This window comes from Desulfovibrio sp. X2, assembly GCF_000422205.1.
GTDB lineage: Bacteria > Desulfobacterota > Desulfovibrionia > Desulfovibrionales > Desulfovibrionaceae > Alkalidesulfovibrio.
This window is the reverse complement of sequence record NZ_ATHV01000029.1, coordinates 1-57,671: the sequence shown is the minus strand read 5'-3', so window position 1 is coordinate 57,671 and position 57,671 is coordinate 1. Positions and strand designations below refer to the sequence as shown.

The 57,671-nt window shown below is 69.3% G+C and carries 44 protein-coding genes, 1 tRNA gene and 1 rRNA gene (1 of these 46 running past the window's edge); 33 read left to right on the top strand and 13 right to left on the bottom strand.

Annotated features, from left to right (window positions below; translation table 11 throughout):
- Nucleotides 1-468 carry the 5' portion of a B12-binding domain-containing radical SAM protein gene (locus tag DSX2_RS10830; protein ID WP_020881075.1) on the bottom strand. Its footprint begins 1,788 nt before the window's first position, so only the first 468 of its 2,256 coding nucleotides appear in the window; the start codon lies at nt 466-468; the stop codon falls past the left edge of the window.
- A 357-nt stretch (nt 469-825) separates the two neighbouring features.
- Here DSX2_RS10830 and DSX2_RS10825 point away from each other — a divergent pair, with 357 nt between their 5' ends.
- From DSX2_RS10825 to fliD, 6 genes are read left to right on the top strand one after another with little or no spacing between them, the layout of a single operon-like run.
- Nucleotides 826-1,101: an anti-sigma factor gene (locus tag DSX2_RS10825; protein ID WP_020881074.1), complete on the top strand. Its 276-nt coding sequence runs from the start codon at nt 826-828 to the stop codon at nt 1,099-1,101.
- 23 nt (nt 1,102-1,124) lie between these two features.
- Entirely contained in the window at nt 1,125-1,886 is a 762-nt protein-coding gene (locus DSX2_RS10820) for a flagellar hook assembly protein FlgD (protein WP_020881073.1), read from the top strand.
- 38 nt (nt 1,887-1,924) lie between these two features.
- Nucleotides 1,925-3,514: a flagellar hook protein FlgE gene (locus tag DSX2_RS10815; RefSeq protein ID WP_020881072.1), complete on the top strand. Its 1,590-nt coding sequence runs from the start codon at nt 1,925-1,927 to the stop codon at nt 3,512-3,514.
- Between the two features lie 45 nt (nt 3,515-3,559).
- Entirely contained in the window at nt 3,560-5,638 is a 2,079-nt protein-coding gene (gene flgK, locus DSX2_RS10810; protein WP_020881071.1) for a flagellar hook-associated protein FlgK, read from the top strand.
- A 10-nt stretch (nt 5,639-5,648) separates the two neighbouring features.
- Nucleotides 5,649-7,139, top strand: coding sequence for a flagellin (locus tag DSX2_RS10805; RefSeq protein WP_020881070.1), 1,491 nt, complete (start codon nt 5,649-5,651; stop codon nt 7,137-7,139).
- A gap of 51 nt (nt 7,140-7,190) precedes the next feature.
- A complete protein-coding gene (gene fliD, locus DSX2_RS10800; protein ID WP_020881069.1) occupies nt 7,191-8,975 on the top strand; it encodes a flagellar filament capping protein FliD in 1,785 nt (594 codons plus the stop codon).
- Between the two features lie 205 nt (nt 8,976-9,180).
- On the opposite strand, the gene DSX2_RS10795 is transcribed toward fliD, so the two are convergent.
- Nucleotides 9,181-9,633, bottom strand: a complete 453-nt coding sequence (locus DSX2_RS10795; protein WP_236615108.1) for an RNA polymerase sigma factor — start codon at nt 9,631-9,633, stop codon at nt 9,181-9,183.
- A 389-nt stretch (nt 9,634-10,022) separates the two neighbouring features.
- On the opposite strand from DSX2_RS10795, the gene DSX2_RS10790 reads away from it, so the two are divergent.
- Both DSX2_RS10790 and DSX2_RS17610 read left to right on the top strand, forming a co-directional pair.
- On the top strand, nt 10,023-10,709 hold the full coding sequence (locus tag DSX2_RS10790) for a response regulator transcription factor (RefSeq protein ID WP_020881067.1): 687 nt from the start codon (nt 10,023-10,025) through the stop codon (nt 10,707-10,709).
- Between the two features lie 7 nt (nt 10,710-10,716).
- Nucleotides 10,717-12,654, top strand: a complete 1,938-nt coding sequence (locus DSX2_RS17610; RefSeq protein ID WP_020881066.1) for a sensor histidine kinase — start codon at nt 10,717-10,719, stop codon at nt 12,652-12,654.
- Here the strand turns inward: DSX2_RS17610 and DSX2_RS10780 are convergent.
- Nucleotides 12,651-13,370: a cysteine hydrolase gene (locus tag DSX2_RS10780; RefSeq protein ID WP_020881065.1), complete on the bottom strand. Its 720-nt coding sequence runs from the start codon at nt 13,368-13,370 to the stop codon at nt 12,651-12,653. The two genes, DSX2_RS17610 and DSX2_RS10780, sit on opposite strands and share 4 nt — an antisense overlap.
- Before the next feature lie 194 nt (nt 13,371-13,564).
- Between DSX2_RS10780 and DSX2_RS10775 the strand changes: the two genes are divergently transcribed.
- From DSX2_RS10775 to DSX2_RS10740, 8 genes are all read left to right on the top strand, one after another.
- Nucleotides 13,565-13,640 (top strand) — tRNA-Glu (locus tag DSX2_RS10775).
- A 299-nt stretch (nt 13,641-13,939) separates the two neighbouring features.
- Nucleotides 13,940-14,566, top strand: a complete 627-nt coding sequence (locus DSX2_RS10770; RefSeq protein ID WP_020881064.1) for a (2Fe-2S)-binding protein — start codon at nt 13,940-13,942, stop codon at nt 14,564-14,566.
- Between the two features lies 1 nt (nt 14,567).
- Entirely contained in the window at nt 14,568-17,060 is a 2,493-nt protein-coding gene (locus DSX2_RS10765) for a xanthine dehydrogenase family protein molybdopterin-binding subunit (protein ID WP_020881063.1), read from the top strand.
- 11 nt (nt 17,061-17,071) lie between these two features.
- Nucleotides 17,072-18,106, top strand: a complete 1,035-nt coding sequence (locus tag DSX2_RS10760; protein WP_020881062.1) for a xanthine dehydrogenase family protein subunit M — start codon at nt 17,072-17,074, stop codon at nt 18,104-18,106.
- Nucleotides 18,103-18,939 (top strand): cytochrome b/b6 domain-containing protein, encoded by an 837-nt coding sequence (locus tag DSX2_RS10755; RefSeq protein WP_020881061.1) that lies wholly within the window; start codon nt 18,103-18,105, stop codon nt 18,937-18,939. Before DSX2_RS10760 ends, DSX2_RS10755 begins: the two co-directional genes overlap by 4 nt.
- Complete coding sequence (locus tag DSX2_RS10750) at nt 18,936-19,454, top strand: hypothetical protein (protein ID WP_020881060.1); 519 nt, start codon at nt 18,936-18,938, stop codon at nt 19,452-19,454. The genes DSX2_RS10755 and DSX2_RS10750 overlap by 4 nt, the downstream gene beginning before the upstream one ends.
- Before the next feature lie 221 nt (nt 19,455-19,675).
- Complete coding sequence (locus DSX2_RS17605) at nt 19,676-22,243, top strand: response regulator (protein ID WP_020881059.1); 2,568 nt, start codon at nt 19,676-19,678, stop codon at nt 22,241-22,243.
- Nucleotides 22,244-22,422: 179 nt separating this feature from the next.
- Entirely contained in the window at nt 22,423-23,019 is a 597-nt protein-coding gene (locus DSX2_RS10740; RefSeq protein WP_020881058.1) for a hypothetical protein, read from the top strand.
- 52 nt (nt 23,020-23,071) lie between these two features.
- Here the strand turns inward: DSX2_RS10740 and DSX2_RS17600 are convergent, their stop codons facing one another.
- The 4 genes from DSX2_RS17600 to DSX2_RS10720 all read right to left on the bottom strand — a co-directional run bounded on the left by DSX2_RS17600 (nt 23,072) and on the right by DSX2_RS10720 (nt 28,598).
- The gene (locus tag DSX2_RS17600; RefSeq protein WP_020881057.1) at nt 23,072-25,306 is read right to left on the bottom strand and encodes an ATP-binding protein; all 2,235 of its coding nucleotides are present in this window, start codon (nt 25,304-25,306) and stop codon (nt 23,072-23,074) included.
- A gap of 13 nt (nt 25,307-25,319) precedes the next feature.
- On the bottom strand, nt 25,320-26,093 hold the full coding sequence (locus DSX2_RS10730) for an ABC transporter substrate-binding protein (protein WP_020881056.1): 774 nt from the start codon (nt 26,091-26,093) through the stop codon (nt 25,320-25,322).
- A gap of 241 nt (nt 26,094-26,334) precedes the next feature.
- Entirely contained in the window at nt 26,335-27,180 is an 846-nt protein-coding gene (eutC, locus tag DSX2_RS10725) for an ethanolamine ammonia-lyase subunit EutC (RefSeq protein WP_020881055.1), read from the bottom strand.
- A 44-nt stretch (nt 27,181-27,224) separates the two neighbouring features.
- Nucleotides 27,225-28,598 (bottom strand): ethanolamine ammonia-lyase subunit EutB, encoded by a 1,374-nt coding sequence (locus DSX2_RS10720; RefSeq protein WP_020881054.1) that lies wholly within the window; start codon nt 28,596-28,598, stop codon nt 27,225-27,227.
- 292 nt (nt 28,599-28,890) lie between these two features.
- Between DSX2_RS10720 and DSX2_RS10715 the strand changes: the two genes are divergently transcribed.
- The 3 genes from DSX2_RS10715 to DSX2_RS10705 all read left to right on the top strand — a co-directional run bounded on the left by DSX2_RS10715 (nt 28,891) and on the right by DSX2_RS10705 (nt 32,814).
- Entirely contained in the window at nt 28,891-29,640 is a 750-nt protein-coding gene (locus DSX2_RS10715; RefSeq protein WP_020881053.1) for a lipopolysaccharide assembly protein LapB, read from the top strand.
- 179 nt (nt 29,641-29,819) lie between these two features.
- Nucleotides 29,820-30,914 (top strand): nitronate monooxygenase family protein, encoded by a 1,095-nt coding sequence (locus tag DSX2_RS10710; RefSeq protein ID WP_020881052.1) that lies wholly within the window; start codon nt 29,820-29,822, stop codon nt 30,912-30,914.
- 505 nt (nt 30,915-31,419) lie between these two features.
- Nucleotides 31,420-32,814: a DEAD/DEAH box helicase gene (locus DSX2_RS10705; RefSeq protein ID WP_020881051.1), complete on the top strand. Its 1,395-nt coding sequence runs from the start codon at nt 31,420-31,422 to the stop codon at nt 32,812-32,814.
- Nucleotides 32,815-32,913: 99 nt separating this feature from the next.
- On the opposite strand, the gene DSX2_RS18595 is transcribed toward DSX2_RS10705, so the two are convergent.
- Both DSX2_RS18595 and DSX2_RS10700 read right to left on the bottom strand, forming a co-directional pair.
- Nucleotides 32,914-33,090: a hypothetical protein gene (locus DSX2_RS18595; RefSeq protein ID WP_020881050.1), complete on the bottom strand. Its 177-nt coding sequence runs from the start codon at nt 33,088-33,090 to the stop codon at nt 32,914-32,916.
- 123 nt (nt 33,091-33,213) lie between these two features.
- Nucleotides 33,214-34,605 carry a glycerate kinase gene (locus DSX2_RS10700; RefSeq protein WP_236615107.1) on the bottom strand — a complete coding sequence of 464 codons (1,392 nt, stop codon included), beginning with the start codon at nt 34,603-34,605 and terminating at the stop codon, nt 33,214-33,216.
- Between the two features lie 231 nt (nt 34,606-34,836).
- Here DSX2_RS10700 and DSX2_RS10695 point away from each other — a divergent pair, with 231 nt between their 5' ends.
- Nucleotides 34,837-36,663 (top strand): methyl-accepting chemotaxis protein, encoded by a 1,827-nt coding sequence (locus DSX2_RS10695; RefSeq protein WP_020881048.1) that lies wholly within the window; start codon nt 34,837-34,839, stop codon nt 36,661-36,663.
- A 137-nt stretch (nt 36,664-36,800) separates the two neighbouring features.
- On the opposite strand, the gene DSX2_RS10690 is transcribed toward DSX2_RS10695, so the two are convergent.
- The gene (locus DSX2_RS10690; protein WP_020881047.1) at nt 36,801-39,572 is read right to left on the bottom strand and encodes a sigma 54-interacting transcriptional regulator; all 2,772 of its coding nucleotides are present in this window, start codon (nt 39,570-39,572) and stop codon (nt 36,801-36,803) included.
- A 1,030-nt stretch (nt 39,573-40,602) separates the two neighbouring features.
- On the opposite strand from DSX2_RS10690, the gene DSX2_RS10685 reads away from it, so the two are divergent.
- The 12 genes from DSX2_RS10685 to DSX2_RS10630 all read left to right on the top strand — a co-directional run bounded on the left by DSX2_RS10685 (nt 40,603) and on the right by DSX2_RS10630 (nt 50,823).
- Nucleotides 40,603-40,818, top strand: a complete 216-nt coding sequence (locus DSX2_RS10685) for a hypothetical protein (protein ID WP_152512920.1) — start codon at nt 40,603-40,605, stop codon at nt 40,816-40,818.
- Nucleotides 40,819-40,840: 22 nt separating this feature from the next.
- On the top strand, nt 40,841-41,137 hold the full coding sequence (locus DSX2_RS10680) for a DVU0150 family protein (protein ID WP_020881044.1): 297 nt from the start codon (nt 40,841-40,843) through the stop codon (nt 41,135-41,137).
- 25 nt (nt 41,138-41,162) lie between these two features.
- On the top strand, nt 41,163-42,197 hold the full coding sequence (locus tag DSX2_RS10675) for a sulfite exporter TauE/SafE family protein (RefSeq protein ID WP_020881043.1): 1,035 nt from the start codon (nt 41,163-41,165) through the stop codon (nt 42,195-42,197).
- 23 nt (nt 42,198-42,220) lie between these two features.
- Nucleotides 42,221-42,559 (top strand): hypothetical protein, encoded by a 339-nt coding sequence (locus tag DSX2_RS10670; RefSeq protein ID WP_020881042.1) that lies wholly within the window; start codon nt 42,221-42,223, stop codon nt 42,557-42,559.
- A 106-nt stretch (nt 42,560-42,665) separates the two neighbouring features.
- Nucleotides 42,666-42,923, top strand: a complete 258-nt coding sequence (locus DSX2_RS10665; protein WP_020881041.1) for a hypothetical protein — start codon at nt 42,666-42,668, stop codon at nt 42,921-42,923.
- Between the two features lie 19 nt (nt 42,924-42,942).
- Nucleotides 42,943-43,797, top strand: a complete 855-nt coding sequence (locus DSX2_RS10660; RefSeq protein ID WP_020881040.1) for a hypothetical protein — start codon at nt 42,943-42,945, stop codon at nt 43,795-43,797.
- Between the two features lie 131 nt (nt 43,798-43,928).
- On the top strand, nt 43,929-44,309 hold the full coding sequence (locus tag DSX2_RS10655; RefSeq protein WP_020881039.1) for a response regulator: 381 nt from the start codon (nt 43,929-43,931) through the stop codon (nt 44,307-44,309).
- Nucleotides 44,310-44,365: 56 nt separating this feature from the next.
- Nucleotides 44,366-47,182 carry a PEP/pyruvate-binding domain-containing protein gene (locus DSX2_RS10650; RefSeq protein ID WP_020881038.1) on the top strand — a complete coding sequence of 939 codons (2,817 nt, stop codon included), beginning with the start codon at nt 44,366-44,368 and terminating at the stop codon, nt 47,180-47,182.
- Nucleotides 47,183-47,188: 6 nt separating this feature from the next.
- On the top strand, nt 47,189-48,829 hold the full coding sequence (locus tag DSX2_RS10645) for an ATP-binding protein (RefSeq protein ID WP_020881037.1): 1,641 nt from the start codon (nt 47,189-47,191) through the stop codon (nt 48,827-48,829).
- 48 nt (nt 48,830-48,877) lie between these two features.
- Nucleotides 48,878-49,297 carry a sigma-54 dependent transcriptional regulator gene (locus DSX2_RS10640; RefSeq protein ID WP_052014749.1) on the top strand — a complete coding sequence of 140 codons (420 nt, stop codon included), beginning with the start codon at nt 48,878-48,880 and terminating at the stop codon, nt 49,295-49,297.
- Nucleotides 49,281-50,417, top strand: a complete 1,137-nt coding sequence (locus DSX2_RS10635; protein ID WP_020881035.1) for a sensor histidine kinase — start codon at nt 49,281-49,283, stop codon at nt 50,415-50,417. Before DSX2_RS10640 ends, DSX2_RS10635 begins: the two co-directional genes overlap by 17 nt.
- A 13-nt stretch (nt 50,418-50,430) precedes the next feature.
- Nucleotides 50,431-50,823: a response regulator gene (locus DSX2_RS10630; protein ID WP_020881034.1), complete on the top strand. Its 393-nt coding sequence runs from the start codon at nt 50,431-50,433 to the stop codon at nt 50,821-50,823.
- Nucleotides 50,824-50,831: 8 nt separating this feature from the next.
- Here DSX2_RS10630 and DSX2_RS10625 read toward each other — a convergent pair whose 3' ends face one another.
- From DSX2_RS10625 to DSX2_RS10615, 3 genes are all read right to left on the bottom strand, one after another.
- The gene (locus DSX2_RS10625; protein ID WP_020881033.1) at nt 50,832-53,591 is read right to left on the bottom strand and encodes a PEP/pyruvate-binding domain-containing protein; all 2,760 of its coding nucleotides are present in this window, start codon (nt 53,589-53,591) and stop codon (nt 50,832-50,834) included.
- 137 nt (nt 53,592-53,728) lie between these two features.
- Nucleotides 53,729-54,382 (bottom strand): HAD family hydrolase, encoded by a 654-nt coding sequence (locus DSX2_RS10620; protein WP_020881032.1) that lies wholly within the window; start codon nt 54,380-54,382, stop codon nt 53,729-53,731.
- Between the two features lie 185 nt (nt 54,383-54,567).
- Entirely contained in the window at nt 54,568-56,985 is a 2,418-nt protein-coding gene (locus tag DSX2_RS10615; protein WP_020881031.1) for a Cache 3/Cache 2 fusion domain-containing protein, read from the bottom strand.
- A 540-nt stretch (nt 56,986-57,525) separates the two neighbouring features.
- On the opposite strand from DSX2_RS10615, the gene DSX2_RS10610 reads away from it, so the two are divergent.
- Nucleotides 57,526-57,671 (top strand): 16S ribosomal RNA (locus DSX2_RS10610); the annotation flags it as partial.

Here is a 57,671-nt window from a genome sequence, read left to right as displayed (position 1 = left end):
GCCCGTCAGGGCCTCGGGCCATTCCCTCGATCCCCTCGCCCCGGCCAGGGCGTCGGCCAGCCCGCAGACCGTCTCCTCGCCCTCGCCGCGCGCCACGATGTCGATCTCGGGCACGGCCGCAAGCGTCTCCCGGTCCACGAAGGTGGCGTTGTGGCCGCCCACGATCACGGGCAGGGACGGCCGCAGGCGCTTGAGCTCCCGGGCGATGCGCACGAGGGCCGGATAGGTGGCGCACTGCGCGGAGAAGGCCGCGGCGTCCGGCTCGGTGTCGAGGATGGAGCGGGCGCAGTCGCGGTACATGTCCGGCCCGGGCGCGAGCCTGCCCCGGCGGATGTCCAGGACGAAGTCGAGCACCGCGGCCTCGTGCCCCCGGCCGCGCAGCACGGTGGCCAGGTTGATGATGCCGAGCGGCGGCAGATTGTAGAGCGAGCCCAGATGAAAGGGCGGAAAGGCCAGGGTCATGCGCATGGCTTTGGGTATCCGCTGTATCTCTGATTCTGTCCGGCACCGGGATGGAGGGGGGAGTCGGCCCTCCCGGGGGGCTCTCGGGGCGGATGGTCGGCCGGAGGGATTTGGCGGAATCATAGCAGAGTCGCCCGGCAGCGCAACACGAATGGGTGAAAAAGCCCAGTCCGCAAGCATGGATGCCTTGCCCTGCGGGGCTTTCGGGCGACGATTTTCCGGTTTTCGACAGGCAGTGAAGGAAAAGCCGACGGAGGTTTCCGCCGGCTTTTTTCGTCTCCGCATGGATGAAGCGGGTCTCCCGGTCCGTACTGAGGGCAAATGGCCGTCGGAAGGTTCCGGCGGACGACGAGGAGGATGCCGATGCGCCTGTTGCGGAAAAGAGCGGAACCCAAAGGCTGCCTGAACCTGGATGAGATGTCCGCCTACCTGGACGGGCTGCTCCCCAGGAAGCTCAGGAACGAGCTCGAGGACCACCTGGCCTTCTGCTCGGCCTGCCGCAGGACGGTCATCGACCTGCGCGCCATCCTGACCTCGCCGGACAACGAGCCCGTCCCGGAATGCGCCGAGGGCCTCGGCGACGCCTGCGCCGCCCGGCTGCGCCTGCACAGCCTCGCCGACCTCGCGACCAGCGCCTGAGCCTTCACAGAAGGAGATCAGCCATGATCGATACCACGAGCTACATCAACTCCTTAGCGAAGACGGCGTCCACGTCCGCGACGGACACGACGAGCACGGACTCCTCCTCGGACCTGGGCAAGGACGACTTCCTGACCCTCTTCGTCGCCCAGCTCGAGAACCAGGATCCCCTGAACCCGGCCGACAACCAGGACATGGTGGCGCAGCTGGCCCAGTTCTCGAGTCTCGAGCAGCTGACCAACATCTCCTCGACCCTGGACAGCATGTCCAGCTCCCTGACCGAGTCGCAGCAGATCAACGCGACCTCCTACATCGGCAAGGACGTGCTGGCCTCGGGCAACTGCGTCGCCCTGGCGAGCGGATCGGCCAGCAACGTGACCTACACGGTGCCGGAGGACGCCAGCAACGTCGTGGCCAACATCTACGATTCGAGCGGCAACATCGTGGACTCCGTGAGCCTCGGCGACGTGAATCAGGGCGAATACGACTTCGCCTGGGACGGCAAGGACTACGACGGCAACGTCTGCGACGACGGCGTCTACTACGTCTCCTTCACCGGAGAGGACGAGAACGGCGACTCGCTCTCCATCTCGAGCATGGTCGAGGGCGAGGTCACGGGCGTGTCCATGTCCAGCGGCTCGGTGGTCTTAAGCCTCTCGGACGGACGCCAGGTCTCCCTGTCCAACGTCTACGAAGTCAACAACGTCACGAGCGACACGAGCGCCTCGGACGACGATTCCTCGTCCTCATCAGACGACTCCTCGTCCGACGACTCGGGTTCTTGAACAACCATCCCGGCTGAAGAGCAGAGAAGGAGAACGCCATGAGCCTGACCGGTTCCCTGTACGCGGGCATATCGGGCCTGCAGGCCCACAGCCAGAAGATGTCCGTGATCGGCAACAACCTGGCCAACACGAGCACCATCGGCTTCAAATCGTCGACCATGCAGTTCGAGGACATCTTCTACCAGTCCGTGAACACGGGCGCGGGCATCGGCCAGGTCGGCGTGGGCGCGGGAGTGGCCGCCATCTACTCCAACTTCGCCCAGGGCTCCTACGAGAGCACCTCCGAGGCCACGGACGTGGCCATCGGCGGCACGGGCTTCTTCATGGTCAACAATCCGAACACCGACGAGATGTACTACACCCGCGCCGGCGAGTTCCGCTTCGACAACAGCGGCTACCTCGTGGACACCAACGGCTACCGGGTGCAGGGCTGGCAGGTGAAGGACGGCTCCTCCTCCGGCACGGTGCAGACCACCGGCGTTTCCGGCGACATCCAGCTGAAGAACTTCCAGTCGCCCCCCGAGGCCACAAGCACGGTGAGCATGCTCCTGAACCTCGACTCATCGAGCGACGACGACTCCGCCAACGCCGCCAACCCCTTCTTCTCCCTGTTCGGCAACTGGGACGGCACGGACTCCGACACGCCCATCGCGGATTCCCGCTACGCCTACCAGAACACCATCACGGTCTACGACGAGAACGGCTCCGCGCAGACGCTCACGGTCTACTGCGACCCGGTCAAGGACGCGAGCGTGGTCTCCAACTCCGGCGGCAATCTGCAGTGGGAGTTCATCGTCGCCTGCGACCCGAGCGAGGACGGCCGGACCATCGGCGGGCAGAAGGTGGGCTCCACCTCGGCCGCGGGCCTGCTCATGACCGGCACCCTGACCTTCAACGCCGCGGGCCAGCTCACGGGCATGTCCGCCTACACCCTGGCCTCCGGCGCCTCGGGCGACCTGAAGGACCTCTCCAACTGGACAACGGCGGACCTGAACGACGACGGCCTGCCGACCTTCACGGCGAACTTCACGGGCGAGGCCGACGCGAGCGCGACGGGCGAGGCCAACGCCAGCGCCATCGCCATCGACTTCGGCATCCACGACAGCGGCTCGCCCACCTCGTGGAGCGGCAGCGCGTCCAACGCCTCCATGGTGGGCAACAATCCGTCCATGCTGGACAACTTCACGAGCCCGAAGATCAGCGCCCTGACCACCACCAGCTACGACTCGAGCTCCACGACCATCAGCCAGTCGCAGGACGGCTACGGCCCGGGCTTCCTGACGGACATCTCCGTCAACCGCGACGGCGTGATCACCGGCACCTACTCCAACGGCCAGGTGCTGGACCTCTACGTGCTGACGCTGGCGAGCTTCACCAACCCGTACGGGCTGAGCCGCGAGGGCGACAACCTCTTCTCGGCCACGCGCGAGTCAGGCGCCGCGGTCACGGGCACGGCCAACACCGGCCAGCTCGGCTCCATCTCCTCGAACACGCTCGAGCAGTCCAACGTGGACACGGCCACGGAGATGGTCGACCTGATCACCACGCAGCGCGGCTTCGAGGCCAACTCCAAGGTCATCACCACGGCCGACTCCATGCTCAGCGAGCTGATCCAGCTCAAGCGCTAGGCGTGAGGACGGACGGAAAGGGACGCATCCGCGAGGGGTAGGACCATGGACAACCTGCTGAGCATAGCCCGCAACGCTCTGATGAACAGCCAGTACGCCATCACGGTGCACGGCAACAACATCTCCAACGAGAGCGTCGACGGCTACCGGGTCCGCACGGTCAACTACTCCGAGCTGCCCTCCGTCTCCACGAGCAAGGGGCAGGTCGGGACCGGGGCCACGATCGGCAGCGTGACCCGGCACCTGAACCAGTACCTGGAGGCGCAGTACCTGAAGGAGAACAGCCAGGCCAGCGGGTGGCAGACGCGCTACGACGCCCTGTCCCAGGTGGAGTCCCGCTTCGTGGAGGACGACACCTACGGCACCTCGGCCCTGCTGGACGACTTCTGGAACTCCTGGGCCGACCTCTCGGACGACCCGACGCTCACGGCCAACCGCACCGCGCTCCTGACCACCTCCGAGACCCTGACCACGCGGCTGAACGACCTTTCGGCCGACCTGGCCACGCAGCAGCAGGAGCTGGACCAGCAGATCGCCCAGGAGGTCGGCGAGACCAACGACATCATCGACCAGCTCGCGACCGTCAACAAGCAGATCGCCGCCTCGCCGGACAGCGACGACCTCCTGGACTCGCGCGACAGCCTTCTGCGCCAGCTCTCCGAGAAGGTGGACGTGCAGGTCATGTACCGCTCGGACGGCGAGGTCTACGTGACCACGGGCGCGGGGCAGTCCCTGGTGGACGGGGCCACGGCCTACAGGTTCGAGATCCAGGCGCCGCACGCCGCCGAGGCCCTGACACAGGACTCGGACTTCGCGGGCCAGATCAACTTCGAGGGCTCATCGCCCTACGAGTACACCGTGGAGGTCGTGGACGGCGGCACGGCGTCCGGCGGCAGCGGCGCGGCCGCCTTCCGCGTCTCCGTCGACGGCGGCTCCACCTGGCTGACCAACGACGACGGCACCGAGAAGCTCTTCACCGCCGGGGCCGAGGACGACTCCGTGGACATCGGCGGCGTCACGGTCTGGTTCAGCCAGTCCGGCGATCCGGATTCCGCCGAGACCTCGTCCCTGTCCGCGGGCGACCGGTTCACCATTCTGCCCAAGAACACCCTGGCCTGGGAGACCACGGCAGGCGGCCTCGTCAACGTCACGCCCCTGGACGACGAGGGCTCGGGCAACCGCATCAGCGGAGGCACCCTGGCCGGACTCTTCAGGGCGCGCGACCAGGTCGGGGAGTATTCCGAGGACCTCGACTCCTTCGCGAAGACGCTCATCTGGGAGGTCAACCGGCAGAACTCGCAAGGCGCGGGGCTCGACCCCCAGACCAGCGCCACGGGCATCTACCAGGCGGCGCACACGGACGTGCCCCTCTCGCAGAGCGGCCTGGCCTTCGCCGACCGGGTCACCTCGGGCGCCTTCTCCCTGGCGCTCTACGACTCGACCACGGGCGAGCCGCTCGGCACGACCACGGTGGACTTCTCGTCCATCAACCCTCCGGGGATCTCGACCTTCGACCCCGCGCAGCACTCCCTGGACGACGTGGCCGCGGCCATCAACGACTCCTTCGGCGGCCAGCTCACGGCCGACGTGACCAACGGCAAGCTGTCCATCGAGGCCGCGGACGGGGTCTCCTTCAACTTCGCGGACGACTCGTCCGGACTTTTCGCCGCGGCCGGGCTCAACTGCTACTTCTCGGGCACCGATGCCGGCGACATCGCCGTGAACCAGAACCTGCAGGACCACCCGGAGCTGATCGCCGCCGGGCACGTCAACGGCGAGGGCGAGGCCAACCAGGGCGACAACACCACGGCCCAGGCGATCGTCAATCTGGCCGACAAGGACGTCACCTTCTACACGGCCAGGGGCTCCACCACCTCCACGCTCGGCGAGAATCTCGCGGGCGTGGTCTCCCAGGTGGGCTCGGACGTCTCCCAGGCCGAGACCCAGTACAGCTATGCCAGCACCCTGGCAGACAGCCTCGACACGCAGCAGGAGTCCGCCTCGGGCGTGAACAGCGACGAGGAGATGACCGAGATGCTGCGTCTGCAGCAGGACTACCAGGCGGCCAGCCGCATGATTCAGGTCTCCCTGGACATGATGGACACCATCCTCGGCCTGAAGTGAGGAAGCGACCATGCGCGTCAGCAGAAACATGATCTACGACCTGGCCCTCAGCCAGATGAATTCGTCCCTGTCGGAGCTCACCCGGCAGAACATGATGAACGCCTCGCAGAAGAAGCTGAACAAGCCCTCGGACGATCCCGCGGGCCAGGCCGAGGTGCTCGTCCTGCGCTCCACCGTCGCCTCCATCGGCCGCTACGACGACAACATCTCCGTGGCCAAGGGCTGGCTCGGCCTGCAGGACAGCCAGCTGAGCCAGGCCTCGACCACGCTCTCCACCATCCTGGAGAAGGCGGAGCAGGGCGCCACCGGCACCCTCACCGCGGAGGAGCGCCAGGACATCGCGGACGAGGTGCGGCAGTACTTCGGGAACCTGGTGGGCATATCCAACAGCGAGTATACGGGGCAGAGCGTCTTCGCGGGCCACAAGACCGACTCCGACGCCTACGAGGAGTGCCTGTGGGCCGACTCCCTGGATGCCGACGTCCCGGATTCCTCCGTGCTCGCGGTCACCGGCTCGAGCGACGACTGCATCCTCGTGGAGTTCACGGACGACGGAACCGTGGGCAGCGGCGGCGCGCTGACCTACCGCTACAGCACGAACGGCGGGGACTCCTGGACCGACGCCAGCCTGGCCTCGGGCGCGACCACGCTCTCCCTGGGCGGCGTGCAGCTGACCCTGGCCGCGGGCACCGCCGTGACCGGCCCCAACGTGGACGAGGACGGCACCCGCTTCGTGGTCCGGCCCTCGGCCCGCTACCTGGGCGACGACGACAACCGCGTCGAGGTCATCAACTACGGGGCCACGGGCATAGACACCGTGGCCGAGGGTGCCTTCCCGGGCAACGTCCAGGTGCGCATAGACGGCGACTCGGACCTGGCCGGGCCCATCTCCTATTCCTACTCCACGGACGGCGGCACCACCTGGACCGCGGGCAACACGGCCTCCAACGGCGTGTTCGAGCTGCCCGGCGGCACCCTGAAGCTGACCTCCAACGGCTCGAACCTGCTCGACGCGGGCGACTCCTTCACGGTCAAGCCCGCCATGGCCGACATCGACGTGACCATCGGCAAGGGCCAGGACGTGACCATCAACAGCGTGGGCAGCACCATCTTCGGGGGCCTCGTGCGCGACCCGATCACGGGCGAGGACTCGCTCGCCGACGTCACCGGCAACCTCTTCGACTCCGTGGGCAAGCTCATCGGCGCCCTGGAGATCGGGGACGAGGACGCCGTGGGCGACTGCATAGACGACCTCAAGGCCGCGCAGAAGGTCCTGCTCTCCGGGGCGGCGCAGGTGGGCGCGCGCGAGGACCGCGTGACGTACCAGAGCGCCTCGCTCTCGGCCATCAAGGCCAGCGTGGAGACGCACATCTCGAACGTGGAGGACGCAGACGCCTCGACGCTCTCCGTGGACCTGGCCAAGGCGCAGTACATCTACCAGTCCGTGCTCTCGAGCCAGGCCAAGGTGATGCAGCTCTCGCTGCTCAACTATCTTTCTTAAAGGCCTTCTGCCGGACGGCCGATATCCGGTTCCAAGACAGAGAGGACGACCATGAGCGACAGCACCAGCTCCACCTCCAGCTCCAGCGGCATCAGCAGCCAGTACTGGTCCGGGCAGATCTCCTTCTCGGGCCTGGGCAGCAGCGGCACGGACTTCTCCTCGGTCATCGAGCAGCTGATGGCCGTGGAGAGCTACCGCAAGGACGAGATGGAGTCCTGGGAGAGCACCTGGCAGGACAAGGTCGACGCCCTGGACGCCCTGAACGAGTCCATGGTCAACCTCAAGACCTGGCTCACGGACTACGACTCCCCGGACAAGTTCCTGACCAAGACGGCCGCGAGCACGGATTCCGACGCCCTTTCCGCCACGGCGGACGCCGAGGCCGAGGAAGGCACGCACACCATCATCGTCAACCAGCTCGCCCAGAACGACATCCTGGTCGCCTCGGGCGCGCCCATCAGCGACACCTCCGCGGCCATCACCAGCTCGGACGCGACCATGACCATCTCCTACGCGGGCACGGAATACACCATCGACGTGCCAGCCGGGACCACGGCCGACGGCCTGGTCAGCCTCATCTCCAACAACCCGGACCTGAGCGGCAACGTGCGCGCCAAGCTCCTGTACGACGGCTCGAACTACTACCTGCAGCTGCGCGGCATGGACCTCGGCGCGGACAACGTGGTGGAGGTCACGTCCAGTACCGTGCCGGGCTTCGCCCCGGACGCCTTCGAGCGGACGCAGAACGCGCAGAACTCCCAGGTCAAGGTCGACGGCTTCCCGTCGGCGGCCGACAAGTGGATCGAGTCCGACAGCAACACCCTGGACGGCGTCGTCGACGGCCTGACGCTCTCGCTCAAGGACGTCACGGACACGAACGGCATCAAGATCACCGTGGCCACGGACACGGATGCCGTGAAGCAGAACATCCAGGACTTCGTGGACCAGGTGAACGCCATCAGGACCAGCATCCTGAACCTGTCCAAGGTCGACACCACCGGCGACGTTGGCAGCGCCACGGGTTCCACGAGCAGCGACGACACGAGCAACACCGTGACCGGCTCCCTGCTCACGGGCAACTACGGTCTGCAGATGGTGGCCCAGCAGTTCAAGGACCTGACAGGAAGCTCGGCCATCGGCTTCTCCTACTACGACGGCGACACGGGCCTGGGCGACTTGTACACGAGCCTCTCCCAGCTCGGCATCCTGACCGAGGCCGACGAGGATTCCGAGAATGCCGGCCTCCTGACCATCGACGACGACGCGCTGGACGAGGCCCTGTCCACCGACCCCACGGCCGTGGCCAACCTCTTCTCCGCCGACGGCATCGGCGAGTCGGTCTCCCCCGAGGTCAGCTACGTTTCGCACATCGACGGCACGACCAAGCCCGGCAACTACCTGATCAGTTACACGGTCTCCAACGGCGCGCTCAGCGGCGCCACCATCAACGGCCATCCGGCCAAGATCTCGGGCAACTGGGAGATCACCGGCATGCAGGGCGAGGACGAAGGCGGCCTCGCCATCCGCATCAACGACAAGTCCGAAGGCAGCCACACGGGCGAGGTCAACATCAAGCAGGGCAAGATCCCGGAGATGATCAACCTCCTGGATCAGATGACCGACTCGACCAACGGCACGCTGAACATCATCAAGAACAACTACGAGGACATCATCGACAACATCGAGACCCAGCTCTCCAACGAGGAGCGGCGTCTCGAGCTCAAGCAGTCGACCCTGAAGACCCAGTTCGCGAACCTGGACACGACCCTGTCCAACTATTCGAGCATCCAGAGCTCGCTCTCCAGCTACATCGACCAGCTTTCGAGCAGCAGCTAGACGCTTCCCGGACGGGGAGGACGGCAAGAATTTCCCCCGCGTCCCTGTCGGAAGGCTGGGGCGGGGGGGAAAAAATTTCCGGGCGGCGCGTTCTCGCGCCGCCCGGATTCGCTTTCTCGAGGGGAAGGGACGGTCGTCCGGGGGGGTGGGGGAGGACGGCCGCCCCGTCCCCGGGAGACAGGGACGGGACTTTTCCGGCAGCAGGCTAGGCGGGCTGGGCGACCATGCCGCGCAGCCGGGTCAGGGCCTGGTGCTTCAGGCTGCGCACGGTCTGCTCGCCCACGGCGAGAAGCCCGGCCACTTCGCGGACATCCATGTCGCGGTCGAAGATCATGCCCATGACCTGATTTTGCCGGGTGCTGAGAGCCGGGTGGGGGAAGAGGGGGGTGCGTCCCGGCTCGTTCTCCCGCGCCACGGGCGCGGGGGTCAGCTCGAAGAAGGTCTCGTCCACGGACACCTCGCGCGAGGGACGGCGGCGCAGGGCGTCCAGGGTCACGGAGCGCGCCACCACGGCCAGCCAGGTGCGCAGCGATCCGCGGGAGGGGTCGAAGCTGCGCAGCAGGTGCCCGCCGCGGGCCACCAGCCGGAGCATGACGTCCTGGAAGATGTCGGACGTGTCGGCGGCGTCGTTCGCCCGGCCGTACTTGTCGGCTGTCATGCGGATTGTCTTGCTGATGATTGACGAATAGTTCTTCATGAAATATGCCCATGAAGTATTGTCTCCATCTGCAAGAAGAGACGTGATTTCTTTTTCGTCGACCATGTACAGCATAACAGCATCCTCCGAATGGGGCGTGGTATGGCAGCAGGTAGACTCATCATCATTCTTTTGGCGGGAGAAAATGCTGCCAACACTGCTGCATCATGCAGCCAGTGTCGCTGTTACGGTCAGTTTTTCGTCTTGTATTGTTTGAAACTGTCCCGAGACGTGGACGAAAGTCGACCCTGCTTGACATTTCCTGACCTGCGGGCAGGGTGGAATGGCGTTGAATTTGCTGTGCGTGAGTGGTGAACTCCAGGAGGGCGCAGACCGCCCGAGGAAAGGCCATGATCCCCGTATTGATGATCGACGACGACGAAGAGCTTTGCGGACTGGTGGGACAGAGCCTGTCCGGCGAGGCCATGCACCTCGATGCCGCCTACGACGGCAAGGCGGGGTTGGACATGGCGCTCGGCGGCGAGCACGACATCGTGCTCTTGGACGTGAACCTGCCCGGGCTGACCGGCTTCGAGGTCCTGCGGAGGATACGCGGGGAGGGGGGGCCGCCCGTGCTCATGCTCACGGGCCGGGACGGCGAGCTCGACCGCGTCCTGGGCCTGGAGATGGGGGCGGACGACTATCTCGCCAAGCCCTTCAGCACGCGCGAGCTGGCCGCCCGCATCCGGGCCATCCTGCGTCGCGCGGCCGCACCGGCCGCGCCCGCGAACAAACCCCTGGAGATGTGCGGCGTGCGCCTGGATCCCGGCACCATGCGGCTGTGGCGGGGAGAGGAGGAGATAACGGCCACCTCGGCCGAGTTCGCCCTGCTCGAACTGCTCATGCGGCGCGCGGGCGAGGCCGTGGGGCGCGAGGAGATCGCGCAGCAGGTGCTGGGCCGTCCCCACATCCCCTACGACCGCAACGTGGACATGCACGTCTGCAACCTGCGCCGCAAGCTCGGCAAGGGACCGGACGGCGGCGAGTACATCCGGACCGTGCGCGGCTCGGGCTATCTTTTCTGCCGCGGGCACTGAGAACGCCATGCCCGAGGCCGCCCGCGCCGTCCGGCGCACCAGCCGGATGCCCACGGCCGCGGCGCTGGCCTGCCTCGCGCTGGCAGTGGTCCTGTGCTGGCTGCCGTGGGCCGGGGCGCCGGACCTCGGCGGACCGCCAGAGCCGTCCCTGTCCGCGCCCATATGGGTGGACGTGGCCTGGATGCCGGACTTCGGCGCCGGGCTCACCCCGGCCGAGGTCCTTTCCCGCCTGGACCGCTTCAGCCCCTTCGGCCCCCAGGCCTTCGAGGCCATCAACGAGAGCCCGGCCGCCTGGTTCCTGCTGCGCATGGTCACGGCCCCGCCGCCGGGCGGCGTGGTCCTCGAGATGGCCAACCCCGTGGCCATGCGCTTCTCCCTGGTTCTGCCCGGAGCGGGCGGCGCCTCCCCGCGCGTGCAGACGGCGCAGGGCCGCTTCGTGGAGTTCTATCTGCCCGACGACGCGCCGCGAAGCATCCTCGTGCGCTGCGCGGGCCAGGACATGCCCAAGCACCCGCCGCGTTTCGTGGCCGAGCGGCTGCACGCCCGCGAGGTCGGGCACAAGGGGCTGGCGCTCGGCATGTTCTACGGCGGGCTCCTGCTCATCGCCGCGGTCAACATCCTCTTCGGCCTGCTCCTGGGCGAGCCGGGCCACGCCTGGTACGCGGCCTCGCTGGCCTTTCTGGGGGCCATCTTCTTCCTGGCCTTCGACGACGTGACCGGCGCGACCTTCCTGGGCGAGCTGAACGTGGGCGTGCCGGGCCGCGTGCTGGCGCTCGGCTGGCTCTTCTGCTGGTGCGGCCTCGTCCGCTCCTTCATCCACACGGCGCGGCGCACGCCCCGCGTGGACCTGGTGCTGCGCCTGCTCATGGCCGCCTTCGTGCTCCTCCTGCCCATGGCGGTCTGGAGCAGGCAGGGCGCCATGCGCCACATCTTCTTCTCCATGGCGCTGCTCATCCCGCTGCTCGCGCTCTTCGCGGGCCGGCAGGCCATGCGCCGCGGCTTCGCCCCGGCCCGCCTCTTCCTGGTGGCCTGGGGGCTGGCGCTCCTTCTGCCGCTGCTGCCGGTGCTGCATCGCGCCCTGCACCTGGGGCCGCGCATCAGCCCGGGGCACGCCGTGTCCCTGGTCCTGCTGCTGCAGGCCGCGGTCTTCACTACCTCGCTGCTGGACAAGGTGCGGGCCATGCAGGCCGAGAACATCCGTCTGCTCGAGCGCAGGCGGGCGGACGCGCGCGTGGTGGACACGCAGCGCAGGCTCTTTCGCGAGGTCTCGCACGAGCTCGCCGGGCCGCTCTCGCGCCTGGGGCTGGCCATAGAGCTCTGCGGCAGGGGCGGCGACGTGCCCGGCCTCGTGCCGCGCATGTCGCGCGAGCACAGGGCGTTGACCACCCTGCGCGGCCAGATGCTCGACCTGGCCCGCCTCGACGACGCGACGGCGCCCGGGCCCGCGCGGCCGGGCGGGCTGGTGGACCTGACGTTGCTCGCGGCGCACGCCGCCAGGGACGCGGGCGAGGAGGCCGGACCCGGCGCGGTGCGCGTGCAGGCCCCGGGAGAGCTGCCCGTGCACGGCGACGCCGTGCTGCTCAGGCGCGCCCTGGACAACCTGGTGCGCAATGCCCTGGTCCATGCCGGACCGCCCGTGACCATACGGGTGGAGAAGGACGGCGGGCGGGCCCTGCTCGCAGTGCGCGACGAGGGGCCGGGCGTGGCCGGGGAGGATCTGGAACGGATCTTCGAGCCTTTCGAGCGCGCTGCGCACGGCCCGCGGGCCGAGGAGGGCAGCGGGCTCGGCCTGTCCATCGTGCGCCGCGTGGCCGAGGCGCACGGCGGCAGGGCCTGGGCCGCCAACCGGGAGCGGGGCGGACTTGCCGTGTTCATCGAGCTGCCCCTGCCCGCCGTGGCCGCGGACATGGAGCAGACGGAGAGCCCCGCCCGGTCCGAGGCCTAGGGCGCGGCGGTCAGCTCGCCGGGCATGACGATCATGGCCGCGCGGGTGAGCTTGAGGCGCCCGCGGGTGGCGGGCCCTTCGTGCAGCAGCCAGACCGCAGCCTGCTCGGTGTAGAGCGACTCGGACGAGATGCAGTCCACGGGCAGGACCACGTCCAGGCCGCGCACCGCGGCCTCGGTGGCCGTGGCCAGCACCGCGCCGTGGGCGGCCGTGCCGGTGACGACGACGGTCTTCACGCCGCGCTCCTTGAGCAGGGCGGCGAGCTTCGTCTTGTAGAACTTGTCCACGCTCGACTGGATCACCGGTTCGTCCGGCAGGGGGGCCACGGACGGCAGTATGCCCTCCCGCGTGCCGCTCCTGGCCAGGCTGTGGATCACGGGCATGCCGGAGGCGCGGGCGCGGCGCACGAGCTCTGTGATGGCCGGTACGGTCTCGAGGCAGCGCGGCCTGCGCTCGGCGTTGCAGGTGTGCTCCTCGATGTCGAGCACGAGCAGGGCCGCCTTCGCGCCCGCAAGCTGCACGACCCGGGGCTCGGGCGCGGCCGGGGGCGCGGCCTGCTCCCAGTCGGCCACGATGTCCCCTGCCAGGGCCGGGAACGCCCATCCCGCGACGGCGAGAACGGCGAGAACGGCGAGGAGGGCGAGTGCCGGGCCGCGCCCGAGGCGGGTCGCGCGGCGGGCAGGATGGAGACCGGGGGGCGTGCGGCGGAAAACCATGGAACCTCCGTGCTCGGGCGAGGAGTCGCGCCCGGCCGGTCGGCGGACGGGCGATCAGCGTTTCCCCTAGCACGGCGGAGCGGGGCTGCGAAGACGCCTTGCGGAAAAAAACGGCCCTTCGCGGCGGAAAAGGGTGTTGACATCCCCGGCCGAAGGAGCTAGAAGCCTCCTTCCGATGCGCGAGCATCGACCGCGTCCCCATCGTCTAGTGGCCTAGGACACTGGCCTCTCACGCCGGTAACAGGGGTTCAAACCCCCTTGGGGACGCCACTTTTCAAAGGGCTGCGACATTCGTCGCAGCCCTTTTTCGTTGCCGCCGCCCGTGCGGCTGCCCCGGGTGGAGCGCATCGCGTTCCTTCCGCCTCGCTCTCCGCCCCCTTTCCGCGCCCTTTCCGCCCGGCCGGAACGGTCACGAAGTTTCGCAGGATCGGGCAATCCATCCAGAAGATCGTGCTACCACCTCCGTGAAAATCCCTGTACAAGGGATATACATGGTGAACTGCGACCGGCCGGTGGATGTGTTCCGGCCCGGCCGCCGTCGTGAACCCGTGACGTGAGGGGCATGGATCATGGCACACGAGGCATGCGCGCACAAAACGCCCGAAAAGCTTTCGCGCCGGGCGTTCATCAAGGGCGTCATCGCGGCCGGGGCCGTGTCCTGGGCGGGCTGCATGTTCCGCGGCAGCGCCCTGGCGGGGCAGAAGGCCTCGCCGGGCGGCGTGGAACGGCTGATCACCCTGAACGTCAACGGTCGGCAGCGCCACGTGGACGTCATGCCCCAGGAGACCCTGGTCATGACCCTGCGCTCCAAGCTCGGCCTGACCGGCACCAAGATCGGCTGCGACCGCGGCGAATGCGGCGCCTGCACCGTGCTCGTGGACGACGTGCCGCAGTACTCCTGCTCCGTCCTCACCCATTCGGTCAGGGGCAGGCGCATCCTGACCGTGGAAGGGCTGTCCGCGCCCGGCGGCGCGCTCCATCCCCTGCAGCAGGGCGTGCTCGACGAACAGGGCTTCCAGTGCGGCTACTGCGCACCGGGCTTCCTCATGGCCGCGGCAGGCTTCCTGAAGGCCAACCCGGACCCCACCCGGGCGGAGCTGGCCCGCGCCGTCTCCGGCAACCTCTGCCGCTGCCAGGACTACGAGAAGATCCTTAACGGCCTCATGCGGGGCGCCGAATACATGAGGAGGGCGTGACATGGCCGAAAAGCCCTTGGCTTCCCCCTTCTCCGTCATCGGAAAGGACTACACGACCCCGGACCTGCGCGCCAAGCTGACGGGCAGCGCCAGGTACTCCGAGGACTTCCGCGCCGAGGGCATGCTGTACTGCAGGCTCCTCACGAGCCCCATGCCGCACGCCCGCGTGAAGCGCCTGGACACCTCCGCGGCCCTGGCCATGCCCGGGGTCAAGGCCGTGGTCACCGTGGACGACCTGCCCGCCCCGGCCGACGCCGTGACCGACACGGGCGCGGTCATCAAGGCCGACAAGTGGACGCAGCGCGGGCTGACCATGGAGCCGCTCTACCAGGGCGAGCCGGTCCTGGCAGTGGCCGCGGTGGACGAACTCACGGCCGCCGAGGCCATCGAGAAGATCGAGATCGAGTTCGAGCCGCTGCCCTTCGTCATCGACCCCCTGGAGAGCCTGAAGCCCGGCGGACCGAACGCGCGCACGGACGGCAACGTCTGGATGAAGTCCGAGTCCGGAAAGGGGCAGGCCGAGGTGCGCGAGCTCAAGTGGAGTTCCGACGACTTCAAAAAGGCTCCGGACGGCCTCATGCCCACGGGCAAGGCCGCGGGAGAGTGGAGCTACGGCGACCTCGACGCCGGATTTTCGGACGCCGCCCTGGTCCTGGACGAGAGCTTCACCACGCCCAATACCAACCACATAGCCCTGGAGACGCGTTCCACCCTGGCCTACTGGCAAAACGGCAAGGTCTTCATCCACTCCGGCACGCAGAGCACCATGCAGACCGTGCCTGCCATCGCCCGCTGGCTGAACGTGGACACGGACAAGGTGGTCTTCGTCAGCGAGTACACGGGCGGCGGTTTCGGCGGCAAGATCACCGCCTCCATCCAGCTGATCATCCCGGCCGTGCTGGCGAAGAAGACCGGCGTGCCGGTGATGATGCGCATAAGCCGCGACGACGAGTACGCCATCGGCGGCGTGCGGCCGAGCCTGCACGGCCGCATGAAGGCGGGCTTCTCCAGGGAGGGCCGCCTCCTGGCCCTGGATCTCTTCGTGGTCCAGGACAACGGCCCGTACGCGGAGAACCACGACGCCGCGGCCGCAGGCATGGTGACCTCGCTCCTCTACCAGCCGCAGGCCATGCGCTGGCGCGGCCTCTCCGTGCTCACCAACACCCCCTTCCACGTCTCCCAGACCGCGCCGGGCGGACTGCAGGGCGTGGCCTTCCTGGAAACGCTCATGGCCAAGGCCGCGCGCAGGCTCGGCATGGACCAGCTGGCCATCCGCCGCCTGAACGCGCCCGCGGGCAAGGCACCGCTCCTGGCCCCGGGGCCGGACGGAAAACGCCCGTACTGCACGAGCTCCTTCGTGCGCCAGGCCCTGGACCGCGGCGCCGAACTCTTCGCCTGGCAGGAGCGAACGGCCCAGAACAGGGACGGCGCGGACAAGGGCTCCATGATCCGGGGACTCGGCGTGTCCCTGGGCTGCTTTGTGGCCGGGTCCACCGGCTACGACGGGCTCTTCGTCATCCGGCCGGACGGCACGGTGCGCATCCAGTCCGGTATCGGCAACCTGGGCACGGAATCCGTGAGCGACTCCCACCGCGTGGTGGCCGAATCGCTCGGCGTGCCCTGGGAACGCTGCAAGCTCGTCTGGGGCGACACGGGAAAGCACCTGCCCTGGACCTGCGTCTCGGGCGGCAGCCAGACCATCCACGCCATGACCCGCGCGGCCCTGGCCGCCTGCCTGGACGCCAAGAAGAAGCTCTGCGAGATCGCGGCCAAGGCGCGCGGCGGCTCGCCGGACGACTACGAGGTCGCGGGCGGGCGCGTGCTGCGCCGCGGGGGCGGGGAGGCCATGGGCTTCGCCGAGGCTGCGGCCCGCGCGGTACAGCTCGGCGGCGCCTACGACGGCCACGAGTTCCCCGACGAGCTGAACCGGCTGACCAAGGCATCCGTGCAGGCCCTGGCCGGGCAGGGCCTGCTGGCCGTGGGCAAGGACACCTTCGGCCGCGACGGCCGGACCTTCTCCTACGTGGCCAGCTTCGCCGAGGTGGAGGTGGACCGCGCCACCGGCATGTACCGCATCCTCGACTTCCTGGTGGTCGGGGACGTGGGCGTGGTCGTGCACCCGCGCGCCCTGGGCGGGCAGCTGCTCGGCCGCTCCATGCTCGGCATCGGCCACGCCGTCGGCCAGGGCTGGGTCTACGACACGCACTACGGCCTGCCGCTGGCCAAGCGCTTCTACCACAGCAGGCCGCCCACGATCCTCGACGCGCCCGAGCGCATGCGCTGGGATGCCCTTGGCATCCCGGACCCCGAGACGCCGATCGGCGCGCGCGGCGTGGGCGAGCCGCCCACCACGGGCGCCTGCTCCGCGGTGCTGAACGCCCTGCGCGACGCCCTGGGCGACGACGCCTTCAGGCGCGCGCCCGTGACCGCGGACACGGTCCTGGACTTTCTCGAGTCCGGGCGTTTTGGCCGGTCCGCGCATACGGCAGGCTGAGGAGGTACGACATGGCGACGATACGCGACGTGATGCCCGAATTCGCGCTCTACCGGCCGACCGGCGCCGCCGACGCGGTGGGGCTGCTCGACAAGTACGGGGCCGACGCCTGGGCCATGGCCGGAGGGCAGGACAGCCTGGACTGGTTCAAGGACCGCATCAAGCGGCCCAAGGTGGTGGTCGACCTCTCCATGGTCGACGAGCTTCGCGGCATCCGGCCCTTGGAGGGCGGCCTCGAGATCGGGGCGCTGACCACGCTCTCCGAGGTGGAGCGCCACCCGCAGGTGCGGGCGAAGTTCTCCCTGCTCGCCCAGGCCGCGGGCGCGGCGGCCTCGCCGCAGATCAGGAACCGCGGCACCCTCGGCGGCAACGCCTCGCAGGACTCGCGCTGCTGGTACTACCGCAGCGGCTTCGACTGCTACCGCGCCGGAGGCCACACCTGCTACGCGGACACGCCCGTGGGGCAGAACCGCGAGCACGCCGTCTTCGGCGCCGGCCGCTGCGTCACGGTCAATCCCTCGGACACGGCCCCGGCCCTGGCGGCGCTGGATGCGCGCATGGTCATCCGCAGCGTCACGGGCACGCGCGAGGTGGCGGCGGTTGACTACTTCGTCGGCCCGGAGATCGACATCACGCGGCTGACCGTGCTGGGGCCGGGCGACCTGCTGACCGCGGTGCGCATCCCCGGGACCTGGGCCGGGGCGGACTTCCATTTCGAGAAGGTCCGCGACCGCCAGGTCTGGGACTTCGCCCTGGTGAACATCGCCGCGGCCTTCCTGCCCGCGGTCGGGGGCGGGGCGGTCGGCGACGCGCGCATCGTGCTGAACGGCGTGGCGCCCCGGCCGCTGCGGCTTTCCCGCGTGGAGGACTTCCTGCGCGGCAAGGCGCGCGACGCGGCCACGGCCGAAACCGCTGGCGCGATGGCGGCGCAGGGGGCCGAGCCCCTGCAGCACAACGGCTACAAGGTCGCCCTGGCGCGCAACCTGGTGGCCCGGGCCGTACTGGGTACAGGCCGCGGCCACGGCGGCGGCAAGGAGGCGGCATGAACCTGATCACGTGGGGACACACCCCCTGGGAGCAATCCGTTCCCCTGCACGTTGCCTGGGATCTGCTCCGGGTGGCCCTGGGCCTCGGCCTCGGCTTCGCGCTGGTGCACCTCTTCTGGGCGCGCGGCCGTGCCGGGCAGACGCCCGGCGAGGGCACGGACGCGGCCGCCGCGGTCCACGTCCCGGCCAGGGTGGCGCGGCATTCCCTGTCCGCCCGGCTGTTCCACTGGATCATGGCCGCGGCCATGCTGACCCTGCTGGCGACGGCCTTCCTGCCCAAGGCGGGCCTGCTCTTTGCCTGGGTGAACCTGCACTGGATGGCAGGCACGGTGCTGGTCCTGGCGATCCTCTTCCACATCGTCAACGCCGTCTTCTTCATGGACTTCGCCTCCATCTGGCCGAACGCCAGGGACCTGCGCGATGCGGGCAGGGGCATCGGCCGCGCCTTCGGCGGCATGGGGCCCGCGCCCGGGAAGCCCGGGAAGTACGCGCTCCTGAACAAGCTCTACCACCTGGCCATCCTCGCCTGCGGCCTGGCCATGGCCGCCACGGGAGTGCTCCTCCTGTTCAAGGTGCGCACGCCCTTCTTCACGCGCGATCCCTACATCCTCTCCGAGGCCGCATGGGGCGTCGTCTACCTGCTGCACGGCTTCACCGGCGTGGCCCTGGTGGCCCTGGTGATCGTGCACGTGTACTTCGCGGCCCGGCCCGAGGAGCGGGCCGTGACCCGCTCCATGGTCGTGGGCTCCCTGGACCGCGACTTCTATCTGGCGCACCACGACCCCAAGCTGTGGCCCGCCGAGGCGCCGCGCGGCGCGAAGGAAAAGGCATGACGAACGTGACGGACGATACGGCGCCCGACCCGGCGAACGACTTGGTGAACGATCTGGCGAACGATTTGGCCGCGCGCTGCGATGTCCTGGAGGAGTGCTACGAGTTCATGCTGGCCTACGCGGCGCAGGGGCTGAACGGCGAGGCCTGCGGGCAGGCCTCGCGGCTGCGCGAGTTCCTCGCTTCCGCCTCCACGGCCGCCGCAGGGCTGCAGGACGCCTATGCCGCGCTGATCCCCGCGCTCGTCGCGCACGGCGGCGGGGACGGGGACGAGGCCCGGGCGCGGCACGAGGCCTTCCTTCCCGTTCTGGGACGCGACGCGGAGCGCGCCCTGGCGGCCCTGGATCTCGCGCGCGTCCAGCCGCGCCTGAGCTCGCAGCTGATCGACAACCTGAACGCCTCGCTGCATCTGCGCACCCTGCTCACGGACCTCTTCCTCATCGATGAGATCGTGCGCATCGTCCTGCCCCGGCCCGATTGCGCGCCGGACGCGGCGGCCCTTGCCGAGGCCGACTGACCCTCGGCGGGGGGAGGGCGGGTGCCTCCCCCCTCTCCTCCTCGCCTTCCCCTCCTGCCCTCGCGCCTGCCGCGACGGCCGAAACATGGCGCGCACAGACTATTACTGGCTTTCCTGTATTGCAGCCTGGCGTCAGCCGGGCTATAGGGGAGATGGTCGTGCCTCAGTTTTTCATGGGCGGCCGGCCGGCCCGCCAAGCATGTCTGGTCCAAGGGAAGAGGATGTCACGGGAAGCCGAAAAATCCAGGGAAGAGCTGCTCGCCGAGACGCAGTCGTTGCGTGATCTGGCCGAGGAGCTCTCGGCCCGCCTCGCGGAGGCCGAGAAGGCGCAGGTGCAGCTGCGCCTCTTCGTCGAGCACGCGCCGGCGGCCATCGCCATGCTGGACACCCGGATGCGCTACGTGGCCGTGAGCCGCCGCTGGCTGGAGGACTATGGCCTGGTCGGCCGGGAGGTCCTCGGCCGCAGCCACTACGACGTCTTTCCCGAGATCCCGGAACGCTGGAAGGTGATTCACCGTCGCTGCCTGGCAGGCGCCGTGGAGCGCGCGGAAAGGGACCCCTTCGAGCGCGCCGACGGCAGCAGGCAGTGGCTGCGCTGGGAGGTGCGGCCCTGGTACGAGCGCTCCGGCGTGACCGGGGGCATCGTCATCACCAGCGAGGACGTGACCGCCAGCGTGGCCTCGGAGCACCGGCTGCAGGAGAGCGAGCAGGACCTGCGCAAGAGCCTGGACGACATCGACTTCATCGCGGAGGCCACGGACCTCGGCCTGTGGTCCAACGACTGGCCGATGGGCGAGTTGAACTGGAACCGCCAGGTCAAGGAACATTTCTGGCTGCCGCCGGACGCGCGGCCGGTGCTCGACGACTTCTTCCGCGTCCTCCACCCCGACGACCGTGAGCCCGTGCAGCAGGCCATCGACGCGGCCATCGAGCGGCACGGCCTGTTCGAGGCCACGTATCGCACCGTGGCCCCGGACGGCAGGCTGCGCTGGGTGCGCGCCCGGGGACGGGCCATCTACGACGATGCGGGCAGGCCGGTGCGTTTTTCCGGCACGACCCAGGACGTGACCGACCAGAAGCGCACGGAAGAGGCCCTGCGACAGGCCAAGGAGGAGGCCGAGCGCTGGGCGCTGGCCCAGGAGCGGCTGTCCCGGGCGGCCAGGGATCTCTCCAGGGCCACGAGCCTCGAGGCGGTCATGGTGGCGGTGCGCAGCGCGGCCAGGGAGCTGACCGGCGCGGACGGCGCAACCTTCGTGCTGCGCGACGGCGAGATGTGCTTCTACGCCGACGAGGACGCCATCGAGCCGCTCTGGAAGGGGCAGCGCTTTCCGCTTTCGCAGTGCATCAGCGGCTGGGTCATGCTCAACCGGCAGGCCGCGATCATCGAGGACATCTACTCCGATCCCCGCATCCCGGCCGCGGCCTACCGGCCGACCTTCGTCAAGAGCCTGGCCATGGTGCCGGTGCGCAGCGACCAGCCGCTGGCCGCCATCGGCAACTATTGGGCCGAGCGGCGCATGCCGGACATGGAGGACGTGCGCCTGCTGCAGTCCCTGGCGGACCTGACCTCCGTGGCCCTGGAGAACATCGGCCTGTACGACCAGCTGCGGCGCCGCGCCGGGGAGCTGGAGGTGCAGAAGAACCTGGCTGAACGTGCGAGCCGGGCCAAGAGCGAATTCCTGACCAACATGAGCCATGAGCTGCGCACGCCCCTGAACGGCCTCATGGGCATGATGCAGCTCCTGCAGGCCACGCGCCTGGACGACGAGCAGCGGGAGTACGCGGCCATGGCCTTCCGTTCCGGCAGGCGGCTCACGCAGCTGCTCTCGGACATCCTGGACCTCTCGCGCATCGAGGCGGACCGCATGCCCATACGGGAACTGCCCTTCCGCGTGAGCGACCTTTTGGACGCGGTCCGCGAGACCTTCGCCCCCCTGTGCCGGGACAAGAACCTGCCGCTCGACATATCCCTGGCCCCGGATATTCCCGAGGAACTCCTGGGCGACGAGGTGCGCGTGCGCCAGATCCTCTTCAACCTCGTGGGCAACGCCATGAAGTTCACGGACACAGGGCGCATAACGGTGCACGTCGGCCCCCTCGCGTCCTCGCGCGACAAGAGGCCGCGCGTTCTGTTCACCATCGCGGACACCGGCATCGGCATCTCGGACGAGAACCTGGCCTTCGTCTGCGACGCCTTCACCCAGGTGGACGAATCCTATGCCCGGACCCAGCAGGGCGCCGGACTCGGCCTGACCATCACGCGGCGCCTGGTCGATCTCATGGGCGGCGGCATGGCCGTGGACAGCGAGGAGGGGCGCGGCACCACGGTCTACGTCTCGCTGCCCTTCGCCCGCCCGGTCCGGACGCCCGAGCCCGAGGCCGAGGAGCCCGCGAGGCGGCCCGGCCCTGCCCGCCTCCTTCTGGCCGAAGACGACGTCACCAACAGGCTCTTCATCCAGCGCATGCTCGAGAAGTCCGGCTACGAGGTCCGAGCCGTGCCCAACGGGAGGGAGGCCGTGCAGGCCCTGCGCGAGGAGTCCTTCGACTGCGTGCTCATGGACATCCAGATGCCGGTCATGGATGGGGTGGAGGCCACGCGCGCCCTGCGCGCCTCCCGCGACATGGCCTCGCCGTCCCACACCCCGGTCATCGCCCTGACCGCCTACGCCATGGTCGGCGACCGCGAGAAATTCCTGGCCGAGGACATCGACGGCTACATCTCGAAGCCCGTGGACCTCGATACCCTGCTGGGCGAGATATCACGGCTGACCGCGCGCGCCGAGGTCTGAGCCCTGCGCCGCGCCGCCTTTCCGTTCCCCCTTCTCATCCGTATGCATCGCAGCGGCGCTTCCCACCCGTTCTTTAGAGAAGCGGCGGCCCCGGGCCTTGCCGCATCCTTTCCCCCGACTCCCCCGGGCACTTCGGGCCGCACACGCAGCCGCGCCCACGGCGCGATCAGGAGCCTTCGATGAGCAGACTCGACGAGATACTGGACAGGATGGAGGCGCTGGAGCGCGAGCTCGCCGAGGAGCTGAGCGCCGGGCAGAGCCGCCTGGCCTACACCTTCCGCAAGGGCAAGGTGCGTTTCGAGCGCGAGGTCCGGCAGCGCCACGCGAAGCTCGCCGCCAAGTGGTCGGACTACGTCTACGAGTCCGGGGTGCTGATCATCCTCACCGTGCCCATCATCTGGGGCGCGCTGCTGCCCGCCGTCCTGCTGGACGCGGTGGTCTTCGTCTACCAGCTCGTCTGCTTCCCCATCTACGGCATCCCGCGCGTGAAGCGGCGCGAGCACATCGTCATCGACCGCCAGGCGCTCGGCTACCTGAACCTCATCGAGAAGCTGAACTGCATGTACTGCGGCTACTTCAACGGCCTCATGTCCTACGTGCGCGAGGTCGCGGCCCGCACCGAGCAGTACTGGTGCCCGGTGCGCCACGCCCGGCCGCCCAAAAGCATGCACGGCCGCTACCGCTACTTCTTCGACTACGGCGACGCCGAGGCCTACCGCAAGGGGCTTTCCGAGGTGCGCAGACGCTTCGGCGACCTGCGCGGAGAAGGGAAGTGAGGCGGGGAAGCGCTGCGGGAGACGGCGCGGCCCGAAGAGAGGCGGGCCGGGCCTAGCCCGCCGCGGGGGCGCCGTTCTCGATGCAGGCGCGGGCCTCGTCCACGAGCCGGTTGCAGACCGCCCGGTCGTTGGCGGTCGCGGCCCGCTCCAGGGCCCGGCCCACGTCCGCCAGGCACTGGAAGCCGAAGGGCCCGGCCGAGCCCTTGAGGCTGTGGCCGTGGCGGGCCAGGCCGTCCATGTCGCCCGCGGCCAGGGCGGCCTCCATCTCGGCGATGCGTCGTCTGCTCAGCTCGATGAACTGCGGGACATAGGGGATGAGGGCCGGATCCGTTCCCGCGTCCGGCCCTTCGTCGCCGCCCGGCCGGTCCGCGCCCGTCATCGCGGCGGGAATCGCCGCGGGGCAAGCTCCGGGGACCAGGCGGCGGGTGAGCACGGCCATCAGGTTCTCGCGGCGCAGGGGCTTGTGCAGCACCTCGTCGAATCCCGCCTCGAGGCAGCTCTTGTCGTACTCGCGGGTGGCGTGCGCCGTGAGCGCGATGAGCGGCGTCCTGGGCAGCCCGCCCGCCTCCTCCACGGCGCGCATCCTGCCCGCCGCCTCCAGCCCGTTCATCCCGGGCATCTCGATGTCCATGAGCACCGCGTCGTAGGGGGCGTCCCCGGACTGCTCGCGCACGAACGACCCCACGGCCTGTCCGCCGCTCACGGCCTCGTCCAGGGCGAGCGGCTGGCCGCGCAGGAAGATGCGCAGGATCCGGCGGTTCTCCTCGGCGTCCTCGACCAGCAGCAGGCGCGCCTGGGGCAGCCGGACGTCGCCCGAGGGCGACCCCTGCGGCCCGGGCCCGCAGGCGGACGGTTCGGCCGGGCAGGAGCCGGGCTCTCGGACGGCGGCATCCGGCGTGCGGTCCGTCGTGTCCTGGGCGCCGGGCAGGTCGATGGAGAAGAAGAAGGTAGAGCCGCGCCCCTCCTCCGAGGCCACTTCGAGCCGTCCGCCCATCATGGCCACGAGGCGCTTGGATATGGTCAGGCCGAGGCCGGTGCCGCCGAAGCGGCGCGTGGTGGAGCTGTCGGCCTGGCAGAAGGGGTCGAAGATGGTGGCCTGGGCCGTGGGGCTGATGCCGATGCCCGTGTCGCTGACCTCGAAGCGCACGCTGTCCCCTCCCCAGGAGGCGGCGCGCAGGATCACGGAGCCTTTCGGCGTGAACTTGACGGCGTTGCCGAGCAGGTTGACCAGCACCTGCCTGAGCCGGACAGGATCGCCCAGGCGCCGCCCCCCGACCGACGGCTCGGCGCAGCAGAGCAGGGCCAGCCCCTTTCTCTCGGCGGTCGGGCCGAAGAGGCGGCAGACCTCGCCCACGAGGGAGGCGAGGTCGAAGGGAAGACATTCGAGGGCGATCTCGCCCGCCTCGATCTTGGAGAAGTCCAGGATGTCGGAGAGGAGGTTCATGAGCAGCCCGCCCGAGGAGGCCATGAGCGCGGCGCACTCGCGCTGCTCCGGGTCCAGGCGCGAGCGCTGCAGCATCTCGCAGGCGCCGAGCAGGACGTTCATGGGCGTGCGGATCTCGTGGCTCATGACGGCCAGGAACTCGTTCTTGGCCGTGTTGGCCTTCTCCAGGGCCCGTTCGCGGGCCGTGAGCCTGGCGAGCATCTCGTTGTAGCTGGCGATGACCCGGCCGATCTCGTCGCGCGAGGACCACTGCACCGGGCTCGGCTCGCCGCGTCCGGCCGAGCGGATGGCCTCGTCCAGCCGTTCCAGGGGGCGGCCCGCGATGTGGCGTTGGACCTCGAACATGGCCAGGGCCACGATGGCCACGACCACGAACAGCAGGCCCGCGATCACCGCCAGGGCGCTCAGCATCTGCTCGCGTATGCCTGCGAAGTCCACGGTCAGGCGCATGCGGCCCACCCGCGCGGGCCTGCCTCCGGCGTCGAAGACGATGTCGTGCGAGAGGATCCGCGTCTCGCCCTCGGCCTCTGATCCGCGCCTGACGCCGGCCACCTCCTTGCCCTTGTCGTCGAAGACGGCGGCCTCGACCACGTCCGGGGTGAGAAGCACGGACTCGAGGTTCAGCCGCACGTAGTCCAGGTTGAAGTTCCACATGGGCTGGGCGAGGCTCGCGCATTTGAGGGCGAGCAGGTTCTCGGCCCGGTCTTCCGCCCTGCGCATGAGCCCCTGGTGGGCGATGAAGGCGAAGAGCGCCGTGGAGAGCACGTAGGCGACCACCAGGGGCGGAAGCACCGCCAGGGCGTACTTGGCGCGCAGGGAGGTCAGCGAGTCGAAGATGTGCATGCGGTTCCCTGGCTCAGGGCGTCTGCGGGGGAGGCTCGATCCCCGGGTACCAGCGGGCGTAGATGGCCTTGAAGGTACCGTCCTTGCGCATTGCGGCGTAGGCCTGGCGCAGCCGTTTCACGATATCGGGCCGGGTTCCGGGCGAGAGGGCCAGATAGAGGTCGGCCTGGCGGATCTGGTAGATCGGCTTCAGGCTGTCGGCCGCGACGCCCGCGAGCCTGGCGTAGTCGCTGATGGCCAGGTTCGAGCTGATGATCATGTCCAGGCGCCCGGCCTCGAGCTTGCGCATCGTGGCCGCGATGTCGTCCGCCGGGTCCACGTTCCGGAAGCCCTTCTGCAGGAGGAACTGGCACTTGGCGTCCTCGCGGTTGGCGCCGATGCGTCCCACCTCGCGGGCGTCGTCCAGGCTCGTTATCGTCAGGTTCGAGTCCCTGAGCGTGAAGAAGTCCCAGGTGATGCGCAGCAGGGGGCCTATCCATTGGAAGAGGTCCTCGCGCTCCGGGGTGCGGGTCGTGGAGAAGAGCGCGGTGTCCGGCTCCTGCTGGGTCAGGCGGTAGCCGCGCGGCCAGGGGGCGACCGTGATCTCGGCCGTGAGGCCGCTTCGCTTCAGCATCTCGAGGACCATCTCGGTGCTCGACCCCGTGAGATGGCCGTCCTGCTCGAAGTTCGCAGGCGGCGAGTTCTCGGTGTAGATGGTCAGGTCGGTGGCCAGGACAGCGGCCGGGCTCCCCGCGAGCAGGAGCAGGGAGAGAAGGAGGGCGACGGACGACGGAAGGCATCGGCTCATGGGCTGGTCCACTGGCTTGGTGCTTTCGTCCTCCCTTCCGGGAAGGAGTGTTTCGTGTCGGACGCGTGACGGCCTTCTTCCGTCTCCCCCGAAGCGGGAAGAAGGTCCAGGCCGTGTCGCGGCGGGGACCGGTCCCGCGCATGGTGCGCCACAGGCTGGATGCACAGACAGTATTCTTTCCCCCGATACATGTACAGCCGAAGGCGGCCGGATTTCCTCGGCAGCGCCGGTCGTGGGCGCGTCACTCCTGCAGGCCGGGGCCTTCGGCCGGAAGCTTCGCGCCCGGCAGGGCCTGGTCGTCCTTCAGGTTCACGCCGGACAGGCCGAGCCGCAGGGATTTCTCCAGGAGGTAGGCCAGGGTCGTCGCTGCGGCGGCGTGCGGCTGGCCCTCGGGCCGGACGTTGGAGATGCAGTTGCGGCGTTCGTCCGTGAGTCCCACCTCGGGGCCGTGGGTCATGTAGATGCCCATGCTGTCCGGGGAGCTGAGCCCGGGCCGCTCGCCGATGAGCACGACCACGGCGCGCGCGCCGAGGAGCTCGCCCACCTCGTCGCCCACGGCCACGCGGCCGAAGGAGACGAAGTGCACGGCCGAGAGCGAGAGCCCCTGCGCGGCGGCCAGGGGCAGGAAGGCGGCCAGGAAGGGCGCGGCCTGGCGCTGGATGGCGGCCGAGGAGAGGCCGTCGGAGACGACGAGCGCGACGTCCCGGGGGGCGTCGCCCGGCCTGCCCGCGCGCAGGGCCTTCACGGACCCGGCGTCCAGCCTGCGGCCGAGGTCCGGGCGCAGCAGGTACTCCCGGCGCTCGCGCGCCCGGCTGGACAGGGGCACCACGGCAAGGCCGAGGTCCGCGAGCTCGGCGAAGAGGCGCTCCTGGTCCAGCGGAAGGTGCACGGCGTCGCGCGCGCGGGCGTGGTCCAGGGAGAAGCGCAGGTGTGCGGCCGTGGGCTGGCTCACGCCCGAGCGGCCGAGCGCGATGCGCGCGTCGGTGAATGCCTTCAGGCGCTGCCAGGAATCCTGGACCACGGGGGCGACGGCGGCGCTTTGCGCCGTCCCGGCCCCGGCAGGCGTTTTTCCGGATGCTTCCGCCATCTCGTCGCTCCCCGTCCTTTCCGTGGTCGTGCTTTCCCGCCCGCTCATGCGGGCAGCTCCAGGCGCAGCTGGTCCTCGGAAAGCGTCAGCTGGCGCATGTCGTCGTCGAAGAATCCCATGCCCACGAGCCACTGCTCGAACTCCGGCGCGGGGCGCAGCCCCAGGAGCCTGCGCAGATAGAGGGCGTCGTGAAACGAGGTCGTCTGGTAGTTGAGCATGATGTCGTCCGAGCCGGGGATGCCCATGATGTAGGCGCAGCCCGCCGCGCCGAGCAGGGTCAGGAGCACGTCCATGTCGTCCTGGTCGGCCTCGGCGTGGTTGGTGTAGCAGACGTCCACGCCCATGGGCAGGCCGAGCAGCTTGCCGCAGAAGTTGTCCTCGAGCCCGGCGCGGATGATCTGCTTGCCGTCGTAGAGGTATTCCGGCCCGATGAAGCCGACCACGGTGTTCACGAGCAGCGGCCGATAGGCGCGGGCAACGGCGTAGGCCCTGGCCTCGATGGTCTGCTGGTCCACCCCGTGGTGGGCGCCCGCGGACAGTGCCGAGCCCTGGCCGGTCTCGAAGTACATGACGTTGTCGCCCACCGTGCCGCGGCGAAGCGAGAGCGCCGCCTCGCGGCCCTCGGCCAGCACCGCGAGGTCCACGCCGAAGCTCCTGTTCACCGCCTCGGTGCCGCCGATGGACTGGAAGACCAGGTCCACGGGCGCGCCGCGGCCGATGGCCTCGATGGTCGTGGTCACGTGGGTGAGCACGCACGACTGGGTGGGGATGGCGTAGCGCTCGCGCACCTCGTCCAGGGCCTCGAGCAGCCGGATGACGTTGCCCAGGTTGTCCGTGGCCGGGTTGATGCCGATGCAGGCGTCGCCGCTGCCGTAGAGCAGGCCGTCGATGACCGAGGCGAGCACGCCCCGCGGGTCGTCCGAGGGGTGGTTCGGCTGCAGGCGCGCGGACAGGCGGCCCGAAAGCCCGATAGTGCCGCGAAAGGCCGTGACGTTCTCGATCTTGGAGGCGGCCAGGATGAGGTCCTGGTTGCGCATGAGCTTGGAGACCGCGGCGGCCATCTCCGGGGTCAGGCCGGGCGCGAGGGCGGCGAGGCTCGCGGCGTCGGCCGCGTCCGAGAGCAGCCACTCGCGGAACTCGCCGACCGTGAGCCCGGACACGGGCGCGAAGGCGGCCTCGTCGTGGCTGTCCACGATGAGCCGGGTGACCTCGTCCAGCTCGTAGGGCACGAGCTGCTCCTCGAGGAAGGCGCGAAGCGGCGTCTCGGCCAGCACGTACTGCGCGGCCACGCGCTCCTCGGCGCTGCGCGCGGCCACCTGGGCCAGGCGGTCGCCGGAACGCTCGGGCGTGGCCTTGGCCATGACCTCCCGCAGGGTGGAGAAGGAATAATGCCTGCTGCCGAGTGTGACGCTGCGCATGAAGCCTGTCCTTGCTCTCTCGGGTTCCGGCGCGCGGAGGATGGGATGATGCGGCCCCTCGGGGGCCCCCTGTCCGCGTTCGCGCAAGCATTCCCCTTACATGGACACGCAGGCAAGCTCAACCGGCACCGGACCTCGGACAGGCTGTTTTTGACGGAAAAGTGAAAGAAATTGACTTGAATAGGTAAAACGTATTTCCTGCGTGCGTACATGCTCTCGCCAGCGGCCCGGATTTGATGTAACGGGTGCCTGCGGAAGAAAGAGGCGTTCAAGAGGGGAAGGGAAGCCGTTCATGTCCACGCATCCATTTCCGGAAATTCTCGGAGTGTATTCGCTGCAGAAGACCAGCGAGATAGGCACTGGCGGCACGGCCTCCCGGCAGCATCAGGTGACCTACTGGTACGCCCGCAGGCTCGACGAACAGCGTTTCGAGGTTCAGCCGCTGAACGTCCACCACGTGCCCTCAGGTCTCCGCAAGGAAGTCCCCGAACTCGAGTTCCTGAAGAACTACGTGCCGGAGCCGGACTACTACAACCGGCATACCGTGCCCGCCCTGGCCACGCTGGCGCGCAAGATCGAGCAGGGCGAAAAGTTTTTTTCCATGAACAAGCTGGACGACGCGGAGCGCGAGTTCCTGAAGGCCCTGATGATCGACGAGAGCAACGTGCGGGCCAACTTCGGCCTGGGCGAGGTCTACTCGGAGAAGAAGGACTTCGTGAAGCTCAAGAAGGTCCTGGACACCCTGCTCGGGCTGGACGAGGCTTTCCATTTCGAGCAGCGCACGCGCTTCAACAGCTTCGGCATCAGCCTGCGCAAGAACGGGCACCTCGAGGAATCCCTGCGCTACTACCGGAAGGCGCTGGAATACAACGACCGGGACGAGCACATGTATTTCAACATCGCCCGCGTCTACTTCGACAAGGGCGAGCGGAACAAGTGCTGCGAGCTGCTTTCGGCGGCGCTCGAGATCAACCCCGGCTTCGAGGAGGCGCAGCGCTTCCTCAGATTCTGCTCCCGCGACTGCGCGGGCCAGGGGGCGTGAGCGGAGCGGATCGCAGGCGCCGCGGATATCTCCGGAGTTTATTTCGCTCCGCGGCATGGACACGCGGGCCCCGAGAACTTATGTGAGCCCTGGCGAAAAAAACCGGACTTGATCTTTTTTGCCGTGCTCTTTAGGGCTGCCGGACAGCCCTCACCATTGAAATAAGGAACAGTAGACACATGGCCTTGCCGCGACTTGTAATTGGCGACCTGAATCTGGCCCTCCCGATCGTCCAAGGCGGAATGGGAATCGGCGTCTCCCTTTCCAGCCTTGCCTCGGCCGTTGCCCGGGAGGGTGGCGTGGGCATCATCGCCACCGCCGGAATCGGCTGGGACGAGCCCGATTTCAAGACCGATTTCGTGGCCGCCAACTCCCGCGCCCTGGCGCGGCACATCCGGCGGGCGAGAAGCCTCTCGGACGGCGTCATCGGCGTGAACATCATGGTCGCCCAGACCAACTACGACGCGCTGGTGGAGACCGCCGTGGCCGAAGGCGCGGACATCATCTTCTCCGGCGCCGGGCTGCCGCTCTCCCTGCCCAAGCACGTGGAGGGGAAGAGCGCGCCCAAGCTCGTGCCCATCGTCTCCTCGGCCCGCGCGGCCCAGATCATCTGCAAGAAGTGGAAGCAGCGCTACTCCCGCCTGCCCGACGCAGTGGTCGTGGAAGGCCCCATGGCCGGAGGCCATCTGGGCTTCCGCCCCGAGCAGGTGACGGATCCCGAATTCGCTCTGGAGCGGCTCATCCCCGCCGTGGTCGAGGCCGTGCGCCCCTTCGAGGAGGAGAGCGGCCGCCGCATCCCCGTGCTGGCCGCAGGCGGCGTGTTCACCGGCGCGGACATCCTGAAGTTCCTGCGCCTCGGCGCCTCGGGCGTGCAGATGGGCACCCGCTTCGTGGCCACCGAGGAGTGCGACGCCGCGCCCGAGTTCAAGCAGGCCTACCTGAACGCCAAGGAGGGCGACCTCGAGCTCATCAAGAGCCCGGTCGGACTTCCGGGGCGGGCCATCATGAACCCCTTCGTGCGCGACATGCGCCGCGGCGACAAGGAGCCTTCCGGCTGCATCTACCACTGCCTGCAGGGCTGCGAGTGCGGCGCCGGGCTCTTCTGCATCTCCGAGGCCCTGATCGACGCCAAGAAGGGCGACATGAAGAACGGCCTCATCTTCGCCGGACGCAACGCCTACCGCGTGGACAGGATCATCCCGGTCAGGGAGCTGGTCGCCGCGCTGCAGGCGGAATACGAGACGGCCTGCGCGGCCGAGGGCGAGACGGTCTAGTGTGATGTCCACAAAATACGCAAAGCCGTATTTTGTGGAAGATCGCTGCGCCGAAAACGTGGTTTTCGGCTTGCTCACGCCGCCGCATCTCTGCTGTCGGCGGAACCGGGCATTCGCCCGGTTCACGTGTCGCGTACGCCTCCTGCGTAGCAGATCAACTTTTTTCATGGACGCGACACGGGATCCGGGGAAGGAGCGCGGATCGAGACTTCCGGGCCCCGTCCACGCCTTCTGCCGCAGTGCCGCGGCAGCTCCTCGGCGTGCCGTTTGAAAAATATGCCTTTACATTGTCCCCGCAAGAGGACAATATTTGCAGGCTCAGCGTGATTAGGACAAGAGTCCACGCCTCGTCCGCCTCCCCGGCGGACCACGGCTCCGCGCCAGAACGCGGACCCAGACCAGCCATCTCGTCCCAGAGCCCGATCATGACACCAGCCGGCAGAGCCGGCGGAGCGGCCCGGCATCACGCACTCGGCCGCGATCTCCCTCGAACATAGGACATATTGTGACTTTCGAATCGTTTTCGCTCGACCAGCGGATTCTCGCCGGCGTTCGCGCGGCGGGCTACACCACGCCCACTCCCATCCAGGAGCGCGCCATCCCCTCGGTCCTCGCGGGCCGCGACGTCATGGGCCTGGCCCAGACCGGCACCGGAAAGACCGCGGCCTTCGTGCTTCCCATCCTGCAGCGCATGCTCGCCGCGAACTTCTCCGGCCGCGGCCCGGTGCGCGTGCTCGTGCTCGCCCCCACGCGCGAGCTGGCGCTCCAGATCCACGAGACCTTCGTCGACCTTGGCAGGCAGACCGGCATGCGCAGCGTGGCCGTCTTCGGCGGCGTGGGCATGCATCCCCAGATCAAGGCGCTCAGGCAGTCCTCCGTGGTCGTGGCCTGCCCCGGCAGGCTCATCGACCTCCTGAACCAGGGCGCGGCCGACCTCTCGCAGGTGAACACCCTGGTGCTGGACGAGGCCGACCGCATGCTGGACATGGGCTTCATGCCCGACCTGCGCCGGATCATGGCCAAGCTCCCGCGCGAGCGCCAGAACCTGCTTTTCTCTGCCACCATGCCCACGGAGATCCGCTCCCTGTGCGCCAACCTGCTGCACGAGCCGACCGTGGTCCAGGTGGCCAACACCGCGCCCGCCGAGAGCGTCAGCCACGCCCTCTATCCGGTCGAGGCGCACCGCAAGTCCGCCCTGCTGGAGGCCATCCTGCGCGAGGACGAGCACGAGTCCGTGCTGGTCTTCACCCGCACCAAGCACCGCGCCAAGAACCTGGCCCAGCAGCTCTCCCGCAAGGGCTTCGACACCACCTTCCTGCAGGGCAACCTCTCGCAGAGCCGCCGCCAGGAGGCCCTGGAAGGATTCCGCTGCGGCAAGTACCGGGTCATGGTGGCCACGGACATCGCGGCGCGCGGCATCGACTGCGCCCGCATCTCCCACGTCATCAACTTCGACCTGCCGGACACGGCGGAGAACTATACGCACCGCATCGGCCGCACCGGCCGCGCGGACCGCAGCGGCGTGGCCATCACCCTTGTCACGGGCGAGGACGCGCAGCAGGTGCGCATGATCGAGCGCACCCTGGGCCAGAGCATCGCCCGCAGGCAGCTTGCGGGCTTCGACTACGACGCGCCCGCTCCTGCCGGTGCCCGCGCCGAGTCCCGTTCCGACGGACGTTCTGCCGGACGTCCCGGCGGCCGTTTCGGCGGACGCGGCAACGGCCGCGGCAACGATCGGGACAATGGACGCGAGAATGGGCGTGACGGGCGCGGCCGTTCTGACGGCAAGCCCCAGGGCGCCAAGCCGCAGGGCAACGCCGCCAAGCCCGCCTCCGACGGCCGCTCCGGCCGTTCCGGCCGCGGCGGCCCCCGCCGTCCGCGCCAGCCCGACGCGCGCTAGGCGCATTCCCGAAATCCGACCATGAGAAAGGCCCCGCGAAAGCGGGGCCTTTTTCGTTCGCGCGCCTGCATCTGCACGCAACGTCCGTGTGCTCAGGGCTCAGCGGTCCTCGTCGTCCTCGTCATCCAGCTTGCCCTTCATCCAGAAGAGCAGGGGATCGGGTCCCCGTCTGCCGCGCCGGTTCCAGCGCCGCCGCATGCGCGTGAGGAGCAGCAGAAGGAGGACGCCGATGGCCGCGACGACCAGGACGAAGACGCCGGTGGGCATGTCCCGCATGGCTCAGGCTCCTTGGGATGGCCGTTGGTCCCTCGGGGCCGAGCATAGCCCCGAACACCGGACATGGACAGGGGAAAGAGCGTGCGGGCGGAGGGACGGCCCGCGCAGGCCGTCCCCGCGCGGCTAGGCCACGACCAGCATGTGCAGGTCGCAGACGTTGGTCATGGTCGGGCCGGTCTTGAGCAGGCGCCCGATGCGCTCGAAGAAGTGGTAGGAGTCGTTGGCGCGCAGGGCCGCGTCGATGGACAGCCCGGCGGCCTCGGCCTCGCCGAGGACCTCGCGCGAGGCGAAGGCCCCGGCCGCGTCCGTGGGGCCGTCCGTGCCGTCCGTGGAGGCGGAGAGGAAGTGGATGTCCCGGCCCTTCAGCTCGTCGCGCGCCATTTCGGCCAGGAAGGCCAGGGCCATCTCCTGGTTGCGGCCGCCCTTGCCCTGCCCACGCAGGGTGACCACGGTCTCGCCGCCCGCGATGACGCAGGCGGGCTTCTTCACCAGAAGGCCGCTTTTGCGCACGTCCGAGGCGATGCCGTAGAAGAACTTGGCCGCCTCGCGCGACTCGCCGGTCAGCCCGCAGGTCAGGGCGGCCACGTTGTAGCCGAGCCCCCGGGCCGTGTCGCAGGCCGCGAGCAGCGCGGCCTGGTTTGAGCCGATGAGGATGTTCGTGGCGAGCATCGTGGCCGGGTCGCCCTTCTTGGCCGTCTCGGGCAGCCTGCCTTCGGCCCCGAGCCTCAGGGCGCGCATCACCGCCTCGGGCGCGTCTTTTTCCAGGCCGTACTTCTCGACGATCCCGAGGGCCTGGGCGAAGGTCGTCTCGTCGTGGCTGGTGAGGCCGGAGGCGATGGTGTCCAGGCGGTCGCCGACCACGTCGGAGAGGATGAAGTTGAGGCTGGTCGCCGGGGCCATGAGCTGCAGGAGACGCCCGCCCTTGACCCCGGAGATGTGCTTGCGCACGCAGTTGATCTCCCCGATGTCCGCGCCCGAGGCGAAGAGCGCCGCGGTCATGCGCTGCTTGTCGGAAAGGGTCAGGCGCACGGAGTCCGCGCCGTCGTCGTGCACCAGGGGGCAGGGCAGCAGGGCCGAGCCGCCGCCGGAGACCAGGTTCAGGACCAGGGTGCGGCCGGTGAGGCCGCGCGCCAGCTCCACCATGGCCCGCGCCGCCTCCACGCCGTTCTCGTCCGGCGCCGGGTGGCCTGCCTCCATGACCCGCACGTGCGAAAGCGGCTCGCCGTGGCCGTACTTCACCGAGACCAGGCCCTCGCTTATGCGGTCGCCCAGGATGTCCTCGAAGGCCCTGGCCATGCGTGCCGAGGCCTTGCCGGCGCCGAGCACCAGGATGCGGTCGAAGTCCGTGAGATCCACCTCGTGGCGCTGGTCCTCGAAGGCCACCGACAGCCGCGAGCCTTGAAGGCGCACGTGGTCGACGATCATCTTGTAGGGGTCGATGCGGGTGAGTGCCGCGTCGAAGATGCGTTCGAGATCGGAAAGGGGGGTCATGGTCTGGCGAGCCTCCTTGGACATGAAGACGTGCTGCCCGGCCGGGGGCCGGAAGTGGCGACGGAGTGCAAGCTTAGCCGAGCGGGGCGGGGGGCTCAAGAGGGTGGCGCTCACAGGGGGCCGAAGGTTCTTCGTGATCATTGGCGATTTTTAGAGTCCGATTTTTTCAACTGGAAAATTTGTACTTTTCTATTAGATTGTCTACGGGGGGGAAATAACAGCGGAACGGCGGTTCGCACCAAAGAGGAGGGAGGCATGTTCAAGAACATCTCCATCGGTACGCGCATCTTCTCCCTGTTGGGCATCATGCTGCTCTTCATTGCCGGGGTCATCCTCGCCTTTCTGATGGAGACCCGGGCCATCACGCAGTTCGGAGTGTCCGAGACGCAGCGCATCATGCTCCAGGACCAGAAGGACAAGCTGCAGGTCGCCACGCACAGCATGGCCCAGTCCCTGGGCGAGACGCTCAAGGGCGTGGAGAGCCAGGACGCGCGCATCGCCTTGATCCGCGCGGCCGTCGACCCCATCCGCTTCGAGGACGACAAGTCCGGGTATTTCTTTGTCTACCAGGGTACCACCAACGTGGCCCTGCCGCCCAAGAAGGAGCTGCAGGGCAAGGACCTGGGCGAAGTCTCCGACAAGAACGGCGTCTTCTACGTGCGCGAGCTGGCCGCCCAGGCGGGCAAGGGCGGCGGATTCGTGAGCTACGTCTTTCCCAAGCCTGGCAAGGGCGACCAGCCCAAGCTCGGCTACGCCGAGATGATTCCGGGCACGGATTTCTGGATCGGCACCGGCATCTACGTGGACAACATCGACGAGGCCAAGACCTCCATCCGCTCGGCCATGGAGGATATGGTCGCGAACCGCACGACCACCATCCTGGGCGTGGTCGTCGGCATCTTCGTCATCCTCGTGCTGCCGCTCTCGCTCGGGCTCATCGGCAGCATCGTCAAGCCCATCCGCGCGGCCACGGCGGCCGCCTCGCAGGTCGCCGCGGGCAACCTCGAGGTCGCGCTCGAGGCCGAGGGCAAGAGCGAGGTCGGCGTGCTGAACCACGCCCTGGGCGACATGGTGGCCACGCTGCGCGCCAACATCGCCGAGATCACGGAGAAGACCCGCCTGGCCGAGGACAAGGCGCGCGCCAGCGAGGTCGCGAGCCGGGAGGCGAACGAGGCGCGGGCCAAGGCCGAACGGGCCAAGGCCGAGGGCATGATGCACGCGGCCCAGGCGCTCGAGAAGGTGGCCGAGGGCATATCCTCGGCCGCCGAGGAGATATCCGCACAGGCCGAGGACATCAGCGGCGGCTCGGACACGCAGCGCGACCGCATCCAGACCACGGCCACGGCCATGGAGGAGATGAGCGCCACGGTGCTCGAGGTGGCCCGCAACGCCGCCCATGCCGCCGAGGAAGGCAAGAGCACGCGCGACCGCGCCGTGAACGGCGCCGGGGTCGTGGCGCGGGCCATGGAGGCCATGCGCGCCACCGAGGAGAAAACCCGCCGCCTGCGCGAGACCATGGGACAGCTCGACGAGCGGGCCAAGGCCATCGGCAACGTGATCACGGTCATCAACGACATCGCGGACCAGACCAACCTTCTGGCGCTGAACGCGGCCATCGAGGCCGCGCGCGCGGGCGACGCGGGCCGCGGCTTCGCCGTGGTCGCGGACGAGGTCAGGAAGCTCGCCGAGAAGACCATGGTGGCCACCAAGGAGGTCGGCGAGTCCATCAACGCCATCCAGCACGTGGCGGACGAGAACGTGCGCGGCATGGAGGCCGCGGTGGGCGACCTGGCCCGGGCGGCGCAGCTGTCCACAGAGTCGGGCAAGGCGCTGGACGAGATCGTGGAGGGCACCGAGCAGGCCGCGGCCCAGATCCAGGCCATCGCCACGGCGGCCGAGGAGCAGTCCTCGGCCACGGAGGAGATCAGCAGCTCGGTGGAGGAGATAAACTCCATCGCCCAGAGCACGGCCAGGAGCGTCGAGGAGACGACCGTGGCCCTGCGCGCCCTGGCGGAGCAGAGCTCGGCCCTCATGGCGCTCATCCGGGACCTGAAGGCCGAGGGTGAGGGCACGAAGGCATAACCGAGGAATACGGCCCGCAGGGCCGATGGCAGCCGGGCCGCACAGCGCGGTCCGATGACGGCAGCCCCGTCCGGACGATCCGGGCGGGGCTGTTCGCGTTTCGGCCCGAAGGAAGCCGGGGTCGCCTGCTTCGGCCCCTAGGCCCCGGTGCCGGGCGCGACGAGCACGTAGCGCGTGGCCGGTCCGCGCCCTTCTTTGCGCACCAGGCCGCGCGCGACCATGTCCTGCAGGTCGTAGAGGGCGGCGCGCGGCGAGAGGGAGCCGTCGAAGAGGTCCTGGTAGTCGCCGCGCGACATCTCCCCCTGGCGCAGCAGCACGGCGTAGGCCTTGCGCTGGCGGGCGTTCAGCCCGGCCTGCGCCTCGGCCGCGTTGCCTGCGTCGGCGGACGCTGCGGGCAGGGGTTTGCCAGGGGGAGGCGTCGGCGTGTCGGGGAGGGGCGAGGGGCGGGAAGGCCGCGCCCCGGGCTCGGCGGTCTCTGCCCAGCGGCTGCTTTCCGCCTGCCGGGCGGGTGCGGCAGGCGCGCGCTTCCCCGTGCCGGAGGGGCCGTTCTGCATGCGGGGGCGCTGGAGCGGCCATTCGGGAGCGTCGGACTCCGCTTCTTCGCTCCCCGCTCCTTCGGGCGCCGCGGGTGATGTGCCCGGCGCGGACGACGCGGGTGTGCCGGTGCCCGAGGACATCACGGCGTGTCCGAGCAGCAGGTTCACGCCCGGGGCGCGGATGACGTCGCTCTCGAGCTTCACGTCGCTGGCCTGGATCACGTCGCCCTCGGCCATGACCACGGCCCGGGTCAGGCAGTTCACGAACTCGCGGATGTTGCCGGGCCAGTCGTAGGCCCGCATCTTCTCCAGCGACCCGCGCGACAGCCCCATGCCGCGTCGGCCGGTGATCTGCTCGGCCTGGCCCAGGTAGTGGCGGGCGAGCAGGGGCAGGCTCTCCGGGTGCTCGCGCAGGGGCGGGGTGGCGATGGAGAGGACCTTGAGGCGGAAGTAGAGGTCCTCGCGGAACTCGCCGCGCTCGATGAGCTCGGTGAGGTCCGCGTTGCTGGCCGCTATGACGCGCACGTCCACGTCGATCTCGGTGTCGCTGCCCAGCGGCTTGATCTTGCGGATGGACAGGGCGCGCAGGAGCGACTGCTGGACCTTCGGCGAGGCCGACTGGATCTCGTCCAGGAACAGGGTGCCGCCGTGGGCCTCGTAGAAGGCTCCCTTGCGGTCGCCGCGCGCCTCGGTGAAGGCGCCCTTGATGTGGCCGAAGAGGGCGTCGAGCAGCAGGTTCTCGTCCAGCGCGCCGCAGTTGAGCGAGATGAAGGGCAGCCCGGAGCGCCTGCTGTTGCGGTGGATGGCCTCGGCCGCGAGCTGCTTGCCCGTGCCCGTCTCGCCGAGCACCAGCACGTCCACATCCACCTGCGCGGCCTTCAGGATGTCGCCCCGCAGCTGCTCCATCCGCGGCCCCAGGCCGATGATCTCGGGCAGAGACCCGGTCCGCTCGCTGTCCGCGCGGTCGCCCGCCGCGGCCTCGGCTATCTCCGCGTCGAGGTCGGCCCGCTCCTTCAGGTTCACGTTGAGGATGGCCTCGTCCTTCAGCCGGATGACCTCGAGCTGCTGCTTGATGCGCGTGATCAGGTTGTTCACGGCGGTCTGCAGCGCCCTGGTCTCGTAGCCGGTGGCGGGCAGGTCCACGGGCTCGAGCCGCCCGGACTGCTGCATGAGGTCCACGGCGTGCGCCAGGCGGTTCAGGGGCCGGGAGATGGTGCGCGAGAGGATGTAGATGATGATGGTGATGATCAGGATGGTGCCGAGCGTGATGATGAACATCACGTCCAGGTGCTTGTAGCCCGCGGCCATGATCAGCTTGGTGCGGTCGATGAAGGCCACGCCGCCGTAGACCGTGGGCGGCGCGTCGGGCGCGGGCGAGAACATGATGGGCGCGTAGGCGAAGTAGTGGGTGCGCACCGAGCCGCCGTGCGCGTCCGCCTCGGGCAGCACCTCGAGCCCGGCCTTGCCCTCGCGGATCGAGCGGACCATGTCCCAGTAGGCACCGGCCGAATCCGCCGGACGGAAGGCGTTGGGCTGGCCAGGTCTGCCGAGCGTGCCCTCGAAGCCCGCGCGGGCGAGGTAGGTGGACAGCGGCAGGTCCGGCTTGTCGTGGTCCTCGGACTGGAAGAGCATCCAGCCCTCGGGGTCCACGACGTAGAAGTAGCGCAGCTCGCTGCTGCGCGCGTAGGCGAAGAGCGGGGAGCGGGGCGAGTTGTGCAGGGAGAGGAGGTTGCGCAGCGCGTGCGCGTCGAGTCCCAGGATGAGGAAGCCCGGCGGGGTGGTGGCGTTGCCCGGATACCTGGCCACGAAACGCACGACCTCGGCCGAGAAGTGGTGGCCGGGCGCGCCGGGCAGGGAGGCGGGATACTCGACCTCCGTGGGCTGTCCGGGCAGGACCGCGCCCTGGGCGAGGTTCGCCGCGCGCTCGAAGGTGAGCAGCGGGTTCGGCCGCACGTCGGCCACCTGGGCCGCGGGGATCTGGTGCACGTCCCCGCCCTGGCGCACCAGGAAGATGTGGTCCGCGGGCTTGGACGAGACGTAGGCGTATTCCACGTACCTCGGTCCGCCCGCCTGCTGCAGCCGCTCGAGGAAGGCGCGCATGTCCTTGGGGGTCACGGGCTCGCCCAGGGCGAAGACGAGGTCGGAGCGGCAGCGCGCCAGCAGCGACTCCACGTCGTGCGTGATGGTCAGGGCGCGCACGCGGACGTTGCGCTCCGTGGCCACGCCGATGAAGTAGTCCGAGAGGGTGTAGTTGATGTAGCCGGTGACGACGAGGATGAGGATGACCGGGGGGATGAGCATGACCATGAGCTTGCCCCTGAGGCTGAGTCCCCCGAACGCCTCGCTGAACCAGGTGCGTAATCCACCGGGCATTGAGTCCTCCCCGTTGCTCGCGGCACGTCGAGTTGAGGCGGCATGGCACGCTCCCGGGATCGGGAGTTCGTTTTCCGCTTATGCGCTTACCGCGCAAAAAGTCAATCTGCGAAATTTCCGGCATGGCGGTTGCAGCTCTGATCGCGCAAGGCAGGGGCCCTCCCCCCTGCCGCCGCCGGAACAGGCGGGCTGAGACAAACCTCGGGCATCCACCAGCCCATTCAGCCGCCGGGTTCCACACGTCCCTCCTTAAGGCGGCGCGTCCGGGCAATCGGCTCTGTCCCTCACCGAACAGCCCGGGCGCGCCGCTCCTCCCTGCAAAGGCCCTGAAACCTCCACGCGGACCGGCTCCGGTGCCTTCCGGCTTTCTGCCCGTGCGCTCGTCGGCATGGCTCCCGGCCGCGCGGGTCCCGGCGATCTCGCGGGCCGCCCGGCTCCCACCCCGCCTGCCTCGCCCCGCCTGTCTTGCCATGCTTGTCCGGCCACGCTTGTCCGGCTCGAACGCCGAGGACATGCAAGGGCAGCGGCCGATCACGCATCCTTCTTCCTCCAACTGCCCTTTCGCGTCCGCCATCTCCCTCCCGACAAATTCCCTGCGCGATCCCGTCCGGGAGCGAGGAAATCCTCTCGCCGGGCACGCTTTCTTTGCTCCGCCTCCCGCCGCATTGCGCAGCCCCCTGATTTTTCGTCCGAACGCCGTCCGCGCTCGCCCCCTGCCGCTTCCGCCCCTGTCCGAGGGCGCTGCGCGCGGCGTGCGGGCCAGGCAACATCAGAAGCTTTGCGGGGAAGGCCTGCGCGAAAGAGAGCAGATTTGTACCGCGCATGTCGTATAATTATCCAAAATAATAAATATTTTTAAAAAATGTTTGCGCGTTTCCGGCGCGGGCGCCCACCGCATGGCCGGGTCGCGCATGCCTTTCGCGCAGGCACACCGGTTGCAATTCCGGGGGCAGCCCCTGCGCGAAAGCGCGACGCGGTGCGCGGCGCAGGGTCCCCCAACAGCCCCGAGGGGCGAGGAGGCAGGATGGAGATGAAGCAGGAAACGAGACGCATGCCGCCGGTCCCGGGCAGGGACGGATTCGCCCGCGCGCAGGCGGCCCCCTGTCCGGACATGGGCTGGGGCGGTTTCCTGTGCGCCGAGTCCGCCCCGGGTGCGCTTGCGGAAGTATTCCCGCTCGGCTGCGTGGCCGGACGGGTCGCGGCTCCGGACGGGATACGGATCCCTCCGGCGCACGAGAACGTGTGAGAACGTCTGAGGAGGAGAGGTTATGAGAAGGTTGTCGCGGATTCTTTCCCTGTGCGTCCCGATCGTGCTTATGCTGCCTGCCCTGGCTCTGGCCGCGGGCGGCCCGGCCTCGGAGCTCGTCGTCGTGGCCGATACCAGGGTGCTCGGTCCCGGCATGCTGCGGTACCTGGCCGACCTGTACAACACCAACCCCACCCTGTTCGCGGTCTGGGCCACGGTGCTCACCGCCTGCTACGGCTGCTTCCTTGGCCTGATCACGGACTTCCTGATGAAGCGCACGGGCATCGACCTGAAGTCCCGCAAGATCGTCGAGCACTAGGCCGCAACACAGAGGAGGACAAACAATGGACGCTTCCTGGCTGTACATGTGGATGCCCATCGCGGGCATGAAGATTTTCTGGCCCGGCCTCGTGCTCATCGGCCTGTCCGTGGGCATCATCGGAGGCTTCTTCGGCATGGCGGGCGCCTGGATGGTGACCCCCGGCCTCAACATCCTGGGATTCCCCATGGCGTTCGCCATCGGCACGGACATGGCCCACATCGCCGGCAAAGCCATGATCTCGACCATGCGCCACTCCAAGTTCGGCAACGTGGACTACCTGCTGGGCTTCATCATGCTCGCAGGCACCATGGTAGGCATCGAATGCGGCGCACAGGTCATCATGTACCTCGAACGATTGGGCAACCTGGCGACCATCGTCCGCTGGACCTACGTCGTCCTGCTGGCCCTCATCGCGGCCATGGTCTTCTACGACTATTCCAAGGCCGTCTCCAAGAAGAAGCACGGCGACGTGGGTGAGCACGGCGCCGAGGGCGTGACCTGGTACAAGACCCTGCAGAAGCTGCACATCCCCCCCATGGTCCACTTCAAGACCGCGGGCTTCACCTGCTCCGCGTGGCTGCCCATCTTCGTGAGCTTCCTGACCGGCGTGCTGGCGGGCTTCCTGGGCATCGGCGGCGGTCTCATCCGCATGCCCGCCCTGGTCTACCTCATCGGCTGCCCGACCCACATCGCCGTGGGCACCGACCTCTTCGAGGTCATGATCTCCGGCCTGTACGGCGCCTTCACCTACTCCCTGAAGGGCCGCATCGAGCTCGTGGCCGTCTTCGTGATGCTCACCGGCGCCGCCGTGGGCGCGCAGATCGGCACCGTGGCCACCAAGTACGCCAAGGGCTACGGCATCCGCCTGACCTTCGGCTTCGCGGTGCTCGCGTGCATGCTCTCCATCATCCTCAAGCAGTACAAGTTCGACGCCGCCGCCGCGGTGACCATCCTCGGCGCCATCTCCGTGATCAGCCTGTGGATCCTCAAGGTCATGCTCTCCGGCGCCGCCGACGAGCTGCGCCACAAGGCGCAGGCCGGTCGTACCAACGCCTAAGGACAGGAAGAAGGAGAATCGAGATGCGTATCAAGACGATCATCGCGAGCCTGGCCGTGGCCGCCGTCCTGACCCTCTGGGCGGGCCTGGCCATGGCCGCCGAAGTGGCCCAGGGCAAGTGCGTCTCCTACAACCAGGACGCCAAGGTCATCGTCATCGACGAATATGACACCAACCCGACCAAACAGGCCCCCTACGGGCAGCCGACCGGCGTGCAGAGCACCTTCGACGTCTCCGGCGCCAAGATCGGTATCAAGCCCGAGCCGGGCGACGTGCTGCGCATCGCCTTCGCTTCCGAGGGCAGCGCGCGCAAGGCCAGCAAGGTCATGAACGTCTCCAAGCAGGACCTGCGCAAGAAGTAGGGCCCTGAACACCACCCCGAGGGGAGCCGCCACGCCCCGGCGGCTCCCCGATTCGGGGGCTCGATCCGGCAACGGGCGGGAAGCACGAGCACCAAGGAGCACGAAGATGTCGTTACGCACCAGGAAGATCGTCACCCTGCTGGCCATGGACGCGGCCCTGGCCGCCGAGCTGGCCTACGGATTCTACAGCGGCTTTCACGGCGAGGACTTCTCGCAGTCCTTCCTGCACGCCTACCTGCCCGTGTTCCTGCCCACCATCATAGGCTTCATGTGGACGCTCAGGCGGCTGAACAAGAAGATCGCCGCCGAGGACGAGGCCGCGGGCCGCGAGCCCGAGAACACGGCGCCGCAGAGCGTCTTCTAGCCACGGGGCGGAGAAGCGGATGAAACGCTGGCTGGACTGGATCTCCCGGGCCCTCTTCGTGGTCTTCCTGTTGAGCGTCCTGGACATCGCGCTCTACCTGGTCTTCGACTCGGGAGAGCCGTTCCGCATCGTCAGCGGCCGCGAGATGCCCATCGTCGGCTCGCTGAGCGACAAGGAGGCAGCGCTCCTGCCCGCGGTCACCGAGCAGTCCGAGCGCGACGTGAAGCTCGCCGCCGAGCGGGCGCAACGCCTGCTGCTCTTCACCGCGGACAACGACTTTCTCGGCCTGCGCCTGGCGGACGTGCGCGGCCGCATGTGGCGCGGCACCCTTTTCGCCACGCGCGAGGCCACGGACGGGCAGTACTCCTTCACCGTCGTGCCCAGGGACATGCCGCCCCCCTCGTCCCAGGCGTCCGCGGAGCAGCGCGCGGAGCAGCACACCGTGCGCATCTTCGAGAGCGAGCGCGCCCTGCGCGACAGCTACGCCTCGTTCTGCGTGCGCTACCTCGGCGCGGAGCCGTGGTGGACCACCGGCGCCACCATGATCGCCACGGCCGTCATGCTCGGCCTGGCCTTCATCCGGGGCGGCAAGGAGGCCCGCAACCTCCAGGCCAGGGGGCTCGGCCCCATCTACAAGCTGGCCCTGGGCCAGGGCGCGGGCGAATGGGAGCTGCTCTTCGGCCTGGGCGCGGAGCACGGCGTGACCGAGGGCGCGACGCTCGCGGTGCTGGACTCGGACGGCCACTGGCTCGGCGAGTTCAGGGCCTACGGCGTGAGCGCGGACGCCTCGCGCGGACGTCTGGACAAAACCGTGCCGGTCACGCACGATTGCCTCATAGCCCGGATGTGGGCCGAAGAGAAACGCAGGGCCTGAGGAGCGCGCCCGGGTCCTGCCCCTGTCGCCGCCGAGTGCGCGCGGCCGAATTTTGATCTGCCGCCGTCGGCCGGGCATCGGAACGCGCGCTCCGGTCCCGGCCGCACGGCGCGGCCACGGAGGAGAACCCCGTGGATGCAGTCGACGTCCTCTTGGTAGACGACGAGGAAGAGGCCCTGGCCCTCTACGGCAAGCGGCTGGCCAGGCGCGGCATGTCGCCCCGCCTGGCGCGCGACGCCGAGGAGGCCTTCGCGGCCATCGCCGCGAAGGTCCCGGACGTGGTCGTCCTCGACGTGCGCATGCCCGGCATGGACGGCCTCACGGCGCTCGCCCGCATCAAGCGCGAGCACCCCGGGGTGCAGGTCCTCATGCTCACCGGGCACGCCAGCGTGGAGGCCGCGGTGCAGGGCATGGAGCGCGGCGCGTTCGACTATCTGGTCAAGCCCGTGGCCCTGGAGGATCTGGTGCAGAAGATCCACGAGGCCCTGGGCGAGGGCGGGGAAGAGCGCTAGCCGAAAGCCCGCCGCGTGCCGGACGCGGCCGTTTGGAGGCGGTTTTGGGCGGACTGATGACGAGGCTTTGCGAGCAGGTGCGCGCCTGGCTGCGCGGCAGTCCGGCCGACCTCGGCCCGGCGGGCGAGGACCCGGCCGCGGCCGCGGCCCGAGAGGCCGTGCGCGCCCGGGGCAGGCAGTTCCGCCGCCTCATCGCGGCCAATGCCCAGGGGCTTCGCGCCATGGCCGAGCTCGAGGAGGCCATGGCCGGCACCAGGACCTTCGACATGGCCTGGCTGCGCGCCCACGCCGTGGCCGCCTGCTCAGCGGTCTACCAGATGGTCTTCGGGCTCTCGGCCCTGGCCCCGGAACACGGCGTCGGGCTTGCCGAGCGCTTCACCCTCATCCGCCGCGAGATGGACACCCTGCTGGCCCCGCGCGAGCCCGCGGCCGGGGCCGAGGCGCCCCTCGTCCTGCCCCTGGCCGAGGTGCGCGCGACGCATGCCCCGGTGTGCGGCGGCAAGATGGCCATGCTCGGCGAGCTCGGCGCGCACGGCCTGCCCGTGCCCGAGGGCTTCGTCGTCACCACGGCGGCCTACCGCCGCTTCCTGCAGTCGAACGGCCTCGGCGCGGCCATAGACGGCCTGATCCAGGGCGCGGACAGCGACCGTCTGGACGCGCTCATGTCCCTGTCCGCGGCCGTGCAGGGGCTCATCCTGCGCACCCCTGTGCCGCCGGACCTGGCCGAGGCCGTCCTCGCCGCCTGCGACGGCCTCCCGCCCCGTACGCCCGGGACGGACGGGCCGCCGCGCCTGGCCGTGCGTTCCTCGGCCCTGGGCGAGGACGCGGCCGGGGCCTCGTTCGCCGGGCAGTACCACAGCGAGCTCAACGTGGGCCGCGAGGGGCTGCTCGACAGCTACCGCGAGGTGGTGGCCAGCAAGTACGGCGTGGCCGCCATGGCCTATCGCCGGGGCAAGGGGCTGCGCGACGAGGACGTGGCCATGTGCGTGGGCTGCCTTCGGATGGTCCGGGCCGAGGCGGGCGGGGTGATCTACACGCGAAGCCCGGTGGACCCGGATGACGACGCCGTGTCCGTGACCGCCACGCCCGGCCTGCCCAAGGCCATCGTGGACGGCGGGGTCACGCCGGACGTCTTCGAGGTCGCGCGGGGAGAGGGGGGAGCGCCCCCGTCCATCCGTTCGCGGCGCATCGCGCAGAAGTCCCTGCGCCTGGACAGCGCGCCTGGCGAGGGGCTCGCGCGCAGCCGCCTCTCGGCCGCGGCCTCCGCTGCCCCGTCCATCGACGACGAGGCCGTGCTCACCCTCGCCTCCCTGGCCCTGCGCGTGGAGGACCTGCTGGGCGAGGCCCAGGACATCGAGTGGGCGCTCGGCCGCTCCGGCCGCTTCTATCTGCTGCAGACACGGGCCCTGCCGCGCCAGGCCTGCCGGGCCCAGGGCCAGGCTCGGGGAGAGAGCCGGGCGGGAGGGCGCGAGAGGACCGTCCCGGCGGATGCGCGCCTGCTGGCGGAGGGCGGGGTCACGGCCAGCGGCGGCGTGGGTGCCGGACAGGTGCACGTGGTGGACAAGGAGGCGGACTTCCTGAGCTTTCCGCGCGGCGGCGTGCTCGTGGCCGCGACCTCGTCCCCGCGCCTGGCCGCGCTGCTCTCCCGCGCCGCGGCCGTGGTGGCCGAGCACGGCAGCGTGGCCGGGCATCTGGCGAGCGTGGCCAGGGAGTTCGGCGTGCCCGCCCTGTTCGGCGTGTCCGACGCGCCCCGGGTCCTGTCCGGCGCCGGGCTCGTCACCGTGGACGCGGACGGCCGCGCCGTCTATAGCGGAGAAGTGAGTTCCCTTCTCGCCCCCGCGCCCGCCGGGCAACCGGCCTCCTGCCCCCTGTCCGGGCCGGGCGTCCCGCCGCCGGACAGCCCGGTGCGCCGCACGCTCGAGCGCCTGGCCGCCCTGGTCGTGCCCCTCGGCCTCCTGGACCCCGAGGCGCCGGATTTCGTTCCCGCAAAGTGCCGGAGCCTGCACGACATCACCCGCTACTGCCACGAGATGGCCGTGCGCGCCATGTTCTCGGACGAGGGCCAGGCGGCCGAGGCGGCGGCAAGCGGCAAGCGCCTGGCCGTGGGCCGGGCCACCAAGTACTGGGTGGTGGACCTGGGCGGCGGCTTCGTCGGCGACGTCCCCGGCCCGGCGGTGAAGCTCTCCGAGATCGCCTGCGCGCCCATGCTGGCGGTCTGGGCCGGGATGACGGCCATCCCCTGGCAGGGGCCGCCCATGCCCGACGCGCGCGGCTTCCTCTCCCTGGTGGCCCAGTCCGCGGCCAACCGGGACATCGAGCCGGGGCTGGACTCGGCCTTCGCGGAGCGCGACTATTTCCTCGTCAGCCGCCGCTCCTGCACCGTGCAGGCTCGCTTCGGCTACCATTTCTGCACCGTGGACTGCCATGCCGGGCCGCGGCCGGAGGAGAACTACGCCGCCTTCCAGTTCAAGGGTGGCGCGGCGGACCTGCCCCGGCGACGCGCCCGGGCAGAGATGGTCGGCCGCCTGCTCGCGCGGCGGGGCTTCATCTCCGAGGCGCGCCAGGACGCCCTGTACGCCCGCCTGGAGAACGCCCCGCGCGAGGAGATGCTGCGCCACGTCATGGTGCTCGGCCACCTCCTGGTGCACACGCGGCAGATCGACATGGTCATGGGCGATCCCGCAACCGTGGCCGCCTGGGAAGAGCGGCTCGGGGAGGAGTGCGGCCGGGTGGCCGCGCTGCCCCTGCCGCTCCCGGCCGGAAACGGCGGGGAGGATGACGATCCGGCCTCGAACGACCCGGGCGGCGACGCCGTCCCGCATTCGCCTTCGGACATCCGGACCTCGCGCACCGACGCCGCGCAATCGGAGTGACGATCAATGGACAGGAGCACCTTTCGCAACCTCCGCTGGAAGATCATAGCCGTCACGCTGCTCTTCTCACTGGTGCCGCTCTTCGCCCTGGGCTGGTTCATCCACACGGAGTTCAGCCGCTCGTTCCGGGCCAAGGTCCAGGCGCAGCTGACGACCATCGTGGAGAGCAAGCGCTCGGCCATCGACATGTTCCTGGACGAGCGCGTGACGCAGCTGCGAAACCTCGCGGACACGCACTCCTTCGCGGAGCTTTCGGACCAGAAGCGGCTGAACGACCTGTTCCAGACCATCCAGTCCGCCTCGCGCTCCTTCATCGACCTCGGCATCATCGACGGCAACGGCGTGCACGTGGCCTACGCCGGGCCCTACCACCTGGAGGGCGTGAACTACCACGACGCCACCTGGTTCCAGCAGGTCATGCTCAAGGGGCTGTACATCAGCGACGTCTTCCTGGGCTTCCGCCACTTCCCGCACTTCATCATCGCCGTGGCCCGGCACGAGGGCGGCAAGACCTGGATCATGCGCGCGACCATCGACTCCGAGGTCTTCAGCCAGCTCGTGCGCAGCGTGCAGGTGGGGCAGCTCGGCGACGCCTACCTGATAAACGCCGAGGGCCAGCTGCAGACCCCCTCGCGCTTCGCGGGCAGCGTCATGGACCAGGTGGGCGCGCCGGGCCGCGGGCATTTCCCGGGCGTGCTCGTGGAGCAGGGCAGGGGCAGGGACGGCTCCCGCATAACGGGCATGACCTGGCTTCGCCGCGTGAACTGGATGCTCGTGGTCTCCGAGGACCTGGAGGAGGAGCTCTCGCCGCTGGTGCGGGCCCAGACCCTGGTGCTCATCCTCGTCTTCTGCGGCGCGTTGGTCATCTTCACCGGCGCCTACCTCGTGACCGGCAACCTGGTGGGCAAGCTCTTCGCCACGGAGCGCGAGAAAGCGGTCATCGACGCCTCGCTCATGCAGTCGAGCAAGATGGCGGCGCTGGGCAAGATGGCCGCGGGCGTGGCCCACGAGATCAACAACCCGCTCACCCTGATCCGCGAGAACGCGGGCTGGATCAAGGACCTCCTGTCCGAGGAGAAGCCCGAGAACATCGCCAACTTCGACGAGATCAAGGCGGCCGTGGAAAAGATCGACCTGCACGTGGAGCGGGCCAAGACCATCACCCACCGCATGCTCGGCTTCGCCAAGCGCATGGACCCCATCCAGGAGAGCGTGGACCTGACCCACGTGGTGGAGCAGACCCTCAAGTTCCTGGACAACGAGGCGGTGCACCGCAACATCTCCATCGTCAAGGAGTTCGCGCCGCTCCCGCCCATCGCCACGGACCCCTCGCAGATCCAGCAGGTGGCGCTCAACCTGCTCGAGAACGCCATCGACGCCATCGACAAGGACGGGACGGTGACCGTGAGCACGGGCGTGAACGGCAAGTACGTCTGGTTCAGGGTCAGCGACACGGGCACGGGCATTCCGGCGGACAAGCTGGACAAGATATTCGACCCCTTCTTCACCACCAAGGCCCCGGGCGAGGGCACGGGGCTCGGCCTCGCCATCAGCTACAGCATCGTGGAGAAGCTCGGCGGGCACATCGATGTCGCGAGCGAGGAAGGCAGCGGCGCGACCTTCACGGTCTTCCTGCCCCAGGGCTAGCGGGCGGACGGCGCGGACGGAAACTACGGGGGTGCGGCAATGGCGGAGATGAGCGGCATCAAGGTCCTGGTGGTGGATGACGAGCCCGATTTCGTGGAGCTCTTCCTGAAGCGCTTCGCCAAGCGCGGGCTTTCGGTGCGCGGCGCGGGCAGCGGGGCGGAGGCCCTGGCCGCGCTTTCCCGCGAGCCCGCGGACGTGGTGGTGCTGGACGTGAAGATGCCCGGCATGGACGGCCTGGAGACGCTGCGCGAGATCAAGAAGCGCCATCCGGCCGTGCAGGTCATCCTCCTGACCGGCCACGGCTCGGTCAAGTCGGGCATCGAGGGCATGAGCCACGGCGCCTACGACTACGTGCTCAAGCCCTTTTCCCTGGACGACCTCCTGCAGCGTATCCTGGCGGCCTTCGAGCGCCGCCGCATGGTGGCGGGCGCGGGAGGGGCGGGAGGCGGCCGTGGCAGGATCGCATGACGACGCGGGACGGGGCCGGCATCGAGTCGGACACCGTGACGGACACCGCGCAAGCCTCCTCGATCCCACAGGGCCCCTGCGCGCTGGCGGGTTCGTCTGGCCCTGCCTGCTGGGCGCGGCCCTGTTCCTCTGCTGGGCCGAGGACGCCCTGACGCTCGGGGGCTATCTGGCCCTGGGGCTCGCGCTCCTCTCCGGGCTCGGCTGCTGGATCGCGGCGCGGCGCGGCGAGCGCGCCCTGGCCAGGGCGCGGGCCGAGTCCGACGAGCTCGGCGAGCAGCTGGTGCAGAGCCAGAAGATGGCGGCGCTGGGCGAGCTGGCCGCGGGCATCGCCCACGAGATCAACAATCCCCTGGCGATCATCGGCCAGGAGGCCGAGCTCGTGCGCCTGGCCGCGCTGGGCGGGCAGGCGGAGTCCTCGGGCCAAGGGCGGCCTGCGGACGCCGCGGCGGCCGAGATCGCCGACAGCCTGGACCAGATCGCGGTGCAGATCGAGCGCTGCGCCGCCATCACCCACAAGATGCTCGACTTCGCGCGCGCCCGCACCCCGGTCTGCCAGCCCGCGGACTGCAACCGCCTGGTGGAGGACATGGTGGGCCTCGTGGAGCGCGAGGCCGAGAAGCAGGGCACGAAGATCGTGCGCATGTACGGCGAGCTGCCGCGCGTGGTCACGGACCCGCCCCTGGTGCGCCAGGTGGTTCTGAACCTCCTGAACAACGCCATGCAGGCGCTGGGCGGCGGCGGGGCCATCTTCGTCACCACCCGCGCGGCCGCGCCCGGCCGCATCGCCGTGGAGGTCCGCGACACGGGCCCGGGCATCCCGCCGCAGATGCTGGACAAGATCTTCAACCCCTTCGTCACCACCAAGGCCCCGGGCCAGGGAACCGGGCTCGGCCTGGCCATCAGCCAGCGCATCGTCACGGCGCTCGGCGGGACCATCGCCGTGTCCAGCCCGCCCGGCCGGGGCGCGGTCTTCGTGGTCAAGCTGCCCGCGGTCTGCGCCCCGCAGGATGCCGCGACGACCGGGGCCGCAGGGAAGGGCGAAGGGCAGGGGGGCCCGCCGGACGCCCCCCCGGATGCGTCCGGCGCTTCGGATGTCCGGGACGCGAACCTCTCGGCGTGACATGGAGGATGCCATGGACAAGTTGCGCTATCTCGTGGTCGACGACGAGGACCGTTTCCGCCAGAGCCTCATACGGCTGCTGGAGGCCAAGGGCATGCGGGCCGAGGGCGCGAGCGACGGCAGGGCCGCCCTGCGCGCGCTCGAGCAGAAGCCCTACGACGTCATCCTGCTGGACGTGAAGATGCCGGGCATGGACGGGGTCCAGGCCCTGCCGCGCATCCGGGAGCTGGCCCCGCAGGCCGAGGTCATCGTGCTCACGGGCCACGCCTCGGTGGACGACGCGGCCCTGCTCATGGAGCGCGGGGCCTCGGAGTACCTGGTCAAACCCTGCGGCGTGAACGAGATACTGGACACCGTGGCCGTGCTGCGCGACCGCCGGGCCATGACCGCCCAGTCCGGGGCCTAGCCGCTTGCTCAGCCGTCCGCCGCCGCCCTGTCCTGTCCCTCGGGGCTGGCGGAGGGCCGGGTGGGCTCGAACCAGCATCCGCCCGCCAGGAAGCACTCCACCATGGCCTGCACGCTCTGCTCGCTGACCATGAGCATGTCGGTCTGGCGGGTGAACTGCAGCAGCCTGCCCATGGCGCGCAGCCGCTCCTCGATGACCTCGGGCTCGAACTTCTGGAAACGGCCGAAGACCCTGTCCCCGGTGCGCTCCACCTCGAAGCCGAGCCGTTCCATTATCAGCCCGATGGCCCGCGCGCGGCGCGCGCGCTTGGCGTCGTCCGCCGCGCCGCCCGAAAAGGCGAAGGTGATGTAGTTCTTGTTCACGGTCTGGCCGCAGTAGCAGTCCAGCACGCCGTAGTGGTAGCCCACGCGCGAGCTGAAGTTCAGGTACTTGTCCGAGGCGATGGCGTAGCTCTTGTCGCCGAAGCGCTCGTTCGCCGCGGGCGGGGCCAGCATCTGCTGCCCCATGACCGCCATGAAGCCGCCCAGGTGCACGGGCCTGGGCCTGGCCTGCTGCTCGGGCGTGAGCACCAGCCCGTCGAGCAGGGCGCGCAGCGGCCGGGAGACGACCTCTCCGGGCGCGACCCGGCGCCGCCTGGGCGCGGCCCCGCCCTCGTCCGGCCCGGCCAGGGCCCCGCCCAGGTCGATGAGGTGCAGGTCGAGCCCGGTCGCCGCGTCCAGGCGCGCGGTCAGCCCGGCGTGGCCCGCGGTCAGGTCGCTCAGGGCGAACATCTCGGTGTAGGACTTCTCGTGCAGGTAGCGCATCACGTCGTGCACCGTGCGGCAGCCCGCGGGCGCGAAGGACGGCGCCTTGGGGTCGAGCAGGTTCAGGGGCGAGATGAGGCTCGCGGCCCGGCGCAGCATGGCGTGCACCGGCGTGCCCGCCATGGCCGGGGCGGCGCGCCCTCGCGTCTCCTCGCCGCCTTCTCCGCCCTCGCCGCCGCGCGCGCTGCCGCGCCGCGCCAGCAGGGTCTGCACGCGGCCCGCGTAGACCCGTCCCGCGGCGGCGTCCACCGTGATCTCCGCGCCCTCGGCCAGGGCCGCGCAGGCGCCGGGCAGGCCGAGCAGGGTGGGCACCGCGAACTCGCGGCACAGGGCGGCCATGTGGCCGGTCACGCTGCCGTGCTCCGCGACCACGGCAGCGGCCCGGCGCAGCAGGGGCAGATACTTGGGCGAGGAGTGCAGGGCCACCAGCACCCCGCCGTCGGGAAAGCCCTCCAGGCTGTCCGGCGCGGCGTGGTGCACCGGGCCAGCGGCCGCTCCGGGCACGGCGCAGCGCCCGCCCGAGAGGAGAAGCTCGGCGCCCGCCTCGGGCGGCTGGACAGGGGCGACGTCGGGCGACGCGTCCGGCGAAGCGTCCGGCCGGGCCACGCGGGCCAGGGGGCGTGTCTGCAGGATGAGCAGGCGGCCGGGGCCGCCGGGGCCGTCTTCCTCGAGGACCCATTCCACGTCCTGCGGGCAGCCGTAATGGCTTTCCAGGCGCAGGCCGAAGTCCGAGAGTTGCAGCACCTGCTCGTCCGTGAGGCAGGGGCAGCCCGCCAGCCCGGGGGGCACGGGAACGTCGCGCAGTCCCCCGGCCGGGTCGCACACGCGCATGGTCTGCTTGAACTCCGTGCGGCGGCCCACGATGCGCCGCGGCAGCCGCGCGACCGTGAACTGGTCCGGCGTGGCCTTGCCGTCCACCACCGCCGCGCCGAGCCCCCAGACCGCGTCGATGACCACGTCGTCGAACTCCGAGCCGAAGGGCGGCCGGGTGTAGAGCACGCCGCCCGCGCGCGCCTCCACCATGGGCAGCACGGCCACGCCCATGGCCGGCTCCTCGTCCGGGATGCCGTGCAGGCGGCGGTAGGCCATGGCGCGCGGGGTGTACAGGCTGGCCATGACGCACTTGTAGGCGTGCGCCAGGCGCGTTGCGTCCACGTTCAGCAGGGAGACGTACTGTCCGGCGAAGGACAGCGCGCCGTCCTCGCCCACGGCCGAGGAGCGCACCGAGACGCGAAGCGCCTGAGCCAAAACGCCCCGCGCCTCGGCCAGCGCGGCGTGGGCCGCGCGAAGCGCCTCGTCGATCTCCTCGGGCAGGGGCGCCCTCAGCACCAGGGCCTGGATCTCCTCGCCTGCCAAGGCCAGGGCCGCCGGGTCCTCCACGTCGAGGTCGAGCAGGATCGAGGCCACGACGTCGTCGATTCCGGCGGTGGCGAAGAAGGTGCGGCCCGCCCAGGTGGTCACGGCGAAGCCCGCGGGCACGGGCAGGCCCACGCGGCACAGCACCTCGCCCAGGTTGGCGTTCTTGCCGCCCACGTCGTCCACCATCTCGCGCGTGATTTCGGCGTGGGGGATGGTGGGCCGGGCCTGGGTCCAGCTCGGCCGTCCCGCCTGCAGGCAGGCCGAGAGGCCGGAGCGGACCGTCTCGAGGACCGCTTCGAGCTCCGGCTGGGCCCGGCCCGAGAGGCGCTCGAAGCTCTTGACCATGCGCGTGGCGTGGAAGGCCACGCGGCCTGCCAGGGAGCGCACCTGCGCCAGCCCGAAGACCGCGCTGCCCGTGAGCAGCTCGTCCATTGCGGCGATGAGGCCCAGAAGCTCGCTGTTCGAGGCGAGCAGCTCCTGGAATGCGCGATACTTGACCCGGAAGAGGGATTCGGCGGCCTCGCGCCCCTTGCGCCGGGCGGGCGAGGCCGCGCGGTGCGCGGGATCGAAGAGCGTGGAGAGCGAGGTGAAGAGGCGGCGGAACATGGCGTGCCTCGGCTGTTTGCTCGTTCCCTGCGCGATCCGGCATCGCGCAAGGGCATGTCCGGATGGTGCACGAGGCGTGCCGGATGCGCGATCGGAATGCCCGGCTGCGCCGGATGGGTGGGGTCGAGGCGAGGAGGCTAGGGCAGGGGCAGTTCGGCCACGTCCGTGATGACCGTGTCCGCCAGGGGCGAGCAGACGGACGGGTCGCCGTAGCCGTAGGCCGCGAAGCAGCAGCGCGCGCCCACGGCGCGGCCGAAGAGGAGGTCCGCCTCGCTGTCCCCGGCCATGAGCATGCGCTCGGGGTCGTGGTCCGGCAGGGCCGGGGCGATGAGCGCATGAAAGACCGTGGGGTCCGGCTTCTTGGGCAGGTCCGGCGTCTGCCCGGCCACGAGGGCGAAGAAGTCCGCGAGCCCGAGCCCCGCGACCGCGGCCTTGAGCGCCGTCTCGCCCTTGTTGCTCATGAGCACCAGGGCGGCGCCCGCCTCGCGAAGCCGCGCGAGGGCCGCGCGCGTGCCCGGGAAGAGGCGCGTCAGGGGGTGCGCCTCGGCCGCGTAGACGGCGCGCCATTCGGCTATCCAGGCCGGGACCTCCTCGGCCGGAAGCTCCGGGTTCAGGCGCATGAGGTAGTATTCGAGCCCGCGGCCGTCCAGGAGCGCCGTGCGCACCTCCTCTCGCGTCGGCTCGCGCAGGCCGTGCAGGGCGAAGGTGCGGCGGGTGGCGTGGGTGATGGAGGGCAGGGAGTCGACGAGGGTGCCGTCGAAATCGAGCATGACCAGGGGGCGGCGTTTCATCCGGGGAGGGTAGCCGATTTTCGCCCGGGCGCAAAGGTGGGGCCGCAGCGCGCGGGAGTGGAGCAAAGGGCGTGAACGGGAGCGGAAAAGGGACGGGGGAGGCGCCGGTGGCGCCTCCCCCGTCCGGGATCGTCGTGTCGCGAGGTTGCCGGACCCGCGCCCGGCGTGTCTTCTCAGGCCTTCGTCTAGGCCTTCATCTCCTCGATCAGCACCTGCAGGTCGTGGGCCTGGCGCGCCAGGTCCGCCACGGCCTGGGCCGACTGGCTCATGCCCTGGGCCGTCTCGCCGGAGATGCGGTTGATGTCGTCGATGGCGCGGTTGATCTCCTCGCTGGTCGCGGACTGCTCCTCGGCCGCCGTGGCGATGGACGAGACCTGGCCCGCGGTGTTCTCCACGTAGCCCACGATCTCGCCCAGGACCCTGCCGGAACCCTCGGCCAGGGAGGTGGACCTGGTCACGGACTCCGCGGCGCTCTGCGTGGCGGCGATGCTCTTCTGGGTGCCCTGCTGGATGGCGGCAACGGCCTGCCCCACCTCCTTGGTGGCGGTCATGGTCTTCTCCGCGAGCTTCCTGACCTCGTCCGCGACCACGGCGAAGCCCCGGCCCGCGTCGCCCGCGCGCGCGGCCTCGATGGCCGCGTTCAGCGCCAGCAGGTTGGTCTGGTCCGCGATGTCGTTGATCACGCCGATGATGTTGCCGATGCCCTCGGCCTGCTGTCCGAGGCTGCCCATGTCGGCCTGCAGGGCCGAGGTCTGGTGCTCGACCTGGGAGATGGCCGAGATGACCTCGCGCACGGAGTCGGCCCCGCCGCGCGCTTTTTCGCGCGCCTTCTCGGCGTTGTTCGCGGCCTCGGTGGCGTTCTTGGCCACCTCGAGCACCGTGGCGTTCATCTGCTCCATGGCCGTGGCCGTCTCGGCCGCGCGGCCGCTCTGCTGCTCGGCGCCGCGCGTGGCCTGCTCCACCTGGGCGGAGAGCTGCTGCGCGGCCGAGGAGACCTGGTCCGCGATCTGCCCGGCCTGCTCGGCCACGCGGGCGATCTGTTCGTTCTTGGCCTTGAGCTGGACCTCCTGGGCGCGGATATGCGTGAGGTCGAAGTAGAGGGTGATCGCCCCGAGCTCGCGGCCGTCGAGGTCGTAGATCATGCTCGTGTTGGCGGTCATGGTCTTGCAGGTCCCGTCGTGGCAGTCGTACTCCATCTCGGAGACCAGATGGCGCTCGGCGCGCACCTTGGCCATGGTCTTCCGGCCGCGCGAGGGGTCCCCGAGCAGGAACTGGCCGATGGGCTGTCCCACGTAGCTTTCGGGCGTGCCCGGCTTGCCCAGCAGGTCGAGCAGGCGCTTGTTGGTGAAGCTGACCTTGTCCTCGGGGTCGGTGATCAGGCAGGGGGAGGAGAAGGAGACGCCGTCGAGCACGCCCTGGGAGAAGCCGAGCTTGTTCTTGATCTCGCCGACCATGGCGTGCACCGCGGCGATGGTGTGGCCCACGGCGTCGTTGGCCTCGTAGTCCAGCCTGGCCTTGAAGTTCCCCCCGGCCACGTCCTTGGTGTAGGCCTCGAGGCTCACCAGCGGCGCGGAGACCACGCGGATGATGATCAGGGCCAAAAGGCCCGCCAGGGCCAGCATGACCACGGCGGCGATGGCCGAGGTCTTCATGGCCTGCATGTCCGCGCCGCGCAGCATGTCGCTGTTGCTCATGCCGACCACGACGAACCAGTCCCAAGGTGCGTAGTAGCGCACGTAGGCCGTGGTGGGCACGCCGTTCTCGGTGAAGCGGACGAACCCCTCCTTCATCTTCAGGATGTCCGGGGAGAGGCCGATCTCCGTGATGTTCTTGCCGTCCAGGGCCTTGTCCGGGTGGACCAGGATCGATCCCTTGGCGTCGCAGGCGAAGGCGAAGCCCTTGCCGTCGATGTTCGCGCCGGTCAGGGCCCGGCTCACGGCGTCGTTCAGGATGGGCCGCCCCACGTAGGCCGCGCCGAGGAGGTCGCCCATGATGCTTTTGAGCGGCTTGTAGGCCGTCAGGTACCAGGCGTTCACCACGTAGGCCCGGCCCTGGTAGACCTTGTCCTCCATGATGCTCTTGTAGACCGGGCTGTCCTCGGGGATGTAGGTCAGGGTGGCGCGCGTCCCGTCGGCACGCTTCACGGTGGTGGAGACGCGGATGAGCTTGCCGGGCATGTACTGGAAGATGGTGGCCGAACCGCCCACCAGCTTGACCACGGAGTCCACGATCAGCGGATCGCGCATGGACTGGCGACCGGCCTGGAACAGGGGCAGGTCCATGGTCTCCTTGGCGCCCGTGATCTGGTTGGTGATCGTGGTCGGGGTCTTCTGGTCGGGGTCTACGTTCAAAAGCCCCATGCGGTTGATTTCCTGGTCCATGAGCACGAGGTCCGAGCTGACCTTTTCCATGGTCGAGGCGTTCTGGATCTCGAAGTCCCGGTAGATGGAGTCGCCCATGGCCTTGAGCGAGGTCTGGGCCACCTCGCGCAGGGTCTTCTGCGTCTGCAGCAGGTTCACCACGCTGAGCACCAGGACCGTGACGGCCACAAGGCCGAGCGTGGCCACGGACAGCTTTATGTTGAGCGGCAATTTGCGGGCCATGCGCGTGTTCCTCCCCAGGTTACGCGAGTATGACGGTGCGATGGGCTGAATGTGGTGTGATTGTCGGCGGATGTCAATTAGAGCCGAACCGTGGCGGATGCAAGCGTGCCCTCCGGAGCCTCTTTTTTCGGCCGGGAGGGGAGGGCCATCGATCGGGGAGCGAGGGGAGGGAGAAAGATTTTTGCCCCCTTATATAATGATGCACCTGCCGGGGCCGGAAAGTTTTCGCAGGAAAATGATCGTTTTTTTCGAAATAGCGCTTGACCTCGGGGCCTGGTTTCCGTAGACCGCTCTTCCGCGACGACGAACGGCGAACGCGCCGAGCGACGAAGCGGAAGTTCTCTGACAAGCGAATAGACGGCCTCGAAAAAAAAGTTCGAAACCTGGTTGACAGGTTGAGGGTGAAAGCGTAAACAGCTTTTCCCCGTGACGAACGGGGGCCGAACGAGACAAGGTCTTTGACAATTAAATAGCGAGATCGGGCGCAACGCTTAGTGGGTACAGCAATGTACTTACGAGTTTCAGAAATCAACAGGATTTGAACTGGAGAGTTTGATCCTGGCTCAGATTGAACGCTGGCGGCGTGCTTAACACATGCAAGTCGTGCGAGAAAGTCTGCTTCGGTGGGCGAGTACAGCGGCGCACGGGTGAGTAACGCGTGGATAATCTACCGCGAGGACTGGGAT

What these genes read in the sequence shown, in the direction of transcription:
- DSX2_RS10755 (WP_020881061.1), top strand. Translation starts at nt 18,103, where the DNA reads ATGAACCTGATCACGTGGGGACACACCCCCTGGGAGCAATCCGTTCCC.
- DSX2_RS10700 (WP_236615107.1), bottom strand. Translation starts at nt 34,605, where the DNA reads ATGTCCAAGGAGGCTCGCCAGACCATGACCCCCCTTTCCGATCTCGAA.
- DSX2_RS10765 (WP_020881063.1), top strand. Translation starts at nt 14,568, where the DNA reads ATGGCCGAAAAGCCCTTGGCTTCCCCCTTCTCCGTCATCGGAAAGGAC.
- DSX2_RS10660 (WP_020881040.1), top strand. Translation starts at nt 42,943, where the DNA reads ATGAAACGCTGGCTGGACTGGATCTCCCGGGCCCTCTTCGTGGTCTTC.
- DSX2_RS17610 (WP_020881066.1), top strand. Translation starts at nt 10,717, where the DNA reads ATGCCCGAGGCCGCCCGCGCCGTCCGGCGCACCAGCCGGATGCCCACG.
- DSX2_RS10790 (WP_020881067.1), top strand. Translation starts at nt 10,023, where the DNA reads ATGATCCCCGTATTGATGATCGACGACGACGAAGAGCTTTGCGGACTG.
- DSX2_RS10805 (WP_020881070.1), top strand. Translation starts at nt 5,649, where the DNA reads ATGCGCGTCAGCAGAAACATGATCTACGACCTGGCCCTCAGCCAGATG.
- DSX2_RS10680 (WP_020881044.1), top strand. Translation starts at nt 40,841, where the DNA reads ATGAGAAGGTTGTCGCGGATTCTTTCCCTGTGCGTCCCGATCGTGCTT.
- DSX2_RS10670 (WP_020881042.1), top strand. Translation starts at nt 42,221, where the DNA reads ATGCGTATCAAGACGATCATCGCGAGCCTGGCCGTGGCCGCCGTCCTG.
- DSX2_RS10780 (WP_020881065.1), bottom strand. Translation starts at nt 13,370, where the DNA reads ATGGTTTTCCGCCGCACGCCCCCCGGTCTCCATCCTGCCCGCCGCGCG.
- DSX2_RS10740 (WP_020881058.1), top strand. Translation starts at nt 22,423, where the DNA reads ATGAGCAGACTCGACGAGATACTGGACAGGATGGAGGCGCTGGAGCGC.
- DSX2_RS10820 (WP_020881073.1), top strand. Translation starts at nt 1,125, where the DNA reads ATGATCGATACCACGAGCTACATCAACTCCTTAGCGAAGACGGCGTCC.
- flgK (WP_020881071.1), top strand. Translation starts at nt 3,560, where the DNA reads ATGGACAACCTGCTGAGCATAGCCCGCAACGCTCTGATGAACAGCCAG.
- DSX2_RS10695 (WP_020881048.1), top strand. Translation starts at nt 34,837, where the DNA reads ATGTTCAAGAACATCTCCATCGGTACGCGCATCTTCTCCCTGTTGGGC.
- DSX2_RS17605 (WP_020881059.1), top strand. Translation starts at nt 19,676, where the DNA reads ATGTCACGGGAAGCCGAAAAATCCAGGGAAGAGCTGCTCGCCGAGACG.
- DSX2_RS10815 (WP_020881072.1), top strand. Translation starts at nt 1,925, where the DNA reads ATGAGCCTGACCGGTTCCCTGTACGCGGGCATATCGGGCCTGCAGGCC.
- DSX2_RS10770 (WP_020881064.1), top strand. Translation starts at nt 13,940, where the DNA reads ATGGCACACGAGGCATGCGCGCACAAAACGCCCGAAAAGCTTTCGCGC.
- DSX2_RS10630 (WP_020881034.1), top strand. Translation starts at nt 50,431, where the DNA reads ATGGACAAGTTGCGCTATCTCGTGGTCGACGACGAGGACCGTTTCCGC.
- DSX2_RS10615 (WP_020881031.1), bottom strand. Translation starts at nt 56,985, where the DNA reads ATGGCCCGCAAATTGCCGCTCAACATAAAGCTGTCCGTGGCCACGCTC.
- DSX2_RS10625 (WP_020881033.1), bottom strand. Translation starts at nt 53,591, where the DNA reads ATGTTCCGCCGCCTCTTCACCTCGCTCTCCACGCTCTTCGATCCCGCG.
- DSX2_RS10795 (WP_236615108.1), bottom strand. Translation starts at nt 9,633, where the DNA reads ATGACAGCCGACAAGTACGGCCGGGCGAACGACGCCGCCGACACGTCC.
- DSX2_RS10690 (WP_020881047.1), bottom strand. Translation starts at nt 39,572, where the DNA reads ATGCCCGGTGGATTACGCACCTGGTTCAGCGAGGCGTTCGGGGGACTC.
- fliD (WP_020881069.1), top strand. Translation starts at nt 7,191, where the DNA reads ATGAGCGACAGCACCAGCTCCACCTCCAGCTCCAGCGGCATCAGCAGC.
- DSX2_RS10715 (WP_020881053.1), top strand. Translation starts at nt 28,891, where the DNA reads ATGTCCACGCATCCATTTCCGGAAATTCTCGGAGTGTATTCGCTGCAG.
- DSX2_RS10675 (WP_020881043.1), top strand. Translation starts at nt 41,163, where the DNA reads ATGGACGCTTCCTGGCTGTACATGTGGATGCCCATCGCGGGCATGAAG.
- DSX2_RS10825 (WP_020881074.1), top strand. Translation starts at nt 826, where the DNA reads ATGCGCCTGTTGCGGAAAAGAGCGGAACCCAAAGGCTGCCTGAACCTG.
- DSX2_RS10730 (WP_020881056.1), bottom strand. Translation starts at nt 26,093, where the DNA reads ATGAGCCGATGCCTTCCGTCGTCCGTCGCCCTCCTTCTCTCCCTGCTC.
- DSX2_RS10650 (WP_020881038.1), top strand. Translation starts at nt 44,366, where the DNA reads ATGACGAGGCTTTGCGAGCAGGTGCGCGCCTGGCTGCGCGGCAGTCCG.
- DSX2_RS10710 (WP_020881052.1), top strand. Translation starts at nt 29,820, where the DNA reads ATGGCCTTGCCGCGACTTGTAATTGGCGACCTGAATCTGGCCCTCCCG.
- DSX2_RS17600 (WP_020881057.1), bottom strand. Translation starts at nt 25,306, where the DNA reads ATGCACATCTTCGACTCGCTGACCTCCCTGCGCGCCAAGTACGCCCTG.
- DSX2_RS18595 (WP_020881050.1), bottom strand. Translation starts at nt 33,090, where the DNA reads ATGCGGGACATGCCCACCGGCGTCTTCGTCCTGGTCGTCGCGGCCATC.
- DSX2_RS10665 (WP_020881041.1), top strand. Translation starts at nt 42,666, where the DNA reads ATGTCGTTACGCACCAGGAAGATCGTCACCCTGCTGGCCATGGACGCG.
- DSX2_RS10760 (WP_020881062.1), top strand. Translation starts at nt 17,072, where the DNA reads ATGGCGACGATACGCGACGTGATGCCCGAATTCGCGCTCTACCGGCCG.
- DSX2_RS10750 (WP_020881060.1), top strand. Translation starts at nt 18,936, where the DNA reads ATGACGAACGTGACGGACGATACGGCGCCCGACCCGGCGAACGACTTG.
- DSX2_RS10720 (WP_020881054.1), bottom strand. Translation starts at nt 28,598, where the DNA reads ATGCGCAGCGTCACACTCGGCAGCAGGCATTATTCCTTCTCCACCCTG.
- eutC (WP_020881055.1), bottom strand. Translation starts at nt 27,180, where the DNA reads ATGGCGGAAGCATCCGGAAAAACGCCTGCCGGGGCCGGGACGGCGCAA.
- DSX2_RS10620 (WP_020881032.1), bottom strand. Translation starts at nt 54,382, where the DNA reads ATGAAACGCCGCCCCCTGGTCATGCTCGATTTCGACGGCACCCTCGTC.
- DSX2_RS10640 (WP_052014749.1), top strand. Translation starts at nt 48,878, where the DNA reads ATGAGCGGCATCAAGGTCCTGGTGGTGGATGACGAGCCCGATTTCGTG.
- DSX2_RS10685 (WP_152512920.1), top strand. Translation starts at nt 40,603, where the DNA reads ATGAAGCAGGAAACGAGACGCATGCCGCCGGTCCCGGGCAGGGACGGA.
- DSX2_RS10645 (WP_020881037.1), top strand. Translation starts at nt 47,189, where the DNA reads ATGGACAGGAGCACCTTTCGCAACCTCCGCTGGAAGATCATAGCCGTC.